56 protein-coding genes (2 of these 56 running past the window's edge) are annotated in these 56,295 nt (G+C 72.7%); 21 read left to right on the forward strand and 35 right to left on the reverse strand.

Annotated features, from left to right (window positions below; translation table 11 throughout):
* Positions 1-298: the end of a GNAT family N-acetyltransferase gene (locus tag OC439_RS17675; protein ID WP_262014381.1), read on the forward strand. 302 nt of this gene lie to the left of the window's left edge; the window shows 298 of its 600 coding nt (coding positions 303-600); the start codon falls outside the window, past its left edge; its stop codon occupies positions 296-298.
* 39 nt (positions 299-337) lie between these two features.
* Here the strand turns inward: OC439_RS17675 and OC439_RS17680 are convergent, their stop codons facing one another.
* Positions 338-991: a GOLPH3/VPS74 family protein gene (locus OC439_RS17680; RefSeq protein WP_128137146.1), complete on the reverse strand. Its 654-nt coding sequence runs from the start codon at positions 989-991 to the stop codon at positions 338-340.
* Positions 992-1,189: 198 nt separating this feature from the next.
* Between OC439_RS17680 and OC439_RS17685 the strand changes: the two genes are divergently transcribed.
* A complete protein-coding gene (locus OC439_RS17685; RefSeq protein ID WP_262014382.1) occupies positions 1,190-2,701 on the forward strand; it encodes an APC family permease in 1,512 nt (503 codons plus the stop codon).
* Between the two features lie 51 nt (positions 2,702-2,752).
* Here OC439_RS17685 and OC439_RS17690 read toward each other — a convergent pair whose 3' ends face one another.
* Together OC439_RS17690 and OC439_RS17695 are read right to left on the reverse strand one after the other, a co-directional pair.
* Positions 2,753-3,142, reverse strand: coding sequence for a hypothetical protein (locus OC439_RS17690; RefSeq protein WP_030274248.1), 390 nt, complete (start codon positions 3,140-3,142; stop codon positions 2,753-2,755).
* A 41-nt stretch (positions 3,143-3,183) separates the two neighbouring features.
* Positions 3,184-3,990, reverse strand: coding sequence for a hypothetical protein (locus OC439_RS17695; RefSeq protein ID WP_262014383.1), 807 nt, complete (start codon positions 3,988-3,990; stop codon positions 3,184-3,186).
* On the opposite strand from OC439_RS17695, the gene OC439_RS17700 reads away from it, so the two are divergent.
* Together OC439_RS17700 and OC439_RS17705 are read left to right on the forward strand one after the other, a co-directional pair.
* Positions 3,989-4,180, forward strand: coding sequence for a hypothetical protein (locus tag OC439_RS17700; RefSeq protein WP_139135452.1), 192 nt, complete (start codon positions 3,989-3,991; stop codon positions 4,178-4,180). The two genes, OC439_RS17695 and OC439_RS17700, sit on opposite strands and share 2 nt — an antisense overlap.
* 41 nt (positions 4,181-4,221) lie before the next feature.
* On the forward strand, positions 4,222-5,043 hold the full coding sequence (locus tag OC439_RS17705) for a hypothetical protein (RefSeq protein WP_262014384.1): 822 nt from the start codon (positions 4,222-4,224) through the stop codon (positions 5,041-5,043).
* A gap of 844 nt (positions 5,044-5,887) precedes the next feature.
* Here OC439_RS17705 and OC439_RS17710 read toward each other — a convergent pair.
* Positions 5,888-6,541 (reverse strand): DedA family protein, encoded by a 654-nt coding sequence (locus tag OC439_RS17710; protein ID WP_262014385.1) that lies wholly within the window; start codon positions 6,539-6,541, stop codon positions 5,888-5,890.
* A 23-nt stretch (positions 6,542-6,564) separates the two neighbouring features.
* Positions 6,565-6,921 (reverse strand): VOC family protein, encoded by a 357-nt coding sequence (locus tag OC439_RS17715; RefSeq protein WP_262014386.1) that lies wholly within the window; start codon positions 6,919-6,921, stop codon positions 6,565-6,567.
* Positions 6,922-7,076: 155 nt separating this feature from the next.
* Between OC439_RS17715 and OC439_RS17720 the strand changes: the two genes are divergently transcribed.
* The 3 genes from OC439_RS17720 to OC439_RS17730 all read left to right on the forward strand — a co-directional run bounded on the left by OC439_RS17720 (position 7,077) and on the right by OC439_RS17730 (position 11,441).
* On the forward strand, positions 7,077-9,932 hold the full coding sequence (locus tag OC439_RS17720) for an aconitate hydratase (protein WP_262014387.1): 2,856 nt from the start codon (positions 7,077-7,079) through the stop codon (positions 9,930-9,932).
* Between the two features lie 262 nt (positions 9,933-10,194).
* Positions 10,195-11,151: a trypsin-like serine peptidase gene (locus tag OC439_RS17725; protein WP_262014388.1), complete on the forward strand. Its 957-nt coding sequence runs from the start codon at positions 10,195-10,197 to the stop codon at positions 11,149-11,151.
* A gap of 83 nt (positions 11,152-11,234) precedes the next feature.
* Positions 11,235-11,441: a hypothetical protein gene (locus OC439_RS17730; RefSeq protein ID WP_262014389.1), complete on the forward strand. Its 207-nt coding sequence runs from the start codon at positions 11,235-11,237 to the stop codon at positions 11,439-11,441.
* 166 nt (positions 11,442-11,607) lie between these two features.
* Here the strand turns inward: OC439_RS17730 and OC439_RS17735 are convergent, their stop codons facing one another.
* Complete coding sequence (locus OC439_RS17735) at positions 11,608-12,012, reverse strand: SRPBCC family protein (RefSeq protein ID WP_262014390.1); 405 nt, start codon at positions 12,010-12,012, stop codon at positions 11,608-11,610.
* An 85-nt stretch (positions 12,013-12,097) separates the two neighbouring features.
* Here OC439_RS17735 and OC439_RS17740 point away from each other — a divergent pair, with 85 nt between their 5' ends.
* Together OC439_RS17740 and OC439_RS17745 are read left to right on the forward strand one after the other, a co-directional pair.
* The gene (locus OC439_RS17740; RefSeq protein ID WP_262014391.1) at positions 12,098-12,568 is read left to right on the forward strand and encodes a YfbM family protein; all 471 of its coding nucleotides are present in this window, start codon (positions 12,098-12,100) and stop codon (positions 12,566-12,568) included.
* Between the two features lie 77 nt (positions 12,569-12,645).
* Positions 12,646-13,425 carry a hypothetical protein gene (locus OC439_RS17745; RefSeq protein WP_262014392.1) on the forward strand — a complete coding sequence of 260 codons (780 nt, stop codon included), beginning with the start codon at positions 12,646-12,648 and terminating at the stop codon, positions 13,423-13,425.
* Positions 13,426-13,662: 237 nt separating this feature from the next.
* Here the strand turns inward: OC439_RS17745 and OC439_RS17750 are convergent, their stop codons facing one another.
* Complete coding sequence (locus tag OC439_RS17750) at positions 13,663-14,394, reverse strand: SDR family oxidoreductase (RefSeq protein WP_262014393.1); 732 nt, start codon at positions 14,392-14,394, stop codon at positions 13,663-13,665.
* 95 nt (positions 14,395-14,489) lie between these two features.
* On the opposite strand from OC439_RS17750, the gene OC439_RS17755 reads away from it, so the two are divergent.
* On the forward strand, positions 14,490-15,338 hold the full coding sequence (locus OC439_RS17755; protein WP_262014394.1) for a LysR family transcriptional regulator: 849 nt from the start codon (positions 14,490-14,492) through the stop codon (positions 15,336-15,338).
* Positions 15,339-15,344: 6 nt separating this feature from the next.
* Here OC439_RS17755 and OC439_RS17760 read toward each other — a convergent pair whose 3' ends face one another.
* The 8 genes from OC439_RS17760 to OC439_RS17795 all read right to left on the reverse strand — a co-directional run bounded on the left by OC439_RS17760 (position 15,345) and on the right by OC439_RS17795 (position 23,640).
* Positions 15,345-15,827 (reverse strand): GNAT family N-acetyltransferase, encoded by a 483-nt coding sequence (locus tag OC439_RS17760; RefSeq protein ID WP_262014395.1) that lies wholly within the window; start codon positions 15,825-15,827, stop codon positions 15,345-15,347.
* 28 nt (positions 15,828-15,855) lie between these two features.
* Positions 15,856-16,464 (reverse strand): GTP-binding protein, encoded by a 609-nt coding sequence (locus tag OC439_RS17765; RefSeq protein ID WP_013287415.1) that lies wholly within the window; start codon positions 16,462-16,464, stop codon positions 15,856-15,858.
* Positions 16,445-16,834: a DUF742 domain-containing protein gene (locus tag OC439_RS17770; RefSeq protein WP_013287416.1), complete on the reverse strand. Its 390-nt coding sequence runs from the start codon at positions 16,832-16,834 to the stop codon at positions 16,445-16,447. Before OC439_RS17770 ends, OC439_RS17765 begins: the two co-directional genes overlap by 20 nt.
* The gene (locus OC439_RS17775) at positions 16,831-17,256 is read right to left on the reverse strand and encodes a roadblock/LC7 domain-containing protein (protein WP_262014396.1); all 426 of its coding nucleotides are present in this window, start codon (positions 17,254-17,256) and stop codon (positions 16,831-16,833) included. Before OC439_RS17775 ends, OC439_RS17770 begins: the two co-directional genes overlap by 4 nt.
* Before the next feature lie 66 nt (positions 17,257-17,322).
* Entirely contained in the window at positions 17,323-19,794 is a 2,472-nt protein-coding gene (locus OC439_RS17780; protein ID WP_262014397.1) for a nitrate- and nitrite sensing domain-containing protein, read from the reverse strand.
* A gap of 80 nt (positions 19,795-19,874) precedes the next feature.
* Positions 19,875-21,434 carry a prenyltransferase/squalene oxidase repeat-containing protein gene (locus OC439_RS17785; protein ID WP_262014398.1) on the reverse strand — a complete coding sequence of 520 codons (1,560 nt, stop codon included), beginning with the start codon at positions 21,432-21,434 and terminating at the stop codon, positions 19,875-19,877.
* Complete coding sequence (locus OC439_RS17790; RefSeq protein WP_262014399.1) at positions 21,431-22,306, reverse strand: terpene synthase family protein; 876 nt, start codon at positions 22,304-22,306, stop codon at positions 21,431-21,433. Before OC439_RS17790 ends, OC439_RS17785 begins: the two co-directional genes overlap by 4 nt.
* Positions 22,303-23,640, reverse strand: coding sequence for a cytochrome P450 (locus tag OC439_RS17795; protein WP_262014431.1), 1,338 nt, complete (start codon positions 23,638-23,640; stop codon positions 22,303-22,305). The genes OC439_RS17790 and OC439_RS17795 overlap by 4 nt, the downstream gene beginning before the upstream one ends.
* Before the next feature lie 311 nt (positions 23,641-23,951).
* Here OC439_RS17795 and OC439_RS17800 point away from each other — a divergent pair, with 311 nt between their 5' ends.
* Positions 23,952-24,200 (forward strand): DUF2630 family protein, encoded by a 249-nt coding sequence (locus tag OC439_RS17800; RefSeq protein ID WP_013287422.1) that lies wholly within the window; start codon positions 23,952-23,954, stop codon positions 24,198-24,200.
* A 46-nt stretch (positions 24,201-24,246) separates the two neighbouring features.
* Here OC439_RS17800 and OC439_RS17805 read toward each other — a convergent pair whose 3' ends face one another.
* The 3 genes from OC439_RS17805 to OC439_RS17815 all read right to left on the reverse strand — a co-directional run bounded on the left by OC439_RS17805 (position 24,247) and on the right by OC439_RS17815 (position 26,965).
* The gene (locus tag OC439_RS17805; protein WP_262014400.1) at positions 24,247-25,176 is read right to left on the reverse strand and encodes a serine protein kinase RIO; all 930 of its coding nucleotides are present in this window, start codon (positions 25,174-25,176) and stop codon (positions 24,247-24,249) included.
* Between the two features lie 239 nt (positions 25,177-25,415).
* Positions 25,416-26,060 carry an HAD family hydrolase gene (locus OC439_RS17810; RefSeq protein ID WP_120568947.1) on the reverse strand — a complete coding sequence of 215 codons (645 nt, stop codon included), beginning with the start codon at positions 26,058-26,060 and terminating at the stop codon, positions 25,416-25,418.
* Positions 26,061-26,119: 59 nt separating this feature from the next.
* Positions 26,120-26,965: a carbon-nitrogen hydrolase family protein gene (locus tag OC439_RS17815; protein WP_262014401.1), complete on the reverse strand. Its 846-nt coding sequence runs from the start codon at positions 26,963-26,965 to the stop codon at positions 26,120-26,122.
* Between the two features lie 104 nt (positions 26,966-27,069).
* Between OC439_RS17815 and OC439_RS17820 the strand changes: the two genes are divergently transcribed.
* The 6 genes from OC439_RS17820 to mug all read left to right on the forward strand — a co-directional run bounded on the left by OC439_RS17820 (position 27,070) and on the right by mug (position 31,445).
* Entirely contained in the window at positions 27,070-27,642 is a 573-nt protein-coding gene (locus OC439_RS17820) for a TetR/AcrR family transcriptional regulator (protein WP_194803152.1), read from the forward strand.
* 104 nt (positions 27,643-27,746) lie between these two features.
* The gene (locus tag OC439_RS17825) at positions 27,747-28,661 is read left to right on the forward strand and encodes a TIGR04222 domain-containing membrane protein (protein ID WP_262014402.1); all 915 of its coding nucleotides are present in this window, start codon (positions 27,747-27,749) and stop codon (positions 28,659-28,661) included.
* The gene (locus OC439_RS17830; RefSeq protein WP_262014403.1) at positions 28,658-29,476 is read left to right on the forward strand and encodes a DUF692 domain-containing protein; all 819 of its coding nucleotides are present in this window, start codon (positions 28,658-28,660) and stop codon (positions 29,474-29,476) included. Before OC439_RS17825 ends, OC439_RS17830 begins: the two co-directional genes overlap by 4 nt.
* Positions 29,473-29,919: a hypothetical protein gene (locus OC439_RS17835; RefSeq protein ID WP_262014404.1), complete on the forward strand. Its 447-nt coding sequence runs from the start codon at positions 29,473-29,475 to the stop codon at positions 29,917-29,919. The genes OC439_RS17830 and OC439_RS17835 overlap by 4 nt, the downstream gene beginning before the upstream one ends.
* A 31-nt stretch (positions 29,920-29,950) precedes the next feature.
* The gene (locus OC439_RS17840; protein WP_262014405.1) at positions 29,951-30,712 is read left to right on the forward strand and encodes an SDR family oxidoreductase; all 762 of its coding nucleotides are present in this window, start codon (positions 29,951-29,953) and stop codon (positions 30,710-30,712) included.
* Positions 30,713-30,824: 112 nt separating this feature from the next.
* A complete protein-coding gene (mug, locus tag OC439_RS17845) occupies positions 30,825-31,445 on the forward strand; it encodes a G/U mismatch-specific DNA glycosylase (protein ID WP_262014406.1) in 621 nt (206 codons plus the stop codon).
* A gap of 101 nt (positions 31,446-31,546) precedes the next feature.
* Here mug and OC439_RS17850 read toward each other — a convergent pair whose 3' ends face one another.
* From OC439_RS17850 to OC439_RS17865, 4 genes are all read right to left on the reverse strand, one after another.
* The gene (locus OC439_RS17850; protein ID WP_262014432.1) at positions 31,547-33,529 is read right to left on the reverse strand and encodes an ABC transporter ATP-binding protein; all 1,983 of its coding nucleotides are present in this window, start codon (positions 33,527-33,529) and stop codon (positions 31,547-31,549) included.
* Positions 33,530-33,661: 132 nt separating this feature from the next.
* Positions 33,662-34,429, reverse strand: a complete 768-nt coding sequence (locus OC439_RS17855) for an enoyl-CoA hydratase/isomerase family protein (protein WP_262014407.1) — start codon at positions 34,427-34,429, stop codon at positions 33,662-33,664.
* A gap of 43 nt (positions 34,430-34,472) precedes the next feature.
* Positions 34,473-34,700, reverse strand: coding sequence for a helix-turn-helix domain-containing protein (locus tag OC439_RS17860; RefSeq protein ID WP_007072022.1), 228 nt, complete (start codon positions 34,698-34,700; stop codon positions 34,473-34,475).
* Between the two features lie 301 nt (positions 34,701-35,001).
* Complete coding sequence (locus tag OC439_RS17865; protein ID WP_043329650.1) at positions 35,002-36,609, reverse strand: ABC-F family ATP-binding cassette domain-containing protein; 1,608 nt, start codon at positions 36,607-36,609, stop codon at positions 35,002-35,004.
* A 246-nt stretch (positions 36,610-36,855) separates the two neighbouring features.
* Between OC439_RS17865 and OC439_RS17870 the strand changes: the two genes are divergently transcribed.
* Entirely contained in the window at positions 36,856-37,770 is a 915-nt protein-coding gene (locus OC439_RS17870; protein WP_262014433.1) for a neutral zinc metallopeptidase, read from the forward strand.
* Positions 37,771-37,842: 72 nt separating this feature from the next.
* Here the strand turns inward: OC439_RS17870 and OC439_RS17875 are convergent, their stop codons facing one another.
* From OC439_RS17875 to OC439_RS17930, 12 genes are all read right to left on the reverse strand, one after another.
* Complete coding sequence (locus OC439_RS17875; protein WP_262014408.1) at positions 37,843-39,054, reverse strand: RCC1 domain-containing protein; 1,212 nt, start codon at positions 39,052-39,054, stop codon at positions 37,843-37,845.
* A gap of 162 nt (positions 39,055-39,216) precedes the next feature.
* A complete protein-coding gene (locus OC439_RS17880) occupies positions 39,217-39,855 on the reverse strand; it encodes an acVLRF1 family peptidyl-tRNA hydrolase (RefSeq protein WP_262014409.1) in 639 nt (212 codons plus the stop codon).
* Positions 39,856-39,939: 84 nt separating this feature from the next.
* Entirely contained in the window at positions 39,940-43,644 is a 3,705-nt protein-coding gene (locus tag OC439_RS17885) for a M12 family metallo-peptidase (RefSeq protein WP_262014410.1), read from the reverse strand.
* Positions 43,645-43,996: 352 nt separating this feature from the next.
* Positions 43,997-44,650: a LysE/ArgO family amino acid transporter gene (locus tag OC439_RS17890; protein ID WP_262014411.1), complete on the reverse strand. Its 654-nt coding sequence runs from the start codon at positions 44,648-44,650 to the stop codon at positions 43,997-43,999.
* Positions 44,651-45,323: 673 nt separating this feature from the next.
* Positions 45,324-45,776, reverse strand: coding sequence for a metal-sulfur cluster assembly factor (locus tag OC439_RS17895; protein WP_410054933.1), 453 nt, complete (start codon positions 45,774-45,776; stop codon positions 45,324-45,326).
* Between the two features lie 76 nt (positions 45,777-45,852).
* Positions 45,853-46,326, reverse strand: a complete 474-nt coding sequence (gene sufU / locus OC439_RS17900) for a Fe-S cluster assembly sulfur transfer protein SufU (protein WP_135241163.1) — start codon at positions 46,324-46,326, stop codon at positions 45,853-45,855.
* The gene (locus tag OC439_RS17905; protein WP_262014412.1) at positions 46,326-47,630 is read right to left on the reverse strand and encodes a cysteine desulfurase; all 1,305 of its coding nucleotides are present in this window, start codon (positions 47,628-47,630) and stop codon (positions 46,326-46,328) included. Before OC439_RS17905 ends, sufU begins: the two co-directional genes overlap by 1 nt.
* 8 nt (positions 47,631-47,638) lie before the next feature.
* A complete protein-coding gene (gene sufC, locus OC439_RS17910; RefSeq protein WP_073831401.1) occupies positions 47,639-48,412 on the reverse strand; it encodes a Fe-S cluster assembly ATPase SufC in 774 nt (257 codons plus the stop codon).
* A complete protein-coding gene (locus tag OC439_RS17915; protein ID WP_013475890.1) occupies positions 48,412-48,756 on the reverse strand; it encodes a non-heme iron oxygenase ferredoxin subunit in 345 nt (114 codons plus the stop codon). The genes sufC and OC439_RS17915 overlap by 1 nt, the downstream gene beginning before the upstream one ends.
* Positions 48,756-49,898 carry a Fe-S cluster assembly protein SufD gene (sufD, locus tag OC439_RS17920; RefSeq protein ID WP_262014413.1) on the reverse strand — a complete coding sequence of 381 codons (1,143 nt, stop codon included), beginning with the start codon at positions 49,896-49,898 and terminating at the stop codon, positions 48,756-48,758. The genes OC439_RS17915 and sufD overlap by 1 nt, the downstream gene beginning before the upstream one ends.
* A gap of 55 nt (positions 49,899-49,953) precedes the next feature.
* On the reverse strand, positions 49,954-51,384 hold the full coding sequence (gene sufB, locus OC439_RS17925; protein ID WP_262014414.1) for a Fe-S cluster assembly protein SufB: 1,431 nt from the start codon (positions 51,382-51,384) through the stop codon (positions 49,954-49,956).
* A complete protein-coding gene (locus tag OC439_RS17930) occupies positions 51,381-52,157 on the reverse strand; it encodes a helix-turn-helix transcriptional regulator (protein WP_262014415.1) in 777 nt (258 codons plus the stop codon). The genes sufB and OC439_RS17930 overlap by 4 nt, the downstream gene beginning before the upstream one ends.
* Before the next feature lie 98 nt (positions 52,158-52,255).
* Between OC439_RS17930 and OC439_RS17935 the strand changes: the two genes are divergently transcribed.
* The gene (locus tag OC439_RS17935) at positions 52,256-53,218 is read left to right on the forward strand and encodes a COX15/CtaA family protein (protein ID WP_262014416.1); all 963 of its coding nucleotides are present in this window, start codon (positions 52,256-52,258) and stop codon (positions 53,216-53,218) included.
* Positions 53,219-53,289: 71 nt separating this feature from the next.
* Positions 53,290-54,957, forward strand: coding sequence for a right-handed parallel beta-helix repeat-containing protein (locus tag OC439_RS17940; RefSeq protein WP_262014417.1), 1,668 nt, complete (start codon positions 53,290-53,292; stop codon positions 54,955-54,957).
* A 24-nt stretch (positions 54,958-54,981) separates the two neighbouring features.
* Here OC439_RS17940 and OC439_RS17945 read toward each other — a convergent pair whose 3' ends face one another.
* A complete protein-coding gene (locus tag OC439_RS17945) occupies positions 54,982-55,698 on the reverse strand; it encodes a CPBP family intramembrane glutamic endopeptidase (RefSeq protein ID WP_262014418.1) in 717 nt (238 codons plus the stop codon).
* Between the two features lie 62 nt (positions 55,699-55,760).
* Here OC439_RS17945 and OC439_RS17950 point away from each other — a divergent pair, with 62 nt between their 5' ends.
* On the forward strand, positions 55,761-56,295 hold the 5' portion of the coding sequence (locus OC439_RS17950) for a TetR/AcrR family transcriptional regulator (protein WP_194803169.1). It continues 59 nt past the right edge of the window; the window shows 535 of its 594 coding nt (coding positions 1-535); the start codon lies at positions 55,761-55,763; the stop codon falls past the right edge of the window.

Below are 56,295 nucleotides of genomic sequence, written 5' to 3' on the forward strand. Positions count from 1 at the left end.
GGCCATGAAGCGGTTCGGCACGCTCGACGAGATGATGAGCGCCCGGCACCCCGCAGAGCCGCACTGGTACCTGCCCTTCATCGGGGTACACCCGGACCATCACGGCAAGGGCGTCGGCTCGGCGCTGCTGCGTCACAGACTGGCCGAGCTGGATCAGGCCGGCACGGCGGCGTACCTGGAAGCCAGTTCGCCGCGCAACGCCGCGCTCTACGAGCGGCTCGGATTCCGGCGCCGTCCGGTCACGCTGGACCTGCCGGAGGGCCCCAGCCTCTACCCGATGTGGCGCGACCCGGCCTGACCGGTACCGTCCCGCCCCGGCTCGACCCGGGGCGGGACGTCATCGCCGTACCGTCGTGGTGGTGACGTCGAGCGCGCCCACGACGGCGGCGAGCAACCCCTCGAGCTGAGCCGGCAGGAACCGGCGGCAGTCGCGCATCCGCGTGGCCACCTGCGGGTCGAAGATGTGCGCGGCCAGACCGACCGCCTCGGCGAGCGTCGCCAGCAGCAACGTGCCCGGGTCCAGCTCGGCCGGGGACGAGTGCATCAGCATCGCGGTCAGCCGCACCCGCGGCGAGGCCGCCTGGTTCGGGTCGATGGCCGGCCAGCGCACCGTCCGGCCGATCAGTTTGCCCTGCTCACGACGGAGCACGCCGGCGGTGACCAGCCGGGTGCCCACCCGCTCGTTGATGTTGAGCTGGGTCCGCAGGTAGCGGATCCACAACCGGGCCGGATGCGCCCCCTCGCGGCGCAGGATCTCGGTGATCAGCAGGTCGGTGAGCGGCTCCTGCCACAGCCGCGGATCGACGGCGGCGATCCCCCCTCCGTCGAGGGCGATCCGGCCCTCGAACATCAGCTCGGCGAGCGCGGCGCCGGCCAGCCCGCACTCCAGCCGGTCGACAGCGACGTGTGGCTTGCCGGTGAACTCGTCGTGTCCGATAAGGAACAGCGCATCCGCAAGCCGGTAAGTGGCCTGTGCCCCGGGGTAGGTCATGGTCCATCCTCGAACGGTGGCCGTGATCGTCGACACGGGACGGTACGGCATGACCACGCACAGCTCAATTCCGGCCGTTCAGGCGCACCCCAATCGATATCGAAGCGGGGTTGTCACGATACGTGATCACCAATACCCTGCTTCAGGTTGTTCCGAAGTAGACACATCAATCCCTTCACCCCCTCCCCTGGAGAAGCCTTGTCCTCCGATCCGTTCTTCTCCGACGGTGGGCTGCGCCGCGGTCGTCTCGGCACCGCTCACCTCGTCTTCTTCACCGTCGCCGCGTCCGCCCCGCTGACCGTTCTCGGCGGCGGTGTCACCACCATGTACGCGGTCAGCGGCAACATCGGCGCCGCGCTCGGATACGTGCTCCTGGCCGCCGTACTGGCCGTCTTCGCCACCGGCTACGCCGCGATGAGCCGGTACGTCGCCAACGCGGGCGCGTTCTACGCGTACATAGCCAACGGCCTCGGCCGGGCCGGCGGGGTGGCCGGCTCGGCGGTCGCACTCGCGGCGTACAACGCGATCCAGATCGGTCTGTACGGCCTGCTCGGCGCGATCCTGGGCGACTTCATGGACGCCAAGACCGGCATCAGCCTCGACTGGTGGGTCTGGGCGCTGCTGGCCTGGGTGTTCATCGGCGCGCTCGGCGTGTTGCGCATCGACCTCAACGCCACGGTCCTCGCCGTGCTGCTCGTCCTCGAGTGCGTGGTCGTGCTGATCTTCGACCTGGTCGCCTTCGCCAACCCGGACGGGGGCACCGTCACCGCCGCCGGCATCAGCCCCGGGCACCTGTTCGGCGCCGGCTTCGGGGCGGTGCTCGCGTTCACCATCGCCTCCTTCACCGGCTTCGAGAGCGGCGCCATCTACAGCGAGGAGGTCAAGGACCCGCGTCGCACGGTGGCCCGGGCCACCTACATCGCGGTGGCGTTCACCGGCCTGTTCTACGCCTTCTCGGCCTGGGCGCTCACCGTGCTCACCGGCCCGGAGAACGCTCCGGCGGCGAGTGCCGAGGCGGGGCCGGGCATCATCTTCGGCGCGCTCGAGCAGTACACCGGTGTCGTCGTCGCCGACATCGCCAACGTCCTGTTCATCACCAGCGTCCTGGCCGCCCTGCTGTCGTTCCACAACGGCGTGGCGCGTTACCTGTTCGCGCTGGGCCGGGAGCGGGTCCTGCCGGGCTTCCTCGGCGTCACCTCCAGCCGCAGCGGCGCGCCGGTCGCGGGCTCGCTGGTGCAGAGCGTCCTCGCCGTGGTGGTGTTCCTGGCGTTCGCGATGACCGGCCGTGACCCGGTCATCGACCTGTTCACCTGGCTGTCCGGCGCCGCCGCTGTCGGCGTCGTGCTGCTGATGACGCTCACCTCGGCCTCCGTGGTGGGCTTCTTCCGCGGCCGTCCCGGCCCGGAGAGCGCGTGGCAGCGGGCGATCGCCCCGGCGCTCGGCACGATCCTGCTCACCGCCGTGCTGCTGGTGCTGCTGTTCAACTTCGACGCGCTGCTCGCCCCCGACACGGCGAGCTACCTGAAGTGGCTGCTCCCGGCGATCCCGGTGGCGGCGGGCGTGGTCGGCCTGATCTGGGGCGCGATCCTGCGCACCAGCCGCCCGGAGACGTACCGCCGGATCGGCCAGGTCACCGAGGAGGGCCTGCACGAGCCCGGCCTGCACCCGGCCCCCGAGGCCGACCGCTGGGCCGGCGCCCACCACCGCTGACGTCGGTCGGTGCGGCGGCCGGCCGCGTGGCCGGCCGCCGCACCACCACGATCAGGCGGTACGGATGACGGTGCAGATCACCGGCCCGTCCTCGGTGGTGCGCAGCAGATAGCGGTAGCGCTCGCCGGGGACCGCGCCTCCCTGACTGTCCAGGAACTCCCAGCGCACCGCCACCTCGGTGAGCAGCGCCGAGATCTGCTGCACGTCCTCGATCTGCGCGTTCGCCGCGACGAGTTCCCGCTCCTGGTAGTCAGGCGCGGCGCCGACGAAACTGAGCGCCACGGCCGCCGGCGAGGTGAACGAGAAGCTGTAGGTGTCGGCGACCACCAGCCCGGGCAGGGCGTAGCAGCCGGCGATGGCCGGCACGTCGGCGGTGGTCAGCGCCACGCCGTACCGGTCGAAGAAGTCGGTGAGCGTGTCGAGGTCGGTGGAAGCCGTCACGACGCTCCTCATTACCGGCGCGCCCTCGCGGCAAACCTTCCTCAGCGCGGCGGGATCCGCACCTCGATCTCGGCGCCGAGGTGCGCGCCGCCGCTGAGGGCCAGGTCGTCGCCGCTCCAGAACCGCCCCGGGTCGTACCAGTTGGGCCGCCGCCCGGCGGGCAGCAGACCCATCGCCTCGTAGGTCACCGCGACCACCTCGGCGCAGTACGCCGTCTCCAGCGCCGCCGCGTTCTCCCTGGTGGTGTCGCCGGTCTCGCCCTGGTCACCGGTCTCGCCTCGGCCGCCGGTCTCACCTCGGCCGCCGGTCTCGCCGGCCCTGCCCTGGCTGCCGGTCTCGCCCCGGTCGATGATCCTGCTCAGGATGCCGAGCTGGTTCCGGTCGCCGGCCCCGCCCCGGAGGCCGCCGAGGCTCAGGCGGCGCGGGTGCGGCAGCCGGCCCCGCGCCCACCGCCAGGCGAGCTGCGCGGTGGACGGGAACGGCGTCCCGTCCAGGCGCGCCACGGTACGCAGCACCGCCTCCTCCATCGCGGTGTCCGCCGGCGGTTCGAGCTGGCGCAGCCAACCCCGCTGGCCGTACCGGTTGGCCCAGACGCAGACCGCGTCCCGCAGGTCGTGCAGCTGCACGCCACGCTGATGCGTGCCGGTCCACATGTCCGGCAGCGAACGGCCCAGCTCGGCGTGCCACATCAGCGGCGGCATGTCGTCGAGCACCACCGCCATGCCCACGTGGTTCACCGGGCTGTTCGTGGTGAGCTGGATGGCCCGGTCGGGCACGCTGCGTCCGCGGAACACCCACAGATCGCCGGTACGGGTCAGCTCCACGGCCTCGTCCAGGCTGATGCTCATGGAGGACTACCCTATGCGGATGCGGCAACGGATGCGGTGGTGGAAGGTACTCGGTCTCGCGGGTCTCGCCGGCGTCGCGGCGACCGGCGTGGTGGTGGCGCGGGCCGAACGGCGGCGCCGGGCGTACACCCCGGAGGAGATCCGGGACCGGCTACGCGAACGGCACGCCAAGGCCTCGTCGTCGTCCTGACCGGACAGTCGAGGGCGGCGGATTCTCCTACCATCGCCATGATGGGAACCGTTTTCTGGGAGAGCCCGTTCGTCCTCGATCCCCCACCCGCCGCCGTGGAACGGCACGGTGACGTCGACCTGCACGTACCCGCCGGCGACGGCCGGCATCCCGCGGTCGTCGTCGTGCACGGCGTACCGGGACCGCCCGAGGCCCCCGACGCGCGGGACTGGCCGCTCTACCGGGGCTACGGCGCACTGCTCGCCGAGGCGGGCGTCCTGGCCGCGATCCCCCGGCTCACCGTGGCGAGCCCGGACGACCTGTACACGGTCGCCGCCCGGGTGGCCGCCGCCGCCGAACTGCTCCGCGCCGACCCACGCGTCGACGCCGACCGGCTCGGCCTCTGGTTCTTCTCCGGCGCCGGCCTGCTGATCGGCGACTGGCTCCGCGACCCGCCCGCCTGGCTGCGCGGCGTGGCGGCGACGTATCCGCTGCTGGCGCCGCTGCCCGGATGGCCGCCGGTGGACCCGCGCTTCCGCCCGATCGACGCCCTCGACCTGCCCACAGACCCGGACGCCGCCACTCCGTCCGGCACCGCCTCCCCCGACGCCGCGAGCGTCGACGCCGCGAGCGTCGACGCCGCGCATGCGGAGGGCGCGGCGCGGCCGACGCTCGTACTGACCCGGGCGGGGCGGGAACGGCCCGAGGTCGCCCCCACCATCGAGGCGTTCACTGTGGTCGCGCGGCGGCGTGGCATCCCGCTGTGCGTGGTGGACGTGCCGAACGGGCAGCACGGATTCGACGCGCTGGACCACACCGACGAGTCCCGGGCCGCAGTCCGTACCGCCCGCGACACCTTGATCGCCCTGATCACCGCCCCCTGACGCCGGCGCCGGTCCGCACCAGGATCCAGCACCCCGTCAACACCCGCCCGCCGCCCACTTCCCAGGATCGCCGTCCTACAAGCCGGAACGCACAAAGATCTTGGTAGGAAACGGCCCCCATGAGGGCCGTTTCCTACCAAGATCTCGACCAACCCAAGGGGTGACCGCGAGCAGCGCACCCAGAAGCACCACAGCACCAACCCCACCGCGCCCAGCGCGCCCACCGCGCCCACCGCGCCCACCGCGCCCAGCGCGCCCAGCGCGCCCAGCGAGTCGATCATGAAGTTGGCGGCGACAAATCGGGCATCAACCACCGCCAACTTCATGATCGACGGGGCAGGGTGGGCACGCGGCATCGCGCGCATCCCGTTTCACCCCAGTCACCCGGCCCAGCGGTCCACCGCGCCCTGTCCCTGCCCCGCCGCCGGTCGCCCGCCCGCCGCCGGTCGCGCGCCCACCGCCGGTCGCCCGCCCGCCGCCGGTCGCCCGCCCATCGCTGTCCGACTCGAACTGCCCCGCCCGCCCCGGCCCACTTCGGTCCGCCGCGCCCCGCCGACCGGCCCTCTCCCGTCCGACCCGTCCCACCCCACCCGCCCGCCTCAATCCGCGTCGGCGATCAAGGAGTTTGTGTCACTGCGGGAGCCCTCACAGGACACAAACTCCTTGATCGCCGGACGAGGGCGGGGCGGCGCGAGGGCGGGGCGGGGCGGGGCGGGGCGGGGCGGGGCGGGGCGGGGCGGGGCGGCGCTAGGGAGAGCGCGGTGCGGCGGTGCGGCCCTGTCCGGTGATGTCCTGGAAGCGCTGGACTGGGTCGTCCGCCTCGGGTGAGGTGGGGAGTAAGGGGTCAGCGGTCGGCGGCGGGGACCGGAGTGGGCTGGTCGGAAGGCTCGGGCACGTGCAGGCGCTTGGCGCGGCGGCGCAGCCACGCGGTGCTCACCACGCCGGCCAGCACGGCCAGCACCAGCCCGGCCCAGGAGATGTCCTTGAGCCAGTGCTCCGCGGCCTGCCCCACGTAGAACAACAGGTAGGTGGTGCCGAACGCCCACACCAGCCCGCCCGCGGCGTTCGCGACCAGGAACCGGCGGTACGGCACGCGCAGCGCCCCGGCCAGCGGGCCGGCGAGGATGCGCAGCAGCGCGACGAACCGCCCGAAGAACACCGCCCAGACGCCGTGCCGGGCGAAGCTCAGCTCGGCGCGGGCCAGGTGTGCCGGACCGAGGTGTTTCGGGAAGCGCCGGCCGAGCCGTTCCAGCAGTGGGCGACCTCCGCGCCGGCCCACGGCGTACCCGATGGAGTCGCCGAGGATGGCGCCGGTGGCCGCGGCGGCGGCCACCCATTCGGGCCCGACGGCGCCGGTGGCGGCGAGCAGGGCGGCACTGACCAGCACGATCTCGCCGGGCAACGGGATGCCCATGCTCTCCACGCCGATCACCACGCCCACGAGCAGGCAGATGAGGCCCGGTGGGAGGGCGGCGAGCCAGTGCTGTACGTCGACCACCTGCCGACCCTACCCGTGCCCGGTCACCCCGCGGGGGCCAGGAACTCCAGCCGGTTGCCGTGCGGGTCGTACGTGTGGAACCGCCGCATGCCGGGAATCTCGTCGTCGCCCCAGGTCACGGTGTGTCCGGCGGCGTCCAGGCGGGCGGCCAGCTCGTCGAGGTCGGGGCGCAGCAACGCGGGGTGCGCCTTGCGGGCGGGGCGGAAGTCGTCCTCGACGCCCAGGTGCAGCTCGGTGTCGTACCCGGTGAACCAGCAACCACCGCGGGCGGCGAGGGCCGGGGGTTTGGGCTTCTCGGTGAGGCCGAGCAGGCCGGTGTAGAAGGAGCGGGACGCGTCCTCGGAGCCGCGGGGGCAGGCGAGCAGGACGTGATGGATCATGGGGCACCTCCTCGTCCCGCAGCGTGGCACGAGGTTGCACGAATAGCAAGACGGACGTACGGTTTTGTTGAGACCGACGCAGGTAAGTGTTGCCTAAGCACGGCAGCGCCCCGGTCGGTGCGACAAACTGCTCAGGACTACTCACGGTCGCTGGTGTGAAGGAGTACGACGTGGCGAGCCTCGACACCTTCGGTGCGAAGACCCAGCTACGCGTCGGAGACGCGAGCTACGAGATTTTCAGGATCGACAAGGTGGAGGGCCACGAGCGACTGCCCTACAGCTTGAAGATCCTGCTGGAGAACCTGCTGCGGACCGAGGACGGCGCGAACATCACCGCCGACCACATCCAGCAGCTCGGCGCGTGGGACGCCACCGCCGACCCGAGCGTGGAGATCCAGTTCACCCCGGCCCGGGTGCTGATGCAGGACTTCACCGGCGTGCCCTGCGTGGTCGACCTGGCCACCATGCGCGAGGCGGTCCGAGACCTGGGCGGCGACGCCAGCAAGGTCAACCCGCTGGCCCCGGCCGAGCTGGTCATCGACCACTCGGTCATCGCCGACCTGTTCGGCCGCGCGGACGCCTTCGAGCGCAACGTCGAGCTGGAGTACGAGCGCAACAAGGAGCGCTACCAGTTCCTGCGCTGGGGCCAGACCGCGTTCAACGAGTTCAAGGTCGTCCCGCCGGGCACCGGCATCGTGCACCAGGTCAACATCGAGTACCTGGCCCGCACGATCATGGAGCGCAACGGCCAGGCGTACCCGGACACGGTCGTCGGCACCGACTCGCACACCACCATGGTCAACGGCCTGGGCGTGCTGGGCTGGGGCGTCGGCGGCATCGAGGCCGAGGCCGCGATGCTCGGCCAGCCGGTCAGCATGCTGATCCCCCGCGTGGTCGGCTTCAAGCTCTCCGGTGAGATGCCGGCCGGCACCACCGCCACCGACCTGGTGCTGACCATCACCGAGATGCTGCGCAAGCACGGCGTGGTCGGCAAGTTCGTCGAGTTCTACGGCCCGGGCGTGAGCGCGGTGCCGCTTGCCAACCGCGCCACCATCGGCAACATGTCGCCGGAGTACGGCTCGACCGTGGCGATCTTCCCGATCGACGCCGAGACCGTCCGCTACCTGGAGCTGACCGGCCGCGACGCGGCTCAGGTCGCGCTGGTCGAGGCGTACGCCAAGGAGCAGGGCCTCTGGCACGACCCGGAGCGCGAGCCGGAGTACTCCGAGCGCCTGGAGCTGGACCTCAGCACCATCGAGCCGTCGCTGGCCGGCCCGAAGCGCCCGCAGGACCGGGTGCCGCTCGGTAGCGCCAAGACGCTGTTCCGCGCCGCGCTCAGCGACTACGTGGCCGCCGACGAGACCGGTGGCGACCCGGGCCGCAAGCCGGGCGTGCCGCAGCAGGAGAAGCCGTTCGGCACCGACGGCCCGGCCGACGAGGCGTCGGCCGAGTCGTTCCCGGCCAGCGACTCCCCCGCCAACGGCGTGAACGACCCGGCGGACGCGCCGCGCGACCTGGAGACCGCCGCGGTGGGCGCGGGCGGCCGGGCCAGCAATCCGGTACGCGTGACCGGCGCCGACGGCGTCGAGTACGAACTGGACCACGGCGCCGTGGTGATCGCCGCGATCACCTCCTGCACCAACACCTCGAACCCGCAGGTCATGATCGGTGCCGCGCTGCTGGCCCGCAACGCGGTGGACAAGGGCCTGGCCCGCAAGCCGTGGGTGAAGACCACCCTGGCGCCGGGCTCGAAGGTCGTCATGGACTACTACGACCGCGCCGGCCTCACCCCGTACCTGGAGAAGCTCGGCTTCAACCTGGTCGGCTACGGCTGCACCACCTGCATCGGCAACTCCGGCCCGCTGCCGGAGGAGGTCTCCGCCGCCGTCAACGAGGGTGACCTCGCAGTCGTGTCGGTGCTGTCCGGCAACCGCAACTTCGAGGGCCGGATCAACCCGGACGTCAAGATGAACTACCTGGCGTCCCCGCCGCTGGTGGTCGCGTACGCGCTCGCCGGCACTATGGACATCGACCTGGCGAACGAGCCGATCGGTGAGGACGCCCAGGGCAACCCGGTGTTCCTGCGGGAGATCTGGCCGAACAGCGCCGAGATCCAGGACGTCATCGCCTCCGCGATCGGCGCGACCGGCTTCAGCGCCGCGTACGCCGACGTGTTCGCCGGTGACGAGCGCTGGCAGTCGCTGCCGACCCCGACCGGTGACACGTTCTCCTGGGACGGCGAGTCGACCTACGTGCGCAAGCCCCCGTACTTCGAGGGCATGCAGCAGGAGCCGGCCCCGGTGCAGGACATCGCCGACGCGCGGGTGCTGGCCAAGCTGGGCGACTCGGTGACCACCGACCACATCTCCCCGGCCGGTTCGATCAAGGCGGACTCCCCCGCCGGCAAGTACCTGGCCGAGCACGGCGTGGCCCGGCACGAGTTCAACTCGTACGGCTCCCGCCGGGGCAACCACGAGGTGATGATCCGGGGCACGTTCGCCAACATCCGGCTGCGCAACCAGCTCGTCCCGGGTGTCGAGGGCGGCTTCACGGTCAACCACCTGACCGGCGAGCAGACCTCGATCTACGACGCCTCGATGGCGTACCAGGAGGCGGGCGTCCCGCTGGTCATCCTGGCCGGCAAGGAGTACGGCTCCGGCTCGTCGCGTGACTGGGCGGCGAAGGGCACGATGCTGCTGGGCGTGAAGGCGGTCATCGCCGAGTCGTACGAGCGGATCCACCGCTCGAACCTGATCGGCATGGGCGTGCTGCCGCTGCAGTTCCCGGGCGGCGAGACCGCCGAGTCGCTGGGCCTGACCGGCACGGAGACGTTCTCGATCAGCGGCGTCACCGCGCTCAACGACGGCGACACCCCGCGCACGGTGAAGGTCACCACCGACACCGGCGTGGAGTTCGACGCCGTGGTCCGCATCGACACCCCGGGTGAGGCGGACTACTACCGCCACGGCGGCATCCTGCAGTACGTGCTGCGCCGCATGATCGCCAGCTGATCCCGTACGGCTGACACAGGGCCGCTTCCCGCTCCGGCGGGGAGCGGCCCTATTCGTGCACCTCATCCACCCTGCAAATTGCGACTCGATGGAATTCCCGCGGGCCGATCGCACATCCGACACTGCACAGAATCGACGTCCATGATTCGTTGACACGCCCCGAAGCCCGTCGATACGTTTCCGCTATCGCGATGAACCACGGGGGCGCTCCAGTTTTCGATACGGAAATCGAAAGACTGGGAAGGAATTCATGAAAACGTCGATGAGACTTCTGGCGTTGCCGATCCTGATCCTGCCGACGATCCTCGCCGGCGCTCCGGCTCAGGCCGCCACCGGCACCACGTCCGGCACCGCCGCTCCGGCCGCGGTCACCTCGATCGAGCGCAAGGCGGGGTCGTCGGCCGGGCAGGCCCGGGCGTACTGGACGGCCGAGCGCATGGCGGCGGCCACTCCCGCCGACGAGGTGGAGAAGGGCGCGGGCCCGGTCACCCGGAGCCCTGCGGCGGAGCGGGTGCGGCGCTTCGCGGAGGCGGTGGCGCCGAAGGACGGCAGCGGCTTCGGCACCCAGCTCAACGAATCGATCACGGTGGGGAAGATCTTCTACACCAGCTCGACCGACGGCCTGGGCCACTACTGCTCGGCGAGCGTGGTGAACAGCCCGGCGCGCAACATGGTGTTCACCGCCGCGCACTGCGTGCACGACGGGCCGGGCCGGGACTGGCACACCGCGAACTGGATGTTCGTGCCGTCGTACCGCAACGGCGCGCAGCCGTACGGCACCTGGGACTGGTCCACGCTGGCGGTGCCGAGCGGCTGGATCAGCACCCGTGAGCGGCAGTACGACGTGGCGGTCGCGCTCGTCTACGGCAGCCGGTCGATCGTGGACGCGGTCGGGGCCAACGGGCTGCTCACCGGCGGTGGCCGCGAGTACCACTACGACATCTTCGGCTACCCGAGCAACAAGGACAGCGGCGAGATCCAGTGGGTCTGCTCGGGCACGTCGAGGGACGCGGGCAGCAATCGGATCGAGATGAACTGCGGCTTCGGGGGCGGTTCGAGCGGCGGCCCGTGGTACTACAGCTACGACAACACCACCAGACGTGGTGACGTGCACGGGGTGATGAGCTACTCGAGCGGCTCGAACACGAACGGCTCGCCGTACTTCTCCGCCGCGGTGGTGGGGACGCTCTACAACACGTACGCGAACGACACCTGGTGAACGACGGTCCGCCTGGTGTGCCGCCCGGCGCACCAGGCGGACCGGCGCCAGTCAGACCGGCACCCGGCCCCGGAGGAGGCGACATGTCACATCGTGTGCTGCTCGGCGCGGCCGCCGTCGCGGCGCTCGCCGTCACCGCGGCCGTCGTGGTCCTCGCGGCGCGCGACGGCGGCGGGGCGCGACCGGCGCCGCCCGGCCCGGTGGTCGCGACGCACAATCCGAGCCCGGGCGCCACCGACCCGTCCGAATACTGGACGAGGGAACGAATGCGGGACGCGATCGGCGACTGAATCACCGAATTGCGTGCGCCGGATTGCGTGAGCCGGATTGCGCCTGCCGGATTCGAACGCCGGCGCACAGGTGCGCCGAATTCCCTCCCGCTCACGATCTCCGGCCGAGCCCGGCCGCAATTCCCATTTCAGCGAACATGCGCGCCGGAGTGACCACGCGCGCCGGTCAGCCGGCGGCGCTCTCCAGTACGGCCTTGAGCCGGGCCAGGTCCGCCTCCACGAGCGCGGTGTCCCGGTCGAAGTCCGTGTCGCTCATGCCGGGCATCCGCCGCAGGCTGAACACCACCTCGGTGGCGTCGCCGTCGGCGATGGCGCGCAACGGCACGTACACCGTCTCGCCCGACGGCGTCCGCACCTCGTGGTCGAGCACGCCGTACTCGTTGGCCGGTGCGAAGGTCAGCCGCGCCCGCCCTTCGGGTGTGTCCACGAACCAGTGGCCGTCGAGGGACACGACCGAGCCGCCGAGGCCCGGTGCCCAGCGGGTCAGGTTCGCCGGGTCGGCGGCGAAGGCGTAGACATCCGCGACCGTGCGGTCGATGTGGACGCTGAGGTGCCGGGTGTCAGTGGCCATGCGCCGATGGTGCCATGGCTGTCACACGCGCACGCTACGCTGCCGCCGATTCCCACCGGCACCCCCGAGAGGCAACCCCATGGGCATGATCTTCAACGCACGCCGGCTGCCCGCCGAGGAGCTGGCGGCGGTCCTCGCCGACCCGGAGAAGGTCGGCACCGTGTTCCAGGGTGGCCCGGACGAGCTCGACCTCGACAAGGCGTGGCACGGCCTGCACTACCTGCTGAACGGCACCACGTACGAGATCCGGGGCGACGCCGGACCGGCGATCGTCGGCGGCGACCCGATCGGGCCGGATCTCGGCATGGGCCCGGCCCGGCTGCTCATGCCGGACGCCGTGCGCGCCGTGGCCGCCGGGCTCGACGCGGTGGACGACGCGACGCTGCGGGCCCGCTTCGACCCGGAGGCCATGTCGGAGGCCGAGATCTACCCGCACATCTGGGACGACGGCGACGACGAGTTCGACAGCTACCTGCTGCCGAACTTCGCCGCACTGCGCGACTTCTACCGCGACGCGGCGGCGCGCGGAGACGCAGTGCTGCTCGCCGTCACCTGAGCCGCAGATCAGCGCGCGCCACCTGAGCGGCCGGAAACCGGCACGCGGCGCCGGGCGGGCGCCGGTAGCGTGCCGGCGTGGGACTCGACGCGTTCGTGTACTGCCGGTGCTGGCAGGACGGCCTCGCCACGCCGTGCCCGGTCGGGCCGGTCGGCTACGACGAGGACGGCTGGCTCGCGCTGGTGCAGGCCGGCGGGTACGACGGGGCCGCCGACAACGCCTTCTACGCGTGGATGACCGGAGACGCCTGCCCGCACCGGCACATGGAGATGGTCAGCGAGTGCGTGTCCAACTGGACCGGCGTACGCCTGTTCCAGCAGGCGTTGCGCGCGGCCGGCGAGCACCGTTTCCCGACGCTCGCCGCCGCGTTGCCGGACCTCAACGGCGGCTCGCTGCCCGCCGACCGGGCAGCGGTCGCGCTCGCCGAACTGGACGCGTTCGCACGCGCCGACCGGGTCACCGACGAGGTGGAGCTGATCGACGAGGCGACCGGCGCGGTCGTGATGCAGTACGTCGAGGCCTACCGCGGGTTGTTCATGTTCGGCCCGGCCTTTCAGGCGGGCGTCGATCCGGACGGTTTCTTCGTCCTCGACCGCGCCGACCCGCCGGTGACGCTGTTCCGGGCCGTGCGGTTCGGCCAGCGGCCGCTGCCCGGCGACCGGGTGGAGTTGACCGCCGGCGGGACGCGGACGGTGGTGGCGATGCGGCCGGTGGGCGAGCACGGCGAGCCGCCGCCCGAACGGCTCGCGGTACGGACCCGGAGCCGGTCGGGCGGCGACTTCGCCTACATCGTGGAGCCGCTGCGCCGGCTGTGCGCGGCGTCGGTGGCGACCGGCAATCCGGTCATGTGGTGCTGACGGGCCACCCTCGCCAGCCGGCCCGCGCGAGTCCGCACCGCGCTCTGACGGACCACCGCATGTCCGGGCGTGTCGTCCGGGGAAGTGACGTCACCTGAGACGGTATACCTCAGAGTCATAGTTATGACTCTGAGGTATACCGCTCGACAGCAATATGTCCCGCCGTGAGCGTCACGCTCAGTCACGTCTAGAAGAGCACAGGTCCGGCCGAGCGCCGTCGCCGCTCACTGACCGGAGTCACCACGGGATCACGCCCGCGTCCTCGAAGTAGCCGCCGGTCGGCCCGTCGTCCGGCAGCGTCGCCAGCCGGATTCCGATCGCCGCGCCCTGTTGCGGAGTCCGCACGCCCCGGAAGCCGTTGAGGTCGGTCGCGGTGAAACCCGGGCAGGCGGCGTTGATCAGAATGCCCGTGCCGGCGAGCGCCCGCGCGTACTGGATCGTCACCGCGTTGAGCATGCTCTTCGACGGCGAGTACGCCACCGACAGCGGCCCGGTCTGATGTTCGCCCTCCGAGGCGCTCTGCCGAGTCAGCGAGCCGACGCCACTGGACATGTTGACGATCCGGGGCGAGGCCGAGCGGCGCAGCAACGGCAGCATCGCCTCGGTCACCCGGACCACGCCGATCACGTTCACCTCGACCGCGGTCCGGATGGTCGCGAGGTCCACGTCCCCCGGGTGCTGGGGCACGCCGCCTGTCACGCCCGCGTTGTTGACGAGCACGTCCAGCCCGCCGGCCTCCGTCTCCAGCAGCCGGGCGGCGGCGGTCACGCTCGCGTCGTCGGTGACGTCCAGCGGTACGCCGAACGCGTCCACGCCGCCCGCCCGCAGCTTCGCCACCGCCTCGGCGAGCCGCTGCTCGTCCCGGGCGCCGACGCCCACCCGCCAGCCCAGCGCGCCCAGGCCGGCCGCGATCTCGTACCCGATTCCCTTGTTCGCGCCGGTCACCAGCGCGGTCGTCCGTTCGCTCATGGTCTCGATCCTGTCCGCGCGGCGTTCGGGCCTCCAACACCACCTCGGTAGCGAGCGATACCCGACGGGTATCGATCCGGCGGTACGGTGGCGGGATGGAGACGCGGGAGCTTCGCTACTTCGTCGCGGTCGCCGAGGAACTGCACTTCGGCCGCGCCGCGCGCCGCCTCGGCATCGCGCAGCCGCCGCTGTCGCGGGCGATCCGCCAGCTCGAACGGCGCCTCGGCGTGACGCTGCTGGAACGGGACAGCCGCCGCGTCGCGCTCACCGCCGCAGGTGCGGTGCTGCTACGGGAGGGCCGGGCCGCCCTGGACGCCGTGGACGCCGCCGGCCGCCGTACCCGCCGCGCCGGTGAGGCCGCGAACGGCGGCCCCGGGCTGGTGCTGGCGACGAAGGCGGGTGCATCGAGCGAGCTGCTGCCGAAACTGCTCGACGCGTACGCGGCCGAGCCGGACGCGGTCCCCGTCGAGGTGCTGCTGTGCGGCATCGGCGAGCAGGAACGGCTGCTGCGCGACGGGCGGGCCGACGTGGCGCTGCTGCACCTGCCGTTCGACTCGACCACGGGGCTGGACACCGAGGAACTGGTCACCGAGCAGCAGGTGGCGGTCCTGCCGGCCGGACATCCGCTGGCTCGGCGGCCGCACCTGCTGATGGCCGAGGTGGAGACGCTGCCCGGCCTGCCGATGCCGCGCTGGCCCCGGGCCGACGGGTCGTACCCGGACGGTCCGGGCCCCGAGGTCCGGGACCACGCCCAGTTGTTCCAGCTCATCGCGCTCGGCCGCACCGCGGTGGTGCTGCCGGAGTCGGTCCGGTCGCTGCTGCTCGCCGACCTGGCCGCCGTGCCGGTGCCGGACGCCCCGGCGGTGACCACTGTGATCGCGTGGCCGCCGCACAGCCGGTCCCGGCCACTCGCCGCCCTGATCCGGACCGCCACCCGCCTCTGACCGCTCCTAGGCGGGCAGATCCTTGCGCATCTGCTGGGTGACGACCCGGTAGCCGGACCTCTCGTACAGCTTGCGTGCCGTCTCGTTGGCGCCGAAGACGTTCAGCTCCAGCGCCCGGGCGCCGTGCTCCCGGGCCGCCCGCTCCCCGGCCGCGAGCAGCGCCCGCCCGAGGCCCCGGCCCCGGTGCCCGGCGGCCACCTCGATGTCGTAGAGGAATGCGCAGTCGGCGAGACCGCGCGGGTGGCTCAGGCCGATCCACAGCCAGCCGACCGGTGAGCCGTCGGCCAGTTCGCCGACCAGGAACAGCATGCCGGGCGTGGCCATGCCCTGCGGCAGGAAGCCGGCGGTGGCCTCCCGGGCCCGGTCGAGCGCCTCCTCGGGCGTCCAGTTGCCGGCCGTGACGTGCTCCCGCGCGTACCCGGCGGCCAGCTCGTCCTGCCATCTGTCGAACTCGTCCGGGTTCATCGCCCGGACCGTCACCTCGGTCATCGCCACTCCCCCGTCGATGTGTGACAGTTCAGTCCTCGGCGGCGCGGCGGCGCGCCTCCCGCAGCTTCATGGCGTGCTCCAGCAGCGTGATCAGCACCTCCTTGGCCGACTCCCGCTTGCGTGCGTCGCACAGCACCACCGGTACGCCCGGGTCCAGGTCGAGCGCGGCCTGCACCTCGTCGAGACGGAACGTCTTGGCGCCCTCGAAGCAGTTCACCGCCACCACGAAGGGCGTACCGCGCCCCTCGAAGTAGTCGATCGACGGGAAGCAGTCGGCCAGCCGGCGGGTGTCGGCGAGCACCACCGCACCGAGCGCGCCGAGCGCCAGCTCGTCCCAGACGAACCAGAACCGGTCCTGCCCGGGCGTGCCGAACAGGTAGAGCACCAGGTCGTCGCTGATGGTGATGCGGCCGAAGTCCATCGCCACCGTGGTGGTCGACTTCTCCTCGATGCCGGACAGGTCGTCGATGCCGATCCCGGTCTCGGTCAGCACCTCCTCGGTGCGCAGCGGCCGGGTCTCGCTGACCGCGCCGACCATTGTGGTCTTGCCGACGCCGAACCCGCCCGCGATCAGGATCTTGATCGCGGTGGGCAGCGGCGCGGCGCCCGCCGGCCGCTCAGAGCGCCCGTAGTCCATTGATTACCGCCTCGAAAACGTGCTCGTCGGGAAGGCCGGCGGTGGTCGCGCGCGGCTCGCGTACCTGTACCAGGCTGCGGGCGGCCAGGTCTCCGAGGAGGACCCGGACCGTGCCCACCGGCAGGTCGAGATGGGCGGCGATCTCGGCCACGGAGAGGATCCGCTGGCAGAGGCCGACGATCGCCACGTGCTCCGGGCCCAGCCCGGACTCCGACCCGACATCGGTGCGGGTCGAGGTGACCAGCGAGATCAGGTCGAACGTGCCGGTGACCGGGCGGGCCCGGCCTCCGGTCACCGCGTACGGGCGCACCACCGGGCCGGCGTGGTCGTCCACCCACTCCTGCTCCGCGGAGTCCCCCCGGCCGGTCATAGTGCCGCGTTCTCGCCGAGGGGCTGTTCCCGGGTCGGTGACGCGACGAACCGGCCGACCCGGGTGACGAGCATGGCCATCTCGTACGCGATCAGGCCGACGTCCGCGTCCTCCGAGGCCAGCACCGCCAGGCAGGCGTTGCGCCCGGCCGCGGTGACGAACAGGAAGGAGGACTGCATCTCGATGATGGTCTGCTGTACCTGTCCGCCACCGAATCGCTTGCCCGCGCCGCGTGCCAGGCTCTGGATGCCCGCCGCCATGGCCGCCAGGTGCTCGCCGTCGTCCCGGCTCAATCCGCGAGACGAGGCCATCAACAGTCCGTCGGTGGAGAGCGCCACGGCGTGCTCCGCCTGCTTGACCCGGCCGACCAGGTCATCCAGCAGCCACGTCAGATCCGCGCTCGAAGCCGTCTTCTGCGCCACTCGTCGTCCTCATCTTCCCGGCTGGTGTGCCGTCAGCTTCCGGTTTCCGTCGCGTCGACGTCCCGGTCAGGTAACCTGCTCGTCCGCGTCGGCCGGCCCACCGCCGGCCCCCTGCGCTCCGCCGAGCAGGCGCGCGGCATCGGTACGGCCGCGGCGGGTGCCGCTCTGGTAGGAGCTCATCATCCGGCGCACCTGCTCCGGTGCACGCGCCGTGTCGTCGTCGGCGGCGTCGTCGTCCGCCGCGTTCTGGTCGTGCCGCAGCTCCGGCACGAGGCTGGCCTGGCGTACCCGGACCGGCAGTCCCGCGTCGGTGACCGGCGCCGTCTCCGCCTCGGTCTCCGGCTCCGTCGCCGGCGACGCCTCTGCCGCGTCCGTCGTGGCGGCCGGCCGCCGCTCCACCACTGCCAGCTCCGTGGTGGGCCCCGCCACCGCGGGCTGCCGCTTGCGGGTGCGCGCGGGCAGCCCGGACGGGGTCAGCCGGGGCGCCCGCGTCACCGGCTCCGGCACCTGCGGGGCGGGCTCGGCCGGCTGGTCCGGTTCGGCGGCGCCGTCCGGGCCGGACGGGGTCGCCGGTCCGTCGCCGGCCGGCGTGCTCCGCACCGGGTCCGGCGCGGGTGCCGCGGGCAGGGCCGTCCCGGGTGCGGGAAGGGCGTCGGCCCCGTCGGCGGTGATCAGTTCACGCGGGATGAGCACCACCGCCGTGGTCCCGCCGTACGCGGACTCCTTGAGCTGCACCTTGACGCCGTGCCGCTCGGTGAGCCGGCTGACCACGAACAGGCCGAGCCGGGCGGCATCGGCGAGGTTCAGCTCGGACCGGTCCACGATGCGCGCGTTGGCGGCGGCCAGCTCGTCGGCGCTCATGCCGAGACCGCGGTCCTCGATCTCGATGGCGAAGCCGTTCGCCACCAGCTGACCGCGTACCTCCACTGTGGTCTGCGGCGGGGAGAACGAGAGTCCGTTCTCGATCAGCTCGGCCAGCAGGTGGATCACGTCACCGACGGCACGGCCGGTGAGCGACACCTCGCCGAGCGGACGCACGGTGACCCGGGTGTAGTCCTCGACCTCGGCGACCGCGCCGCGCACCACGTCGACCATGGGGACGTTACGCCGCCAGGCCCGGCCCGGCGTCGAGCCGGAGAGCACGATCAGGTTCTCCGCGTTACGCCGCATCCGGGTGGCCAGGTGGTCGACCCGGAACAGGTCCTCCAGCTCCTCGGCGTCGTGCTCGCGCCGTTCCATCGCGTCCAGCAGCGTCAGCTGCCGGTGCACGAGCGCCTGGGTGCGCCGGGCCAGGCTCAGGAACACGTCGCGGACGCTGCGGCGCAGCTCGGCCTGCTCGACGGCGGTGCGGACGGCGGTCTCCTGCACGACGTTGAACGCCTTGCCCACCTGGCCGATCTCGTCGTCGCCGAACTGCAGGGGTGGCGCCTCGCGGGCGACGTCCACCTCCTCGCCGCGGCCCAGCCGGTCCACCACGCTCGGCAGGCGTTCGTGGGCCAGCTTGAAGGCGGCCTCGCGGAGCCGTTCGAGCTGGCGGACGAGCGCCCGGGCCGTGGTGATCGAGACGACCACGGAGGCGATGACGGCGATCAGGCCGAGGCCGGCGGCGAGCACCAGCCGTACGATGACGCCGATCGCGACCGGCATCGCCCGGGACACGATGTCCTCACCGCCGGCGAGGATCACCTCGCGCAGGTCGGCCATCGCCTTCTCGGCGGCGGCCTGCCACGCCGCGGCGGTCACCGGCGGGCGCACCTCGGCGCCCTTGGCCGCGAGCACCTGGTCCTGGAGCGTGCGGAGCTGCTGGAACGCCTCGCCCTCGACCATCCGCTCGAAGCGGGCACGGTCGCCGGGGGCGAGTTCGCGGGCGGTGCGGTCGGCGAGGAACCACTGCGCGCCGACCAGGCGGGCGAACGCGGTCTGCTCGCCGACGGTGATCCGGTTGGCCGCGATCGCGCCGGTGAGCAGCGCGTCCTGTTGGGACAGCAGTTCCCGGGACCGGTTGAGGTCGATCAGCGCGGCGGTGTCCTTGGCGATCTCGTCGTCGTCGAGGCCGCCGAGGGCGTCGAAGACCGCGAAGATCCCGTCGACCGCCTCGTCGTACGCGATGAGCGTGGTGGTCCGGTCGATGGTCTTGCGGCTGACGTCGGCGCGGATCTGGCCGAGCTGGTCCAGTTCGGTCTTCAGCTCGTCGAGCCGCTGCATCAGCTCCTCGCTGGCCGGGATCTCGGTGCGCCAGTCCCGCACCGAGCGCCACAGCGCGCCGGCGGTCTCGTCGGTACGCGCGCGCTGGGCCTCCAGCTCCTGCAGCCGGCTCGGGTCGGACTCACCGAGGTAGCGCAGCGACAGCCGGCGTTCGGCCTGCAACTCCTGCAGCAGCGGGTCGCTCGGCTCGAAGACGCGCGCGTTGAGCGTCTGCACGCCGAGCAGGTTGAATCCGTCCCGTACGGTCACCCACGCGGCGAACGCCCAGAGCGCGGTCAGCGACGCCAGCAGCGCGATGATCTTCGTACGGAGATTCGTACTGCGGGAACCCATCACACCGTCCTGGCCCGGTCTTCGGTCGGTCCGAAATCCGATCGACTCCGGCGCACGCTAGCAGCCGTCGTGAACCTCATTCAAGCGATCCTGATCATGGTAGGTGCGGCCCCGGTCCGGGTCGCCCCGGCACGGCCGGAGGCCGCCAGCACCGCGGCGCGCACGATCCGCGTCGGGCGGTAGAGGTCCTTGTCGTGCCATAGTGCCGGTTCACCGTCGCATCCGTCCAGCTCGGACAGTCGACGACGCCCCCGCGCCAGCGCCGACGTGATCCGGGGGTCACCGGGCCGGCCCGCGTCGGCCAGGGCGAGCACCCCGTACGCGGTCTCCTCGGCGGTGCCGTCCCACCGTCCCCAGGAGCCGTCCGGGCGCTGCGTGTCCAGCAGCCAGGCCACCCCGCGCTCGACGGCGGTACGCGCCGCGCCGTCCGGCGCGTGGTCGGCCAGCGCCAGCAGCACCGCGTACGTGGCGTAGTACGGCGAGGCGTGCCAGCGGTCCTCCCACCGCCCGTCCGGCTCCTGCCGTTCCAGCAGCCACTCGGTGACCCGGCGCCGGGCTCCGGTGACGCCGGGTGCGCTCGGATGCTCGCCGAGCGCGTCGAGCACGTGCGCGTTGGTGGTCAGGGACGCACCGTCCTCCCCCGGCCAGGTGCAGAAGTGCGCTCCGGTGTCGAACCCGTCCAGCGCCGCGACGCCGGGTGCGCGGCCGAGCCGGGCCAGCGCGTAGAGCGTGACCGCCGTGGTGTCGGCGTCGGCGGGCAGGCCGGGCGCGGTGGCCGCGCCGGACGCTCCGACCGCGGCGCGCAGCTCGGTCAGCACCGGCTCGGGCGTGCCGACCGGCACGCCGGCGCGGACCAGGATGCCGAGCACCCAGGCTCGCTCGAACACGGTGATCGGGCTCGCGCAGGGCACCGGGCCGGGCCGGGACACAGCGTTCAGGTAGTCCAGCGCGGGGCCGGGTTCCGGGCCGCCCAGCCAGGCGGCGGTGGCGGCCGGTGAGGCGCCGACCGCGCCGCTGGCCGAGGGGCGCACGCCGGGCGCCCGGTACGCCAGCTCGCCCGCCACCTCCAGCGCGTGCGCCAGCTTCTCCGGCACCGGCCGTCCGGTGGCGAGCAGTCCGCGTACCCGGGTCAGGCGGGCCGGGTCGAGACCGGCCGGCAGCGGCAGGCGGGGCCGGCCGGCCCACTCGGCCAGCCCGGGTGGCGGCCCGGCCGGGCCGTCGAGGTGCCGGTCCACGGCGGTGAGCAGCGCCGGCACGATCAGGTCGGTGGCCGGCAGGTCCGGCGGGGTGCCGTCGCGCAGCGCGCCGGTCAGGTACGTCAGTCCCCGGCGCGCGGCGTCGGCGGGCGCGGCGGACGGCCCGTCGCGGTGCAGCACTGCGAGCAGGGCCTCGACCGCGCTGAGCGTCGGCACCAGCGCGTACCCGCCGGGGCCGCCCCAGCCGCCGTCCGGGCGCTGCCGGTCCAGCAGCCAGGCCACGCGCCGGTCGTGGCCGTCGAGCCAGGGCGCGAGCGCGACCAGCCGTCCGGTCTCGTAGACCGACGGTGACGTCTGCCCCTCCGGTTCACCGCCGAGCGCGGTGATCAGGTCGTGCGTGGTCCCGGACCGGGTGGCGGGCACCGGCCCGGCGGTGAGCGTCACCGCACGCCCCAGAAGTCGGTGTTCCGGTAGAAGCCGGTGGTGAAGCCGAGCTGCCGGGACAGGAAGCCGGCCTCCCGCGGCACCTCGCCGGCCAGCTTCGCCAGCAGGACGCGGCAGTGGTCGACCTGCTCGGCGAAGAGCCGCTCGACCTCGGCCGGATCGTCCACGAGCAGCAGCGCGTTGAGGTCGCCGGACTCGGCGTCGCGGCGGTGGGTGCCGAGGTCGTTGACCAGGCGCAGGGCCCGCTGGACCTCGTCGCCGACCTCGATCAGCCGGGCCAGCGTGGCGGCGTCGGACACCGATCCGGTGTGGATCCAGTGCGCCACGTTCACCACGGTGGCGGCGAGGTTGTCGGCGTTGGCGAGGTATTCGGCGAGCGTGGGACGGCCGGTGTGCCGCCAGTCCCACTCGCGGGCCATCGCGTCGAGCGTGCGGGCCATCGTGTCGCGCCAGAGGCCGCGCAGCGCCGGATAGGCGGGTGCGGCGGCGACGTCGTCGCGCAGCTCGGCAAGGAACCGGCCCAGCGGGTCGGCGGACTCGCCGCCGTCGAGCACGTCCAGGCAGACGGTGGTGATCCGGTCGACCTCGGCCCGGCTGGTGGCCTGGTGGTCGACCAGCCAGTCGACGGCGAAGCCCCACAGCACCGCGCGGTTGGTCACCGCGAGTTCGGCGGCGGTGTGCCAGGGGGCGCTGAACGCCATCGCCTGCGCGATGCTGCTGAACAGTGTCGCGTCGAACGGGTCGCCGGGGAACAGCTCGGGGTGCGCGGCGGCGGCCCTGCGCAGGCCGCGCTGGCCCTGCGCGGCGAGCGCGCAGACCCGGCCCTGCTCGGCGGCGACCGCCAGCGGATCGGGTGTCGGCCCGTCGGTCATGCCGGCTCCGTCCGCCCGGCGGCGACGAGCGTCAGCTCGACGCGTTCGCGTGGCCGCAGCGCCGCGGCCAGCCGCAGTCCGGGTACGCCGGGGCGGTGCAGCCGGAAGCGGTAGCGGCTGAGCATGGTGGCGAGGATGAGCTGGGCCTCCAGGTAGAACAGGTACATCCCGAGGCACTGGTGCGGCCCGCCGCCGAACGGGAAGTGGGCGTACCGGTGGCGGGCGCGGACGCGCTCGGGGCGGAACCGTTCCGGGTCGAACTCGTCCGGGCGGTCCCAGAACTGCCGCATCCGCTGGGTGATCAGCGGGCTGACCGCCATCGTGGCGCCGGGCTCGATCGGCACGCCGTCGATGACGTCCCCGGCGACCGCGCGGCGCGGGATGATCCACCCGATCGGATAGAGCCGCAGCAGCTCGTCCAGCACCATCCGGGTGTACGTGAGCCGGCTCAGGTGCTCGCGGCGTACCGGCTCGCCGCCGACCACCTCGTCGATCTCGGCGTAGAGCCGCTCGGCCACCTCGGGGTGCTGGTCCAGGTGCGGCCAGGCCCAGGTCAGCACGTTGATGGTGGTCTCCGTGGTGGCGGCGAACATCGCCACTGTGTCGTTGCGGACCTGCCGCTCGTCGAGCTGCCGCCCGTCGTCGGTGCGGGCCTGCCAGAGCGTCGAGATGACGTCGTCGCCCTGGTCGGCGGACTCCCGCGTCTCGCGGACGATCGGCACCAGCACGTCGTCGACGATGCGGACGGCACGGGCGAACGTGCGGTCGCCGGGCATCGGCAGGGACAGCGGCGCGAACGGCACGATGATCCGGGGGATGACGGCGGTGGCGATCCGGTCCTGCGCCTCGATCACGCGCATCGCGTCCGGCACCGAGATCCGGTCGGCGAACAGCACCTTCATGATCGCCCGGCTGACGATGCGCGCCTGCTCCACGCCGATGTCGACCGGCTGCCCGGCGCGGGCCGGCTCGTCCAGCTCGTCGACCGCGTCGCGGATGGCGTCGGCCATCCCGTCGACCAGCGCCTCGACCCGCTTGGCGGTGAACATCGGCTGGAGCATCCGGCGGCTGGCCGACCAGATCTGCCCCTCGCCGAGGATCCCCTCGCCGAACAGGCGCTTGACCGGGCGCCAGAACAGCCCGTCACCGGCCCGTTCGTAGTTGTCCGCCCGGTCACGCAGGACGTGCTGCACGTGCTTGGGGTGGGTGACCAGGTAGGGGCGGAACGAGCCGAGGTTGAGCCGGACCAGTTCACCTTCGGTACGGTTGCCGATGTCGATGAGTGCCCGGGCGGGGTCGCGGAGCACCGCCGGCAGGATCTGCCGCAGCGGCACGGTTCGGGGTCGGCCGGTGGGCCTCGGTGTGTCCGTCGGTTCGGGCACCTGAACGCTCCCTCGGTTGACTCAGGGTCGCGACTCCGTATCGACCCGTGACGTTGCTCGCGAGCATGCCATCCTGAGCCGCAGATCAAAAGGCAGGTCGGAGGATATTTCACGTAACAACAATCTCTTTGTCGAGAATGGAGCCCGTGGGATATGCGTCACTCGCGTACACAGTGGTCGTTGCGGAGAGCGAGCAACGCTCACCTCTGACGGACGGCGGCAGAACGCGGGCGCGGGCCCGTCCGCTGTGCCAAGCTTCGGGCATGGACGACAAGACCATCCTGAGCCGGATCTCGGAACTCGTCGACGAGGAGCACCGGCTGCGTGCCGACGCGCAGCAGCACGAGGCCGGCACCGACGACGAGGCGCGGGAGCGGCTGCGCGCGCTGGAGGAGTCCCTGGACCAGTGCTGGGACCTGCTGCGCCGTCGCCGGGCCGCCCGCCAGGCACACGGCGACCCGGACGCCCAGGGCGAACGCCCGGTGCCGGAGGTCGAGCGCTACCTCCAGTGACCCGGACCGGCGTCCCGGGCGGTCTCCCGCCCGGGACGCCGGCCGGTCAGCGGACGCCCGCCTCCCGCAGCAGCGCCTCGGTCAGCGCCGCCGGGTCGGTCACCGTCGCGGGCATCCCGCGGGCGGTGAACCAGGCGGCCACCACCCGCACGTCGCGGGCCAGGAAGTCGGCCCCCTGCGGGTTCGCCACCACGTCGACCACCTGGGGCAGGTCGATCATCACCAGCCGGCCCGCGTGCACCAGCAGGTTGTACGGGGACAGGTCGCCGTGTGCGTACCCGGCCCGGGCGAGCACCGTCAGCGCCTCCACGAGCTGGTCCCACAGGTCGCGCAGCTCGTCGTCGTCGGGCCGGACCTGGGCCAGCCGCGGCGCGGCCTCCCCCGCCTCGGCGTCGCCGACGAACTCCAGCATCAGCTCGGTGCCGAGCAGCTGCACCGGGTAGGGCACGGCGATCCGCCCGGAGGCGGCCCCGATCTCCCAGAGCTGGGACAACGCGGCGAACTCGGCCGCCGCCCACTGGCCGGCGATCATCTGCCGGCCGAACGCGGTACGGCCGGTCATCGCCCGCATCTCACGGGACCGGCGTACCCGGCGGCCCTCCAGGTAACCGGCGTCGCGGTGGAACAGCCGGTGCTGGGCGTCGCGGTAGCGCTTGACCGCGAGCAGGCAGGCGCGGTCGGTACCCGGCACGGCACGGCGGACCAGGTGGACGTCCGCCTCCTTGCCGGTCTTGAGCACCCCGAGCTCGGTGTCCCGGGCGGCCAGTTCGGTGACCAGCCACTCCGGATGCGGCTCGGGGCCGTGGACGGCCTGGTCCCAGGAGGACCAGGCGTCCTCCGCCTCGGGCTCGGCGTCCGGGTCGGTGAGGGCCGGCGGGGTACGCCGCCCCCGCTTCAGGAAGTCGGGTTCGTCGTCGTCGAAGCGGCTCTTGCCGCGGCCACGGCGCTGCGGCGCCGGGATGTCGTGATCGCGCACGGGTGGATCTGTCCTTCGATCGAGGCTGGTGGAGGCAGGTGGTACGACCCTGCGAAAACGGCCATGACCGACCCCCTCTCCTCGACCGGGCACACCCGGCTGCGCACTCGCGCGGCACCATGCTCGTGTCCCGCCCGCGGCGGGTCAACGGATTTTCCGCGCGGTGCGCCACCGTGCCGCCGCGGCCGCCGGCCGGCCCGCGCCGCTGTGCCGCCGCCGGCCCGCGCCGCCGAGCGCCGTCAGCCGGCCAGGACGGCCGCGACGGCCGCGATCAGACCGTCCTCGATCCGGGTGGGCGCGAACCTCGGATCGGACCAGCGGCGTCCCCGGTGCAGCCAGACGCTGGGCAGGCCCACAGCCGTCGCGCCGCCGATGTCCGCCTCCGGGCTGTCGCCCACCACCCACGCGCCGCGCAGCGGCATCCGGGCCCGCTGGGCGGCGAGCGCGAAGATCCTCGGGTTCGGTTTGCTGACGCCCGCCTCCTCGGAGATCACCCAGTCGGCGACGTACCGGTCCAGGCCGGTCTTGCGGATCTTGGCGTCCTGTTGACGAGACGCGCCGTTGGTGACCACCACCGGCACCCAGCCCGCGTCGGCGGCGATCCGCAGCGCGCAGGCCACCAGCGGGTCCAGCCGCATGTGGGCCACCACGCCGTCGTGCAGCTCGTCGACCAGGTCGATCGAGGGGATGCGCAGCGCGTACCGGTCGCGGATCGCATCCGCCACGTCCCACCTGTTGGTCAGCCCGTCCGCGTCCACGGACACCAACCAGTCGAGGTCGGCCGGCGGCGCGCCGATGCCGTCCAGGAAGCGTTCTCCCCAGGCGCGGAACGGCCCGTCGCGGTCCAGCAGGGTGTTGTCCAGATCGAGCAGGAGCAACGGCACCTGGGCACCCTACGGGACGGGCCGGAGCACCGACAGGGCCGAGGGCCCCGCCACGGCGATCAGACCACGAGGACGGCGCGAGCCGCCCCGGCGTCGAGCGGGCGGTCCAGCAGCATCGTGTGCGCCGCGCGGGTGGCGGCCAGCGCGTCCGGGTCCAGCGTGGCCACCAGCACGTCCTCGCCGGTGTCGGCACCCCGGGCCAGCGGCCGGCCCTCCGGGTCGTACACCGCCGCGCCGCCGTTGAAGCGCCACGGATCGGCGCCGCCGACCGCGTTGGCGAACACCACGTACATGGTGTTGTCCAGCGCGCGGGCCGCGTAGTAGAGGTCGCGGCGGTGTGCCGAGCCGGCCAGGTAGCCGCTCGGGCAGAGGTAGCCGTGCGCGCCGTCGCGGGCGGCGGCCCGCGCGTGCTCCGGGAAGCAGCCGTCGTAGCAGACGCCCAGTCCCAGCCGCCACGTGTCGACCTCGAGCGTCGCGCCCCGGCGGCCGGCGTCGAACAGCTCCCGCTCGCCGCTCCAGAGCTGTTGCTTGTCGTACGCGGCGGTGACCGTGCCGGCCGGGTCCACGACGAGCGAGGAGATGGTGCGCCGCCGGTCGGGGTGGCGGACGGCGGCGCCGATCACCACTGCGGCGCCCGCGTCGGCGGCGGCGGAGCGCAGCGGGTCCAGCCGGACGTCGCTCACCCGGCCGTCGGCGTCGGCTGCCACGTCCGTGCCCTCCGGGTCGGCGCCGAGCGTCGGCGGGTGGTACGCCGGCAGGAACAGCTCGGGCAGCACCACGACGCGGGCGCCCTCGGCCCGGCCGACGAGGCGGGCGGCGGTGCGGGCGTTGCCGGGGACGTCGCCGGGGACGGGCTGGGCCTGGACGGCGGCGACGGTGAGCGGGCGCGCGGGAAGGGCGGTCACCCGCCGATCGTAACCATCGGGCGGTGCCAGATGATCAAGTGTCGGCGCTTCTCAAGCCGTACGTACGGTTTGCATCGGCCGGTTCCACCTGCGACGATCCGTTCGTGCCCAGAGTAAGTCAGGACCAGCTCGACGCGCGCCGACAGGAGATCCTCGCGGCGGCGCGGGCGTGTTTCGCCCGGCACGGCTACGAGGGCGCCACCGTACGGCGACTGGAGGAGGCCACCGGCCTGTCCCGGGGCGCGATCTTCCACCACTTCCGGGACAAGGACTCCCTCTTCCTCGCCGTGGCCGAGGACGACGCCGCCGCGATGGTGGAGACGGTGGCCCGCAACGGCCTCGTGCAGGTCATGCGCGACCTGCTGGCCCGGGCCGTCTCGCCGGACACCACCGGCTGGCTCGGCAGCCAGCTGGAGGTCTCCCGCCGGCTGCGCACCGACCCCGCATTCGCCAAGCGCTGGGCGGAACGGTCCGAGGCCATCGCCGCGGCCACCCGGGAGCGCCTGCTGCGCCAGCGCGAAGCCGGCGTCCTCCGCGACGACGTGCCGATCGACGTGCTCGCCCAGTTCCTGGAGCTGGCCTACGACGGGCTGGTGCTGCACCTGGCGATGGGCCGTCCGGCCGGCGACCTGGCCCGGGTGCTCGACCTGGTCGAGGAGGCCGTCCGCCGGCACTGAACCGGCGCCGGTCTCGGTCCGGTAACTACGCCCCTCCAGGAGATCGACTCTGGCGCGCCTGCTCCACAATGAGCCGCGACCCCTCCTCGCGACAGGAGCAGACGATGACCCCCTCCGACACCTGGGGCATCCCCGGCCCCGTATTCCTGCGCTGGTACCTCCTGCTCGCCGTCGTCCTGGTCATCGGTGCGATCGTGTACCGGCGGCGCATGCTGGCGGGCACGCCGGTGACCGCGTACGGGGACCTGGGTCCGCAGCAGGTCGCCTACCTCAACGGTGGTGACCAGCTCGCCGTCTGGGCCGCGCTCGGCGGGCTGCGCCACGCCGGCGCGGTCGGCGTCCGGCCGGACCGGCGGCTCACCACCGGCGGTCCGCTGCCGGCCGGTGCCACTCCGCTGGACCAGGCGGTCCACCACGCGGCGAGCCGCGGCCTGCGGACCCGGGACCTGGCCGCCGACGAGTGGGTGCGGCGTGCGCTCGACGAGCTGCGCGACGGCCTGGTACGCCGAGGTCTCGCCCTGGACCAGGAGCGGCGCCGGACGCTGCGGCGCGGCGCCCTGCTGGTCGGAGCCCTGCTGGTCATCGGCATCGTGCGCGTGGTCTCCGGGCTGCTGAACGACCGGCCCACCGGCTGGCTGCTGCTCAGCCTGTTCCCGCTCGGCCTCGCGTTCGTGCTGCTCAACCGCGTGCCCTGGCGCACCCGGGCGGCCACCGCCGCGCTGAACGACATGCGCCGCCGGCACGCCTGGCTGCGACCGGCCGCCGGGCCGGCGTACTCCACGTACGGTGCGACGGACGTGGCGCTGGGCGTGGCGCTGTTCGGCACCGCCACGCTCTGGACCATGGATCCGGGCTTCGCGGAGCAGGCCGAGATCCAGCGGCAGGCCATGGGCAACGCGGGCGGCGCCAGCTCCGGCACCTCGTGCGGCGGCGGGGCGACCGCCGGCGGCAGCTCCTGCGGGGGCGGCAGCTCGTGCGGCGGGGGCGGTGGCTGCGGCGGAGGCGGGTGCGGCGGATGAGCGGCCCGTCCGGCGTCGGCATCGGCTGGCGCCCCGAGATCGCCGGTTTCGTCGCCGGGCTGCCGGGGCTGCGCTTCGTCGAGGTGGTCGCGGAGGCGGTCGCCCCGGCCGGGCCGCTCCCGGACGGGCTCGCCGAGCTGCGCGGACGCGGCGTCGACGTCGTACCCCACGGGGTGCGGCTGTCCCTCGGCGGCGCGGAGCCTGTCGACCGGGCCCGGGTGGCGCACCTGGCCGGGGTGGCCACGGCCCTGGACGCGCCGCTGGTGAGCGAGCACATCGCGTTCGTGCGGGCCGGCGGCCTGGAGGCCGGTCACCTGCTGCCGCTGCCGCGCAGCCGCGAGGCGGTCGCCGCGGTGGTGGCGAACGTGCGGCGGACGCAGGCGGAGCTGCCGGTGCCGCTGGCCCTGGAACCGATCGCGGCGCTGTTCGACTGGCCGGACGACGAGCTGGACGAGGCGGACTTCCTCACCGAGATCCTCGACGCCACCGACGCGCTGCTGCTGCTCGACGTGGCGAACGTGCACGCCAACGCCCGCAACCGGGGCGGCGACCCGGCCGCGCTGCTGGACCGGCTGCCGTTGGAACGCATCGCCTACGTGCACGTCGCGGGCGGCGCCGAGCACGGCGGCTTCTACCACGACACGCACACCGATCCGGTGCCCGAGGCCGTGCTGGACCTGGTCCGCGAGCTGTGCACCAGGCGCCCGCCGCCCGCGCTGCTGCTGGAACGCGACGGGCACTACCCGCCCGCCGCCGAGCTGCGCGGCGAGCTGGACGCGCTGGCCGCCGCGTCCGGCCACCCGGTGGTCACGTGAGCGGCGACCTGGCCGCCCGGCAGGCCGAACTGGTCGCCGCGCTCGTCGCCGGTGGACCGCTGCCGCGCGGCTTCGCCCCGGCCCCGGTCGAGGCGGCCCGCCGGGCGCTGCTGCGCAAGCGGGCCGGGGACGTGGCCCGGCACTGGCCGCTGCTCGCCGCCGGCCTCGGGCCGGACTGGCCGGCCGCGTTCACCACGTGGGCCGACGGCCGCCCCACGAACGGGTCGCTGCGCGACGGCTGGGACCTCGCCCGCGACCTGCGCGGCCGGAACGCGCTGCCGCCGCTGGGCGCGGAGGAGCTGGCCGCGCGCGAGGCCGCGAGCCGCTACGACGGCCGCCGCCCGCCCCGGCCACGCCGGCTGCCGGCCCTCGCCCGGGCCGGCGGCGCCGTCGCGGTTCAGGTCGCCGGCCGGGTACGCCTGGTGCGGCCCGCCCCGCGCTGACAGGCACCCGCCGGTACGGCAGGATCGGTGCATGGATCTCGGACTCGCCGACCGGGTGTACGTGCTCACCGGCGCCTCCGGCGGCCTCGGCTTCGCCACCGCCGAACAACTCGTCGCCGACGGCGCCCGGGTGGTCATCTCCGCGCGTACCCCGGACCGGGTGGCCGCCGCGATCGAGGCGCTCGGTGACCCGCAGCGGGCGATCGGGCTGACCGCCGACCTCGCCGACCCCGCCACCCCGGAGCGGCTCGTCGCCGCCGCCCGCGAACACTTCGGCCGCCTCGACGGCGCGCTGATCTCGGTCGGTGGCCCACCGCCCGGCACCGCCGCCACCGTCACCGACGAGCAGTGGCGGGAGTCGTTCGAGACGGTCTTCCTGGGCAGCGTCCGGCTCGCCCGCACGGTTGCCGGGGCGCTCACCGACGGCGGCGCGATCGGGCTGGTGCTGTCCACCTCGGTACGCGGACCGCTGCCCGGCCTCGGCATCTCCAACGGGCTGCGGCCGGGGCTGGCCGGCGTCGCGAAGGACATGGCGGACGAGTTCGGCCCGCGCGGCGTACGCGTGGTCAGCCTGTTGCCTGGACGGATCATGACCGACCGCAACCGGGAGCTGCTTGCCGGTTCCGGCGACCCCGAGCGGGCCCGCGCGCAGGCCGAGGCGGCGATCCCGCTCGGACGCATCGGCGACCCGGCGGAGTTCGGCAGGGTGGCCGCGTTCCTGCTCTCCCCCGCCGCCGGGTACGTCACCGGGATCACCGTTCCGGTCGACGGCGGCGCGCTGCGCGGGCTGTGACGGTGGCCGGGCTTCCCGCGCCGGCACCGGTGCTTCCCGCGGCGGCGGCTCCGCTGAGCCGGGTGCGGGTTGCCGCGCCCGCGGCGGGCCGGTCACTCGGGACGGTGGGCCGGTGAGCGATCGACGGCGGCCGGGCGGTGGGCGGCCCGAGGCCGCGCCAGGACCGGGCACGCCCGCCCGCCGCCATCCCCGGCCCAGCCGCGAGCAGCTCGCCGCGGCGGCCGACCGGCTGCTGCCCGACGTGATCGCGCCCGGCCTGGACGTGCTGTTCGTCGGCATCAACCCGGGCCTGTGGTCGGCGGCCACCGGCTGGCACTTCGCCCGGCCGGGCAACCGGTTCTGGCCCGCCCTGCACCGGGGCGGCTTCACGCCGCGTTTGCTGCACCCCAGCGAACAGGACACGCTTCCGGCGCTGGGCCTCGGCATCACAAACATGGTGGCCCGGGCCAGCGCCCGTGCCGACGAGCTGACCGCCGGCGAACTGGTCGACGGCGCGGCCACGCTCACCGCGAAGGTCGAGCACTACCGGCCGCGCTGGGTGGCGGTGGTCGGAGTGACCGCGTACCGGATCGGGTTCGCCCGGCCGAAGGCCGGTTTCGGGCCGCAGCCGGAGCCGCTCGCGGCGGCCCGGCTCTGGGTGCTGCCCAACCCGAGCGGCCTGAACGCCCACTTCACGCCGGAGACGCTCGGTGCCGCGTTCGCCGAGCTGCGCGCCGCGGTCGCCGCAGGTTAGGCCTCGGTCGTCCGGTGCCGGCGGGCCGTCGGTGGCCCGGCCGGTCAGTCGGCCCGTCGGTCAGTCGGCTGGCCGGTCGGTCGTGTGGCCTCGTCGGGTCGCTAGTTGGCGGCGGCCGGGGGCATGGCCTCGTGGGCGACGTAGGTGCCCATCGGCACCGTGGTCACCACCGGCTCGGGCTGCTCGGCCTCGGCGTGGGGCGCGGGCGAGTCGGTGACCGCGAACTGGGTGCGGTACAGCTCGGCGTACAGGCCACCGACCGCCACCAGCTCGTCGTGCCGGCCGCGCTCCACGATCCGGCCCTCGTCGAGCACCAGGATCTGGTCGGCGTCGCGCACCGTGGAGAGCCGGTGCGCGATGACCAGCGCGGTACGCCCGGTCAGCGCCACCGACAGCGCCCGCTGCACCGCCGCCTCGCTCTCCGAGTCCAGGTGGGCGGTGGCCTCGTCGAGGATCACGATCGACGGGGCCTTGAGCAGGAGCCGGGCGATGGCGATGCGCTGCTTCTCGCCGCCGGAGAAGCGGTAGCCCCGCTCGCCGACAGTCGTGTCGAGCCCGTCCGGGAGCGCCCGGACCAGGTCGGCGACCTGCGCGCCGGCCAGCGCCGCCCAGATCTCGTCGTCGGTGGCGTCCGGCTTGGCGTAGCGCAGGTTCTCCCGGATCGTCTCGTGGAACAGGTGCGAGTCCTGGGTGACCACGCCGATCTCGTCGCGCAGGGAGGCGAGCGTCGCGTCCCGTACGTCGACGCCACCGACCAGCACCTGGCCGTCGCTGACGTCGTAGATCCGGGAGATCAGCATGGACAGCGTCGACTTGCCGGCGCCGGACGGACCGACCAGGGCCACCATCTGACCCGGCTCGACGGCGAACGAGACGCCCCTGAGCACCGGCTCGTTCACCGTCCGGTCGAGGGTCGAGACCTCCTCCAGGGAGGCGAGGGACACCTCGGCGGCGCTCGGGTAGCGGAAGCGCACGTCGCGGAACTCGACCCGGCCGTTGCCGCGCGGCACCGCCACCGCGTCGGGCTTCTCGGCGATGGTCGGGCGCAGGTCGAGCACCTCGAAGACCCGGTCGAAGGAGACGAGCGCGCTCATCACGTCGACCCGCACGTTGGACAGCGCGGTCAGCGGACCGTAGAGACGGGTCAGCAGCAGCGCCAGCTTGACCACGGTGCCGGCGCTGACCGCACCGGTGACCGCCAGCCAGCCACCGACGCCGTACGTCAGCGCCTGGGCCAGCGACGCGACGAGCAGCATCGCCACGAAGAACGTCCGCGAGTACATGGCGGACTGGATGCCGATGTCACGCACCCGCTCGGCCCGGCGGGCGAACCGGTCGGCCTCCACCTCCGGCGCGCCGAACAGCTTGACCAGCAGCGCGCCGGCGACGCCGAACCGCTCGGTCATCGTCGCGTTCATCTTGGCGTCGAGGTTGTACGACTCGCGGGTGATCTCGGCCAGGCGCCGGCCCACCCGGCGGGCCGGGATGATGAAGATCGGCAGCAGCACCAGCGCCAGCACGGTGATCTGCCAGGACAGCACAAGCATCGCAGCCGCGGTGAGCACGAGCTGGATGACGTTGCTGACCACCCCGGACAGCGTCGAGGTGAACGCCCGCTGGGCGCCGAGCACGTCGTTGTTGAGCCGGCTGACCAGGGCGCCGGTCTGGGTGCGGGTGAAGAACTGCAGCGGCATCCGCTGGACGTGGTCGTAGACCCGGGTGCGCAGGTCGAGGATGATGCCCTCGCCGATGCGGGCCGAATACCAGCGCTGGATCAGGGAGAAGACCGCGTCGGCCACGGCGAGCGCGGCGATGATCAGGGCGAGCCGGACGACAGTCGAGCGGGCGTCCGCTCCGCCGCCGGCGATCGCGTCGATGACGTCGCCGGCGAGCAGCGGCGTGGCCACGCCGATCACCGCGGCGACGATCACGGTGATCAGGAAGACGACGATGTCGCGCCGGTAGGGCCGGGCGAACGCGACGATCCGCCGGGCGGTGCCGCGCTTGAGCTCGTGGGCGGAGACCTCGTCGCGGTTACGCAGCGACCGGAGCATGCTCCAGCCGCCCATGCCGCCGCCGGCCATCGGGTGGGACACTCGTCACCTCCGGGTCGTCGGGGCAGCATGAACCGTCGGAGTCCATTCTCCCGACGCCTGTGACAACCTCGCGAGTAACCCAGATCTTCCCGAACGGTCCTTACGAAATCGCCGTACCGGCTATTCGCCCCGCCCGGCCAGGTCCCGGATCCGCCGGGTCTGCGCCTCCCGCTCGGCGCGCTGCTGCTCGGCGTGCGAACGGTCGACCGCGCCCGCGAGCAGCGCCTTGATCTCGATGATCGCGTCCCGGTTGTTGGCGAGCAGCCCGGCGGAGAGATCACGCACGGCGCCGTCCAGCTCGTCGTTCGGCACCACGAGCGTGGCCAGGCCGATCCGGTCCGCCTCGGCGGCGTCCATCCGCCGGCCGGTGGCGCAGATCTCCAGCGCCCGGGAGTAGCCGACCAGCTCGACGAGGCGGCGCGTGCCGGCCAGGTCGGGAACCAGGCCGAGGGTCACCTCGGCCATCGAGAGCTTCGCGTCGGCGGCGAGCACCCGCATGTCACAGGCCAGCGCGAGCTGGAAGCCGGCGCCGATGGCGTGGCCCTGCACCGCGGCGATGGACACCACGTCCGGCCGGTGCAGCCAGGTGAAGCCGCCCTGGTACTCGGCGATCCGGTCGGCGCACTCCGCCTCCGGCATCGCGGCCAGCTCGGCGAAGGAGCCCGGCCCGGTCGCACCGGCGACCGCCAGGTCCAGGCCCGCGGAGAAGGCGCGCCCCTCCCCGCGTACGACGACGACGCGCACGTCGCCGGGCAGGTCCCGGGAGAAGTCGCTCATGGCGCGCCACATCGCCGGGGTCTGGGCGTTGAGTACGTCGGGCCGGCACAACGTCACCGTCGCGACCGGCCCGTCGCAGTCGAAGCGCACTCCGGTCGTCTCGGCGGTCACCGGACGCCCCGGAACGCGCTGATGGACGACGCTGGGGGGCGGGTCACGCCTTCTTCCGGCGCCGGGCGCCGCCGCGCTGCCGCAGCTGCACCCCGGACTCGGTGAGCACCCGGTGGATGAACCCGTAGGAACGGCCGGTCGAGGCCGCCAGAGCACGGATGCTCTCTCCGCCGGTGTACCGCTTTACCAGGTCTTTGGCGAGCGTCTGACGCTCGGCCCCGACGATCCGGCGACCCTTCTCAGTGCTGGTGGCTGTGCCGGTGGCTGCCATGCTGATTCCTCACGTCCCAGACTGTGCGGTTCGGATACGGTCCCACCTATTAGACCGCCTCGGACGATCATGCGCCAGATATCAACTATTCGCCAACCGACACGCTACGCAATGTCAGCTTCCCGATAGAGTGATCCTTCCGGCCGGCTGATCCGTACCGCCCCGCCGGACGAGCCCGTCGACCCCACAGACCCCACAGACCCCACCCCGTCGATCATGAAGTTGACGGCGATGTGGATCTCCAAAAGTGCCGCCAACTTCATGATCGACCAGCAGAGTGCCCTGGGGGAGGAGAGCGGGGTCAGGCGAGTTCTACCAGCTCCAGGAGGTCGTCGGACCAGGCGTCCTCGTCGCCGTCGGGCAGCAGGATGGCGCGGTCCGGCTTGAGCGCGGTGACCGCGCCCGGGTCGTGCGTCACCAGCACGATCGCGCCCGGGTAGCGGGCGATCGCGTCGAGCACCTGCTCGCGGCTGACCGGGTCGAGGTTGTTCGTCGGCTCGTCCAGCAGCAGCACGTTGGCGCCGGAGCAGACCAGCGTGGCCAGCGCCAGCCGGGTCTTCTCGCCGCCGGAGAGCACCCCGGCCGGCTTGTCCACGTCCTCGCCGGAGAACAGGAACGCGCCGAGGATCTTGCGCAGGTCGGTGTCGGTCTGGTCGGACGCGGCGCTGCGCATGTGCTCCAGGATCGTCCGGTCCACGTCGAGCGTCTCGTGCTCCTGGGCGTAGTAGCCGAGCCGCAGCCCGTGCCCGGGGCGTACCTCGCCGGTGTCCGGCTCCAGCAGCCCGCCGAGCATCCGCAGCAGCGTGGTCTTGCCGGCGCCGTTGAGACCGAGGATGGCCACCCGGGAACCCCGGTCCACCGCGACGTTCACGTCGGTGAAGATCTCCAGCGACCCGTACGACTTGGACAGGCCGGTCGCGGTCAGCGGCGTCTTGCCGCACGGCGCGGGGCTCGGGAAGCGCACCTTCGCGACCTTGTCCGCGACGCGGACCTCGTCCAGGCCGGAGAGCAGGCGCTCGGCGCGCCGGGCCATGTTCTGCGCGGCGACGGTCTTGGTGGCCTTGGCCCGCATCTTGTCCGCCTGCGCCATCAGGGCGCCGGCCTTCTTCTCGGCGTTTGCGCGCTCCCGGCGGCGGCGCCGCTCGTCGGTCTCGCGCGCCTCCAGGTACGCCTTCCAGCCCAGGTTGTACGTGTCGACCACGGACCGGGTGGCGTCCAGGAACCAGACCTTGTTGACGACGGCCTCCAGCAGCGAGGCGTCGTGGGAGATCACGATCAGGCCGCCCTTGTGGTTGGCGAGGAAGCCGCGCAGCCAGGTGATCGAATCGGCGTCGAGGTGGTTCGTGGGCTCGTCGAGCAGCAGGATGCCGCCGCCGTTCTCGCCCGCGTCGCGGAACAGGATCCGGGCCAGCTCGATGCGGCGGCGCTGACCGCCGGACAGCGTGCCGATGGTCTGCGCCAGGGCCCGGTCGGGCAGGCCGAGATTGGCGCAGATGCGGGCCGCCTCGGCCTCGGCCGCGTAGCCGCCGAGCGAGGCGAACTGGTCCTCCAGCGCGCCGTAGCGGCGGACCAGCCGCTCGTCGTCGGCGCCCTCGGCGAGCTTGTTCTCCAGCTCCTTCATCTGCGCCATGAGCACGTCCAGGCCGCGGGCGGAGAGCACCCGGTCCCGGCCCGTGACGTCCAGGTCACCGGTACGCGGATCCTGCGGCAGATAGCCGATGGCGCTGCGCCGATCGATCTGCCCGCCGTACGGCTGCCCCTCCCCGGCGAGCACCTTGAGCGTGGTGGTCTTGCCGGCGCCGTTACGGCCGACCAGGCCGATCCGGTCGCCCGGCTGCACCCGCAGGGTGGTGTCGGACAGCAGGATCCGGGAACCGGCACGCAGTTCCAGGCCGGTGGCAGTGATCATCTCGGAGTACTCGCTCTCGGGTCCGGAAGGGCTGATTCAGGGCACGCGAAAGCGCCGGCGGGTGGTATTTCCCGTCGGCGCGGGGCGGTTCAGCCTTCGCAGCGCAGCACGGGGCCAAGTGTACCGGTCCCCGCGGGCCCTCTCCCCCGGATTACCGTGCAAGATCATCGGGTACGGAGACCGCCGTCCGGACCCGGTCCGGTACCGCAACCATCACATACGGACACATCGGTGATCGGGGTCAACATGGAGCTGAACGAGAACGCGCGGGTCGACACCAGCCAGGTGGACGACCGGCGAGGGTCCGGCGGAGGCGGCGGGATGGGCATTCCGATCCCGATCGGCGGCGGCCGGGGCGGGATCGTGGGCATCATCATCGCCGTACTGGTCGCCCTGGTGGGCGGCGGCTTCGGCCTCAACGCCGCCACCAACGGCGGCGGTGACGAGCAGGGCGACAACACCTCGCTGGAGCAGAAGTGCTCGGCGCAGGACGCGCTGAAGCAGCTCGACTGCCGCAACGCGCTCTACGTCAACTCGATCCAGGCGTACTGGCGTACCGCGATGCCGGAGGCGTTCGGCGAGCAGTACCGGCCGTCGAAGACGGTGTTCTTCAGCCAGAACGTGAGCACCGCCTGCGGCGCTGCCGACTCGGGCGTGGGCCCGTTCTACTGCCCGGCCGACGACCTGGTCTACATCGACCTCACCTTCTACAAGCTGCTCGCCGACCAGCTCGGCGCCGAGGGCGAGTTCGCCCAGCCGTACGTGCTGGCCCACGAGTACGGCCACCACGTGCAGGACCTGCTCGGCACCGAGGCGCAGATGCGCCGCCAGCAGCAGCGCGACCCGCAGAGCGCGAACGCGCTCTCGGTGAAGCTGGAGCTGCAGGCCGACTGCTACGCCGGGGCGTGGGCGAAGAACGCCACCGGCACGGCCGACGACAAGGGCCAGAAGATCTTCACCAGCATCACCGAGCAGGACATCTCGCAGGCCATCGACACCGCCGAGAAGATCGGCGACGACGCGATCCAGCAGCGGTCCGGCCGGCCGGTGAACCCGGACGAGTTCACCCACGGCAGCTCGGAGCAGCGCAAGCAGTGGTTCACCAAGGGCTTCACCACCGGTGACCCGAAGTCCTGCGACACCTTCGGTTCGGGCCAGTAGCAGCCCGGCGTATCGGCCCCGCACCGCCGCCAGACCGACGGTGCGGGGCCGATGTCGTGTCCGGGGGGCCGGTCAGGCCGGCAGGGTCACCTGACCCGCCGTGGACCGGTTGACTGTGGTGCCGTCGCCCAGCTGACCACCGCTGTTGTCACCCCAGCACCACAGACCGCCGTCGGTACGGATGCCGCAGCCGTGGTCGGTGACCGCGAGGCCGCCGGTCCAGGTGGTGGCCGTACCGGCCTGGACGGGCGCGGACCGGTGGGTGGTGCTGCCGTCGCCCACCTGCCCGGCCGAGTTCTTGCCCCAGCACCACAGGCTGCCGTCGGTACGCGACGCGCAGGACGTGTCGCTGCTGGCGGCGATCCGGTTCCACGTGGTGGCCGTGCCGATCTGCACCGGCGCGGTCCGGTACGTGCCGCTCACGCCGAGCTGCCCGTACCCGTTCTCACCCCAGCACCACAGCGCGCCGGAGCGGACCCCACAGGTGTGCGCGTACCCGGCCGCGACGCCGGTCCACCCGGTCGCGGTGCCGACCTGCGCGGGCGCGGTCTGGGGCGCCAGGTTGCCGAGCCCGAGCTGGCCGTCCGAGCTGGACCCCCAGCACCAGAGCGTGCCGCCGGTCCGGATCCCGCAGGTGTGCCCGTAGCCGGTCGAGACGCTCACCCAGTCGGTGGCCGTGCCGACCTGCAGCGGGGCGTTCGCGACGTACGGCGAGGCGCCGACGCCGAGCTGCGTGGTCCGGTTGAAGCCCCAGCACCAGAGCGTGCCGTCGGTGCGGATCGCGCAGGTGTGCTGGGGGCCGGCGTCGACCCGGGCCCAGGTGGTCGCGGTGCCGACCTGCACCGGGGTGCTGCGGCTGGTGGTGCTCCCGTCGCCGAGTTGACCCCGGAAGTTCGAGCCCCAGCACCACAGCGTCCCGTCGGTGCGGACCGCGCAGGTGTGCCCGGAGCCGGCGTCGACGTTCGTCCAGGTGGCGGTGCCGACCCGCGTCGGGGCGCTGCGGTTCGTGGTGGTCCCGTCGCCGAGCTGGCCGCCGTAGTTCGAGCCCCAGCACCACAGTCCCCCGTCGGTGCTGATCGCGCATGTGTGCGCGCCGCCCGCGGTGACGCTGCTGACGGTGGGCGCGGCGAGCGCGGCGCGCTGCACCGGGCCCGCGTTCGCCGTACCGGCCGTGAGCGCGGCGGTGAGCACGAGGCTTCCGGCGCTCATCGCCGCCGCCGCGACGAGGAGCCTCGTCGCACGGCGCCACCGGGCCCGCAGCCGGCCGTCCTGATATCCGCTCATGAAGTTGTTCTCTCCCAACGATGTCGGCGCGTGATGGCGGAGGCGAAGCTGCCCTGCGGGTCGCCCGGAGACCCGGCTTCGTGACACCGACGATAGGCATCGAGTCGATTCGATGCACCATGGAGGAGCGGGATTGCGACGTCTTGAGGTGATCTTTCCTGTTCAGCGGACCAGGATGTGGACCGCCCGGGCGGCGGCGACTGCGGCCACCAGCACCGCGTGCCGGGGTTCCGGCACGTCGAGCAGGCGCGGCGCGCGCAGCGCCGCGAGCGGGGCCAGCCGGCGGTCGGCCAGCACGGTGTCCACCGCGCGCCGGTCGCCGCCGCACACCAGCGCCGCCAGCGTGCCCGCCTCCGGCAACAGCAGGCGTACGGCCAGCTCGGCCGCGTCGCCCAGGGCGGCCTTCGCCTGGTTGTCGCGCCGCCTGGCGAACCGCTGCTGGGACCAGCCGCCCGCCGCGGTACGCCCCTGCACGTACCGGGTGTCCACCTTGGAGACCACCAGGTCGGTGCCGTCGGCGATACCGACCGCCACGGCGCCCTTGCGGGCCAGCAGCAGACCGAGCCGTCGGGCCGCCGCGGCGGAGGCGACGAATCCGGGTACGTCCGCCGACGCGCTCGCGCCGGGCGGAGTGTGCAACTCGGCGGTGGCGCCGTCCGGGGCGGCGAGCAGCAGCCCGTACTCCTGGACGGTCGTCGCCGGCGGGCCGTGCCGGTCGGTGAAACCCTCGACCCAGCGGGCGACGCGGCCGGGATCGACCTCGACCCACCGGCCGCCCCCGGCGGCGGGTCGGCTGCTCATGGCCCGACGGTACGCCATCGACGGGCCGGGGAACGCAACGCGGGAGGACACCGTGACCGGTGCCCTCCCGCGCCTATCCGTGGATCAGTGGACGGTGAGGTTGCCGCCCTTCAGCTTGACCTCGGCGGTCGCGCCGCCCGTCCAGTCGGACGAGAACAGCAGGGCGCCGCCCTTCCACAGCGTGACCCCGACGGTGTCGTTCCTTCCGGGGGCGCCCCGGTCGGTCACCGTCACGGCCAGGGTCAGGCCGGAGGCCACCAGCTTGCCCTTGTTGTCGTACAGGGCGGCCTGGTAGCGCACCAGGGCGGCCTTGCCCGCCGAGGTGACGCCGAGCGCGTCGACGGTGTCGGCCCTGATCGTGTACGACTTCCCGCCGGAGCGGAACTCGACCTCGGCCTTACCCGTGGCGGGCTTGTTCGCCTTGCCCGGCTTCGCGTTCAGCTCCACCTCGACCGTGGAGTTCACGTCGGCCGGGTAGGTCCCCGCCGAGAGGGTGGCGGTGAACTCGCCGCCGCCGGTGAGGAACCCGCCGTCGGAGACGGCGACAGTCACCTGGGCGGTGGTGCTGCCCGTGTAGTTGCCGCCGACGGTCGCGGTGACGGTGTGCGTGCCCTTCGGCAGGGTGGCCGTGCACGCCGCGGACGCGGTGGTGGTGGCCGTGCCGAGCAGGCCGAGCACACCGGTGCACAGCGTCACGCCGTCCTTGGTGAAGGTGACGGTGGCGGTACGGATGTCACCGGCTGTGGTGTCCGTGGCGCCGGGCAGCACCGAGCCGTCCCGGACCACGGCCCGCAGCAGGGCCTGGCCGGACGCGCCGCCTGTCGCGGTGTTGACGAGCGTGTCACCGGCCCAGCTGACCGCCGCGTCCTCGGCGGCGACGGTGACGGTGAACGAGGTGCTGCCGGTCAGCCCGGAGCCGTCGGACACGGTCACGGTGACCGGGTACTCACCCGGGGCCGCCGTGGTGGTGCCGGCGACCGTCCAGGTACGCGTACCCGGGCGGGCGTCCGTCGCCGAGGTGCTCGTGACGGCCAGGGACAGGCCGGCGGGCAGCCCGGTGGCGGCAGCGGTCAGGTCCGCGCCCGCGGTGTCGCCGTCGGTGGCGGTCACCGTGACAGCGGGCGAGAGCGCGTCGCTGTACTGGACGCGCACGCCGCCGTCCGGGGCGGTGCTGGTGACGACCGGGGCGGAGCGGATGGTGAAGTCGGCGTCGTTGACGTCGAAGAAGACGTTACCGAGCGCCTCGATCTTGATCCGGGCCTTCCCGGTCGCCACGTTCGGCAGCGTCACCGTCGCGGTGCCGATGTTCGCGGTCTGCTCGGCCAGCACGTACGGGAAGGTCAGCCCGCCGTCGGCGGACAGCGAGATCTTCACCTGGGCGGCGTTCACCGGCGCCACGTCGGTGCCCGCGACGTCCCACGTCACGGTCTGGGTCGAGCCGCCGTCCAGAACCGCGGCGGTGTCCTGCGAGGTCACCAGGAACGGACCCGCGTCCGGCGCGAGCACCACGGCGACGTCGGCGCTGCCGATGCCGCCGCCACCCAGCCGCCCGTCCCGGGCGGTGAGCTTGAAGTGCAGGGTCCGGTCACCCGCGATGCCGACCCAGTCGCGGGTGGGCAGGAACTCGGAGTAGCAGTCGACCAGCTCGGCCGGCACGTTCGAGGCGCCACCGGTGGCCGGTGGCGCCGGGGGCGCCGGGCAGGTGCCGGTGGCGGCGTTGGTGTTGCCGGCCAGGATCTGCCGCAGGTCCGGGAACACCCGGGTCGAGTCGGTGGTGACCGCGTTCAGACCCGGCGAGTAGTACTTCAGCGTGTCGGTCGGCGACACGATCGCCGCCTCGCCGAACACCCGGAACAGCGGGCCGTTGACCTTCGTGTTGTTCGTCAGCGCGGTGCCGGTCGTGGCACCCCTGTCGTTCTGCTCCCACAGGTACGTGACCGTGTCGCCGTCGGCGTCGGTGGCGTTGCCGGTCAGCGCGAACGGCGTACGCACCGGGATGGTGACGGTGTCCGGCACGGTGACCACCGGGGCGTGGTTGGTGGTCTCCTCGACCAGCCAGCCGCCGTTGTCGATGGCGCCGCCCTTCGCCGTCTCACCGACGAACCCGGAGGCACCGGCGGCGTTCGTCAGCTCCAGCGACGCCACGTTCGTGGTCGCCAGCGTGCCACCGAAGGTCACCTGGAAGCCGTTGTCGTTGAGCGTGCCGCTGCCACCGAACGCGGCCACGGTGACGGTCGCGCCGGCCGGCCAGCCGGCGATGCCCTCGATCGCGGCCTTGATGCCGGCGGTGGTGTAGTTGACGCCTCGCACGATCGGCGCCGAGTCGGCGCCCGCGTAGCTGACGGTGAACGAGTCACCGTCGGCGTCGAACCCGTACAGCGAGACGTTCTGCACCTCGTTGATCGCCGGGCGGTTCGAGGTGACGTAGTTGGTGATCTCGGTGTAGCTGCGGTGCGACCAGTACGGGTCGCTGTGCGGCTGGAGGTTGTCCTGCTGGCAGATGCCCGCGTACGCCATGATCGACGAACCGCTGCCCGGCTCGTACGAGTTGGCCGCGCTGCGGTTGCCGCCCGAGCAGTTGTACTGCGTGCCGTTGAAGGTGTGGTTGCCGGCGAACTGGTGACCCATCTCGTGCGAGACGTAGTCGACCGCGTAGAAGTCGCCGACCGGCGTCGGCAGGCCGGTGCAGCCCTGCGCCTTGCCGTTGCCGCCGATCACACCGAGGCTGGCCACGCCGCCGCCGTTGACGCCCAGGCCGATGTGGCCCACGTCGTAGTTGCTCGCGCCGACCAGCTGGCCGAGCACGATCCGGTTCCGGCTGAGCGTGCCGCCGCCGCAGGAGGTGAGCTGAGCCGGCGTGAAGCAGGCCGCCGCGCCGCACGGGCCGTTCGGCTCGGCGGCCAGGGCCGGCGTGTTCAGGTTGGTCTTGTCGGTGTCGTCGATCAGGACGAGCCGGATCGCGGTCTCGTCCTCGTAGATCTGGGTGACCCGGTTCATCAGCGTCACCTTCGCGGCGGTGACGTTCTCCGCGCCGAAGTAGGTGGCGTACGACGGGTCGGTCACCAGCGCCACCCGGTAGGTGCGCAGCTTCACCAGCGGCCCGGCCGGGACGTCTGCCTCGGCGATCTCCTCGGCCAGCGCGTGCGCCTCCTGCGTGACGTCCGCACGCTCGACGAACTCGCCCTCCGGGTGCTCCAGGTCGCGGGCGAAGTAGCTCGCGTACAGGCTCTGGTCGCGCTGGTAGTACGGGTCGATGTACCAGTTGCCCTTGGCCGACCGGACCGAGGCGTGGAACCCGAGCGGGGTGAGGTCCGCGCGGATGGTCGCCGCCGGGTCGTCAAGGCCCTTGCCGGCGTACGTGGTGATCTCCGGGTGCTTCGCGGCCAGGCCGGCCTCCATGACCGGCGAGTCGACCAGTTCGAAGCGCTGGAACGTGCCGTCCGGAGCGGGCAGCGACACCACCTGCTTCGCCACCCGGGCCACCGCCACGCGCTTCTCGGCCGGCGCCTTGTCCAGCAGGCCCTGCATGGTGCCGCGGTCCAGCTTGTACGCGGCCAGCCGCTTGGCCTTGATCGCGGCCTTGCGGCCCGCCTTCGTAGCGGCCGGCGTGCCGTCCACCTTCTGCCACGGTCCGTGGACGCCGGGAGCGGCGGAGGCGGGCGCGGGCGCCGCGAGAACGGGAAGCGTCGCCGCGGCCAGCGCGGCGACGAGGAGGGCAGCGGTCCGTCCACGCCGAGGCGGTCCGGCGGGTTGCCGGTCGCGCGGCAGGCGCCCGAGGGTGATCCTCAAGTCTTCTCCCTGGTCGGTCGGGTGTGGACTGGCGCACGACCGGCGGGGATGACCGGACGTACGTGAACGGTCCACGGATTGTTCCGTGACCCTAGGACCACTCGCGAGCTCGAACATCACCCGCAAAGACGATGTGGTTCTACCTGGACGGTGATCCGGGTCGTCCCGGCCTACGGGATCCGCGCTTCGCACAGCGGAGACGGCCGACCTGACGGCCGAGCACACCTGTGGTCGGACACCGGACCGGGATTGGATCTTTCCGCCGCCCCGGGCTGCCGGTTCGGCCGATCCCCCGGTAACGGATCATGAACGGCCCGACAAACGGCCCGACATGCCGGGCCGTCCCCTTCGGTCAGACGCCGAACAGAGTAGCGACCGCGAGGGCCGCGATGATGACGCTGGACAGCAGCGCGGTGACCCGCCGCCCCCGAGGGCCGGTGAGGGCCCGGCCGATCAGCGAGCCGCCCCCGGCGATCAGCACCTGCCAGCTCGCCGAGGCGAGGAACACCCCGAGGGTGAAGGCGGCAGCGGCCGGCGGGCCGGAGCCGAGCACGTCGCCACGGCCGAGGACGAGCGCCACGAAGTAGACCACAGTGGCCGGGTTGAGCAGGGTCAGCGCGAGAACCGCGGCGAACGCCCGAACCGGCGTGTCCATGCCTCCCCGCGCACTCGGCTCCTGCGTCGTGCCCGACGGGCTCGGCGGGTGCGTTGTGGCCGGTGGGCGCAGCGCGCGTCGGGCGGTGAGGCAGGCGAGAGCCAGCAGCACCCCCGCGGCGACCAGCCGCAACGGACCCGCGACCGGCGCGAGCCGGCTCGCCACCGCGGCCCCGCCGAGCGCCGCCACGGCAGCGTAGAGCCCGTCGGCGGTGGCCACGCCGAGCGCCGCAGCCGCACCGACCCGGAACGAGGTACGTGCGCTGAGTCCGAGAATGAGGATCGCGATCGCGCCGACCGGAATGGCGACGCCGTAGCCGGCGACCAGGCCGGCCAGGAACGCCCCGGTCACGACGACGGGTGATGGGTCGAGGCGGCCGAGGGCAGGGTGCGCTGTCGACGCGCGGCAGTGGCCGCACGGACAGATACCTGCTTCGGGTACGCCTCGATCACCCGCTCATCCTGCGCCCCACTCCCCCACCCCGCGACCGCTTTTCCCGCGCGCCCGCACGCGCACCCCGCGGCTGGGCTGGGCTGGGCTGGAGATCTTGGTACGAATCTGCCTCCTCGGGGGCGATCTCGTACCAAGATCTCGCCGTTCCCGGCCCCGCCGCCGATGGCAGTGCCGACAGCCCACCTTGATCGGCACCACTACGCCGATGTAGCGGCATCAAAGCGACTCCGACCACACCACTTCGGCGAAGTGGTGTCGATCAAGCCGAACAGGCGGACAGTTTCCCACAACGAGGGAGCCGGCTCCCGGCATGAGGGAAGCGAGGAGGTCACGGAAGGAAACGGCCGCCCAAGGGGCGATCTCGTACCAAGATCTCGCCGGTCCCGATCCCGCCGCCGATGGCAGTGCCGACAGCCCACCTTGATCGACACCACTACGCCGATGTAGCGGCATCAAAGCGACTCCGACCCCACCACTTCGGCGTAACGGTGTCGATCAAGCCCGCAGACACGACGGGCGCGGCATCCCCTTGGCAGGGGTGCCGCGCCCGTGGCGGTGACCGGGAGAACGGTCAGACGTTGAAGCCGAGCGAGCGGAGCTGGTCGCGCCCCTCGTCGGTGATCTTGTCGGGGCCCCACGGCGGCAGCCACACCCAGTTGATCCGGATGTCGTTCACCAGGCCGCCGCCGGGCCCGGTGGTCAGCGCCTGCCGCGCCTGGTCCTCGATCACGTCGGTCAGCGGGCAGGCCGCCGAGGTCAGCGTCATGTCCAGGGTGGCGACGTTCTCGTCGTCGACGTGGACGCCGTACACCAGGCCGAGGTCGACCACGTTGATGCCCAGCTCGGGGTCGACGACGTCCTTCATCGCCTCCTCGATGTCACCGATCGCGGCCTTGCCGCCGGCCGGCGCCGCCGCACCCGCGGCAGTGCCGCCGGCGACAGCCCCATTGACGGCCGCGCCACCGGCGACGGTGCCGTCGGTCGCCACCGCGCCGGTCTCCGAGGTCATGTTCTCGTCGCTCATGCCGCCCCCTCGCTTCGCTCGGCGCCGGCATGAGACACCTTCGCGCTGCTTCGATGATTCGCTCGCTGCCGCTCGCTCATGCCTTCACCTCCGGGCTCACGCCCACCCCGGCGCGTGCCGCGGCGTCCTTGAACGCCATCCACGACAACAGCGCGCACTTCACCCGGGCCGGGTAGCGCGCGACACCCGCGAACGCCACCCCGTCTCCGAGCACGTCCTCGTCCGGCGTGACCTGGCCCCGCCCGGACATCAACTCCACGAACGCCTCGTGCACCACAGCGGCGTCGCTCGCGGCCTTGCCGCGCAGCAGCTCGTGCAGGATGCTCGCCGACGCCTGGCTGATCGAGCAGCCCATCCCGTCGTACGAGATGTCGGTGAACACGCTGCCGTCGGTCGCCACCCGCACGGTGATCTCGTCGCCGCAGGTCGGGTTGACGTGGTGCGCCTCGCCGACCCGGACAGCCGGGTCCGTCGCGTCCCGCAGGCCACGGCCGTGCGGGTGCTTGTAGTGGTCCAAAATGATCTCTTGGTAGAGAGATTCAAGTTGCATCAGTCGAACACCTTCCGCACCCGCTCCAGACCCGCCACCAGGGCGTCGATCTCCGCAGTGGTGGTGTAGAGGTAGAACGACGCCCGCGTCATGGCCGGCACCCCGAAGCGGGTGCACACCGGCTTGGCGCAGTGGTGGCCCACCCGCACCTGCACGCCGAGCGAGTCGAGCACCTGCCCGACGTCGTGCGGGTGCACGTCACCGAGCGCGAACGAGATCGTCCCGCCCCGGCCCACCGGCACGGTCGGCCCGAAGATCCGCAGGCCGGGCACGGTGGCGAGGGCGTCGAGCGCGTACGCCGTCAGCTCCTTCTCGTGCCACTGGACGGCCGGCATGCCGATCGCGGTGAGGTAGTCCACCGCCGCGCCGAGCGCCACCGCCTCGGCGATCGGCGGGGTGCCCGCCTCGAACCGGGCCGGCGGCGCGGCGAACGTCGAGCCCGCCATCGTCACCGTCTCGATCATCGAGCCGCCACCCATCACCGGGGGCATCGCGGCGAGCAGCTCGCCCCGGCCCCAGAGCACGCCGATGCCGGTCGGACCGCACATCTTGTGCCCGGTGAAGACGATGAAGTCGGCGTCGTAGTCGACCACGTCCATCGGCAGGTGCGGCACCGACTGCGAGCAGTCGAGCAGCAGCAGCGCGCCGACCTCGCGGACCCGCGCGGTGATCCGCGCGGTGGCGTTGACGGTGCCGAGGATGTTCGACATGTGCACCAGCGAGACGATCTTCGTCCGCTCGGTGACCAGGTCGTCCAGGCCGGACTCGTCGAGCCGGCCCTGGTCGGTGACCGGGAACCAGCGCAGCGTCGCGCCGGTGCGCTCCGCCAGCAGCTGCCACGGGACGATGTTCGAGTGGTGCTCCATCTCGGAGATCACGATCTCGTCGCCGGGGCCCAACCGGAACCGCGGGTCGCCGTCCGCGCGCAGCGACGCGTTGGAGAACGCGTACGCCACGAGGTTGATCGCCTCGGTGGAGTTCTTGGTGAACACCACCTCGTCCACGCTCGGCGCGTTGATGAACGCGGCGATCTTCGCCCGCGCGCCCTCGTACGCCTCGGTCGCCTCGGTTCCCAGCGTGTGCACCGAGCGCGACACGTTGGCGTTGTGCAGCGCATAGTGCTCGGCGAGCACGTCGAGCACCTGCCGCGGCTTGTGGGAGGTGTTAGCGCTGTCCAGGTAGACGAGCGGGTGACCGTTGACCTCCCGGTCGAGGATCGGGAAGTCGGCCCGCACCTTCGCCACGTCGAAGCGGGGCACGTCGTCGTACTGCGGCATGCCCGCCGGGATGGCCATCGAGGTCATGTCGAGTCTCAGGCCCGCGCCGCGCCGGCCCCGGCGACGTACCGCTCGTAGCCCTCTTCCTCGAGCTTGTCGGCCAGCTCCCGGCCGCCCTGCTCGACGATCCGTCCGGCCACGAAGACGTGCACGAAGTCGGGCTTGATGTAGCGCAGGATGCGGGTGTAGTGGGTGATCAGCAGCAGACCGGTGTCACCGGTGTCGCGCACCCGGTTCACGCCCTCGCTGACCACGCGCAGCGCGTCCACGTCCAGGCCGGAGTCGGTCTCGTCGAGGATCGCGATCTTCGGCTTGATCAGCTCCAGCTGCACGATCTCGTGCCGCTTCTTCTCGCCGCCGGAGAAGCCCTCGTTGACGTTGCGCTGGGCGAACGCCGGGTCCATCTGGAGCTTCTCCATGGCGCCGCGCAGCTCGCCGGCCCAGGTGCGCAGCTTCGGCGCCTCGCCGTCGATGGCGGTCTTGGCGGTACGCAGGAAGTTGGCCACGGACACGCCGGGGACCTCGACCGGGTACTGCATGGCCAGGAAGAGACCGGCGCGGGCCCGCTCGTCGACGGACATGGACAGCACGTCCTCGCCGTCGAGGGTCACCTCGCCGCCGGTGATCTCGTACTTCGGGTGACCGGCGATCGAGTACGCCAGCGTGGACTTGCCGGAGCCGTTCGGGCCCATGATGGCGTGCGTCTCGCCGGAGCGCACGGTCAGGTCGACACCGTGCAGGATCGGCTTGAGCTCACCCTCGGGCAGCTTGACCGACACCTTCAGGTCGCGGATCTCCAGGGTGCTCATCAGCGGGTCACTCCATTGCTCGGCAGCGGACGGCCGTCGCCGTCCACGGAAAGGTAGATGTCGCCGTCGCGGACTTCGACGGGATAGACGGGTACGGGTTCGGTCGCGGGCAGCCCGGTGGGCTCACCGGTACGCAGGTCGAAACGGGATCCGTGCAGCCAGCATTCCAGCGTGCAACCCTCGACCTCGCCCTCGGACAGCGCCACGGCGGCGTGTGAGCACTCGTCGTGCACCGCGTAGAACACGTCGTCCTCGCCGTGCACGATCGCGACCTGCACGCCGTCCACGTCGGCGCTGATCGCGGTGCCCTTCGGCACGTCCTCGGTGGAGCAGATCTTGAGCATCAGGCGCCGGCCTTCGCCAGCCGGGCCTCGATGGCGTCGCCCAGGCGCTCGCGCAGGTCCTCGACCGGGATCTTGTTGATCAGCTCGGCGAAGAAGCCGCGCACCACCAGGCGCCGCGCCTCGGCCTCCGGGATGCCCCGGGCCATCAGGTAGAACAGCTGCTCGTCGTCGAACCGGCCGGTCGCGCTGGCGTGCCCGGCGCCGGCGATCTCGCCGGTCTCGATCTCCAGGTTGGGTACGGAGTCGGCCCGCGCGCCGTCGGTGAGCAGCAGGTTCCGGTTGATCTCGTACGTGTCGGTACCGGTCGCCTCGGCGCGGATCAGCACGTCGCCGACCCAGACCGTGTGCGCGTCGTCGCCCTGCAGCGCGCCCCGGTAGCCGACGTTGCTGCGGCAGTCCGGCACGGTGTGGTCGACCAGCTGCCGGTGCTCCAGATGCTGGCCGGAGTCGGCGAAGTAGACGCCGTACAGCTCGGCCTCGCCGCCGCGCTGGGCGTACTCCACCGACGTGTACTGCCGGACCAGGTCGCCGCCGAGGCTGACCTGCACGTGCACGATCCGGGCGTCGCGGCCCAGCCGCACCTTGAGGTGCTGCGCCTGCACCGCGTCGTCGGCCCAGTCGGCGACGGTGACCAGGGTCAGCTTCGCCCCGTCGCCCACAGTCACCTCGACGTTGTCGGCAAGCGTGGCCGAGCCGACGTGCTCGATCACCACTGTCGCCTCGGCGAACCGGTCCACCTCGACGAACGTGTGACCGAAGGCGAGCGCCTCGGCGTTCTCGCCGACCACCCGCAGGCGCACCGGCCGCTCCACCACCGCGTCGCGGTCGACGCGCACTAGCAGCGCGCCGTCGGCCCCGCCGTACGCGAGCGCGCTGACCCGGTCGAACGGGGTGAGCACGCTGCCCACCCGCGGGTCGTCCCGGCCGATCCGGTCGACGGTGACGCCCGCGGGCAGGTCACCGTACTCGTGCCGGACCGTGCCGGTCGCACCCTGCGCCGACCCGGTCAGGCCGCGCAGGCGCTTGAGCGGGGTGAAGCGCCACTCCTCCTCCAGGCCGGTCAGGGCCGGGAAGTCGGCGACGTCGTACGAGCGGAGCGCCTGCGACTTGGTCGTGGGCGGCGCGGAAGCCTGGGTAGTCATCTCTTCCTTGGTCTGTTCAGCGACGACGGTGTCAGTGAGGCGAGGGTGGCCGGCGTCAGCCGACCGCGCCCTCCATCTGGAGTTCGATCAGGCGGTTGAGCTCCAGCGCGTACTCCATCGGGAGCTCCTTGGCGATCGGCTCGATGAAGCCGCGCACGATCATCGCCATCGCCTCGTCCTCGCTCAGGCCCCGGCTCATCAGGTAGAAGAGCTGGTCCTCGCTGACCTTGGAGACGGTCGCCTCGTGCCCCATCGACACGTCGTCCTCGCGGATGTCGACGTACGGGTAGGTGTCGGAGCGGGAGATCGTGTCGACCAGGAGCGCGTCGCACTTGACCGTGCTCCTGCTGCTGGTCGAGCCCTCCAGCACCTGCACCAGACCGCGGTACGAGGTGCGGCCGCCGCCCCGGGCGATCGACTTCGACACGATGGTCGAGGAGGTGTGCGGCGCGGCGTGCACCATCTTGGCGCCGGCGTCCTGGTGCTGGCCCTCGCCGGCCATGGCCACCGAGAGCACCTCGCCCTTGGCGTGCTCGCCGGTCATGTAGACCGCCGGGTACTTCATGGTGACCTTGGAGCCGATGTTGCCGTCGACCCACTCCATGGTCGCGCCCTCGTGGCACACGGCGCGCTTGGTGACCAGGTTGTAGACGTTGTTCGACCAGTTCTGGATGGTCGTGTACCGGCACCGGGCGTTCTTCTTGACGATGATCTCCACGACGGCGCTGTGCAGCGAGTCGGAGGAGTAGATGGGCGCGGTGCAACCCTCGACGTAGTGCACGTACGCGCCCTCGTCGACGATGATCAGCGTCCGCTCGAACTGGCCCATGTTCTCCGTGTTGATCCGGAAGTAGGCCTGCAGCGGGATGTCCACGTGCACGCCCTTCGGCACGTAGATGAACGAGCCACCGGACCAGACGGAGGTGTTCAGCGCGGCGAACTTGTTGTCGCCGACCGGGATGACCGTGCCGAAGTACTCCTTGAACAGGTCCTCGTGCTCCTTGAGCGCGGTGTCCGTGTCCAGGAAGACGACACCCTGCTCCTCCAGGTCCTCACGGATCTGGTGGTAGACCACCTCGGACTCGTACTGCGCCGCGACACCGGCGACCAGGCGCTGCTTCTCCGCCTCCGGGATGCCGAGCTTGTCGTAGGTGTTCTTGATGTCCTCGGGCAGGTCCTCCCAGGAGGTGGCCTGCTTCTCGGTGGACCGCACGAAGTACTTGATGTTGTCGAAGTCGATCCCGGTGAGGTCGGCGCCCCAGTTCGGCATCGGCTTGCGGCCGAACAGCCGCAGGCCCTTGAGCCGCAGGTCGAGCATCCAGGCCGGCTCGTTCTTCTTGGCCGAGATGTCCCGCCCCACCGCCTCGCTGAGGCCGCGCTGGGCGGACGCCCCGGCGACGTCGGGGTCGGCCCAGCCGTACTCGTACCGGCCGAGGGCCGCGAGCTGCTCCTCCTGGGTCAGGGGCTGGACGATCTGCTCGGTCATCTATCTGTCCTCACAGTGGTGACGGTGGAACCGGACTGGGCGGGAATGTGCGTGGTGCACACGCCGTCGCCGTGCGCGATGGTGGCCAGGCGCTGTACGTGAGTGCCGACCAGACGGGAGATCACTTCGGTCTCGGCCTCGCACAGCTGAGGGAACTCGGCGGCCACGTGCGCCACCGGGCAGTGGTGCTGGCAGAGCTGGCCGCCGGAGGCGATCGTGGACGCGTTGGCAGCGTAACCCTCGGCGGTCAGCGCGCCGGCGAGCGCCTCCGCCCGCGCGAGCGGGGCGTCTCCGGCGTCCTCCATGGCCGACCGGCAGCGGGCCTCGAGCGCGGAGACCTGCTCGGCCGCGAACGCCGCGACCGCCTCGGTGCCGCCGGTGCGGGCGATCCACCGCAGCGCGGCGGTGGCCATGTTGTCGTAGTGGTGGGTGCCGCAGCGGCCGCGGCCCGCCTCGGTGAGCGCGAAGACCTTGGCCGGTCGCCCGCGCCCGCGGCTGCCGTGGACGGTCTGTTCGCGGGCGATCACGTCACCGTCGGCGAGCATCGCGTCGAGGTGCCGGCGGATCGCGGCCGGGCTCAGGCCGAGCGCCGAGCCGAGCTGCGCGGCGGTGGTCGGACCGCGCTCCAGCAGCAGCTGGGTGACCCGGTCGCGGGTCGACAGGTCGGCCGGTGCGGCCTCCCGCTCGCCGGGCGGTACGCCGCGACGTGCGCGCGAACCACCGGCGACCGGACCGGTCACCGGCGTTCGGGAGAGCGCCGCCGCGTTTTTCACAACGCCAACGTTACGTAATTCGCTGGGGGCCCGCAAACCCGGGGTCCGGTGATTCCGACCACCGGGGTGCCGGAGTCACCCGATCGGGATCAACTACGGTGCGTAGGATTCGCTTCGTGAAGCGATCCGTCCGGTTTCCGGTCTCCGCCACGCTGCTGCGCCGCCTCGCGCTCGCCTCGATCATCGCGAACGTCGCGATCGTGGTCACCGGCGGGGCCGTCCGGCTCACCGCCTCCGGCCTCGGCTGCCCCACCTGGCCCAGGTGCACCGACGACTCCTACACCACCACCGCCGAGATGGGCGTGCACGGGGTGATCGAGTTCGGCAACCGGCTGCTCACCTTCGCGGTCGGGATCATCGGGCTCGCCGTGGTGCTGGCCGTGCTGGCGCATCGTCCGCGCCGCCGCGGGACACTGCCGCTGGCCGTGGGCGTGCTGTTCGGCATCCCCGCCCAGGCGGTCCTCGGTGGCATCACGGTGCTCACCGACCTCAACCCGTGGGTGGTCGGGCTGCACTTCCTCGCCTCGATGGTGGTGATCGCGGCCGCGTACGCGCTCTGGCGGCGCATCAAGGACCCGGACGGGCCGGTGTCCCCGACCGTGCCGGCGCCGCTGCGTACCCTCGCCTGGATCACCACGGCGGTGAGCGCGTCGGTGCTGGTGGTCGGCACCTGGGTGACAGGCAGCGGACCGCACGCCGGCGACCACGGCGCGGCCCGCAACGGCCTGGACCCGGCGGCGATCTCCCAGGTGCACGCCGACGGCGTCTTCCTGCTGATCGGCCTGTCGGTGGCGCTGTACTTCGCGTTCCGGGCGGTCGGCGCGGCGCGGGCGGCCCGGGCCGCCGCGGTACTGATCGCGGTCGAGCTGGGCCAGGGCGTGATCGGCTTCGTCCAGTACTTCACCCACCTGCCCGCCGTGCTGGTCGGCGCACACATGCTCGGCTCCTGCCTGGTGCTGCTGGCCACGCTGGGCGTGCTCTTCGCGACCCGGGAACGGCTCCCGGCCACCCCGGAGGCCCCGGCCGCGCCCGCCGCGCAACGGGTGGGCGCCGCCGCCTGAGCGCGCGTTACCGCGCGGCGGGAGCGGGAAAGCGGCACGGGCCACCGCCCGTCCGCCCGAGGGGAGCTCCCGTGTCGCGCAAGAGCCTCGCCACCACCACCCCGCAACGGCTGACCCCGGTCGCCGGCGCGCCGCTGTGGTGCGACGCCCGCGAGTACGGCCTCACCGGCGACGGGGTCACCAACGACCAGCCCGCCCTGGCGGCGCTGGTGGACCGCCTCGGCGCCGGGTACGACGCCGACGGCCGGGCCCGGGTGATCTACTGCCCGCCCGGCCTCTACTCGATCCGCGACGCCGGCACCGTCTGGCGCAGCGGCGTCTCGCTGATCGGCGCCGGACCGGCGGCGACCCGCTTCCTGCTCAGCAACGAGGGCAACCGCAGCGAACCGGTCCCGCTCGCCTTCTGGACCACCGTGCAGCACGGCGCGGACCGGGACCGGCACATCGCCGACTGCTCGTTCGCCGACTTCGAGATCGACGGCTCCGGCGTGGCCCAGACGTCCTACGACTACCTGGCCAAGGGGCTGGGCCTGCAGTACGTGGTGCGCGGCGTGTTCCGCAACCTCTACATCCACCACACCGGGGCGACCGGTCTGGGCTGTGACTTCCTCCAGGACAGCCTGATCGACGGCGTGGTCGTGGTGGGATGCGGCCGGCTGGACAACGGCGACCAGATGGGCGGCGCGGGGATCGGCGTCGGCATCGGCGGCTGGGGCGACGTGGAGCGCCTCACCATCGCCAACTGCACCACCGTCGGCAACGGCACCAACGGCATCTTCCTGGAGTTGCAGAAGGACTACTGGACCCCGCCGCGCGGCATCCGGATCGTCAGCTGCCACAGCCAGGCCAACCGGTTCGGCATCTCCGACTGGGGCGCGGACGGGCTGATCGTCTCCGCCTGCACCATGACCAACAACCTGGAGGCCGGCTTCGACGTGTCGGGCAACGGCACCGCCGGCGTGGCCGGGCGCGGCGGCCTGGTCACCGGCTGCGTGATCGACTACAACGTCGGCGACGGCATCAGCATGGGCAACACCCCTGGCCCGTACGCGGTCCAGGCCAACCGGATCAGCCGCAACGGCGGTTTCGGCTACCACGAGCACGACCTGGGCCACGGCTACCGGGGCGCGGCGGCCGACGTGGTGATCCAGGACAACGACATCCGGGAGAACGCGCTGGACGGCATCCGGATCGACCGGCCGATGCTGGACACGTCGATCGTCGGGAACCGGATCCGGGACAACGGCCGCCGCTCCGCCCCGGCCTGCTCCGGCTCCGGCGAGGCGGTGCGGTACGGCCCGCGCGAGGTCACCGACGGCAACGCCGGCTGGCCGGCCGGCGGACACCGGGGCAAGGTGGTGCGGGTCGGCTCCCGCGACGCGGTGGTGTCCGACAACAGCGCCGACCGGCTCTCCCTGGCCGAGGTGCGCCCGGACGGCTCCACCGGCTGGAGCGCCGCCACGCCGGGGCCCGGCACGGCGTACGAGCTGCCGGACTCGCCACCGGCGTGCGGCGGCATCACGATCGCCGCGCCGTTCGACTCGGCCACCGTGCGCGGCAACCGGATCTGGCACCGGGACGCCGACACCCAGGCGTACGGCATCTGGGTCACCGAGGCGGGCAGCTGTGTCTCGTGCGCGTTCGAGGACAACGACCTGGCCGGCACCGAGGCCGCGCTGCGGCTGGACACGCCGCCGATCGGCGGCCGCTGGGCACGTAACCACAGCGACCGCGACTGAGCGCCCTGTCGCCGTCTCCGGCGGTCAGGCGGACGCCTCGGCGGCGAACGCCAGCGCGACGAGCGTCCCGTTGCTGACGGCGTGGGCGAGGATCGGCACCCAGAGGTTGCGGTGCCGGTGCAGCAGCCAGGCGAACAGCAGCCCGGCGAAGAGCGCGCTGACGGTGTTGAACACCCGGGGCAGGTGCACGACGGCGAAGAAGGCCGCCGACAGCACCACGGCGGCCACCGCGGGCAGCCGCGCGGCCAGCCCCTGGTAGAAGACACCCCGGTAGAGGATCTCCTCGTAGAGCGGGGAGACGACGGCGCCGAAGGCGAACGCGAAGGCGAACTGCGCGAGCAGGCTTCCGGCGGGGTAGCCGCCCTCACCGCCGCCACCCTCGACGAGCGCCGCGGGCAGCGCCACCACGAGCGCGAGGGTGAGTGCGGCCTTGGCCAGGCCCCAGCCGACCGCGGCACCCACCTGGCGGCGCGCGGGACGGACGAGTCGCAGCGGCCTGGCGATCTCGCCGAAGCGGTGGCGCACCACCGCGAGGCCGACGGCGAGCTGGGTGCCGTTGATCAGGGCCCAGGCGATGGTGGACGCCGCCGTCTCCGGCATGCCCAGCCGCTCCGGTCCCCGGGCCAGCAGGTCCGCGACCGCCGAGTTGGCCAGGCCGACACCGACGGCGAGCACGAGCGCCATGTCGAGGTAGCTGAACCGGCGGGTGTCGCGTGCGGGGTCGGTGAGGGGTGCGGTCATGCCGGGCAACGTTAGGCGGCCGACCTATATCGGTCAAATGACCGACCATCTATGATCACCTCGTGCCCAAGGTTGTGGACCACGAGGAGCGGCGGCGTCATCTCGGCGCGGCGGCGTGCGTCGTACTGGCGCGCGCGGGGTCGGCCGGGATGACGGTGCGCGCCGTCGCCGCCGAGGCCGGCATGCCGCTGGCGACCGCGCAGCACTACCTGCCGACCCGGGAACTGATGGTCCGGGCGGCCATGGACCACCTGGCCGGGCGCGTGGTGGCGCGGGCCCGGACGATCCCTGCCGACCCGGTCACTCCGGAGGTGATCCGGCAGGCGGTACGGCAACTCGTCCCGCTGGACGCCGAACGCGCCTTCGAGGCCCGCGTCTGGCTGGTCCTCACCGCCGAGGCGCTCGTCGACGAGCAGGTCGCGGCGATCCTGGCGGAGAGCGAGGCGCAGATGCGGGCCAACGTCGAGCGGCTGCTCACGCTCGGCCGGGCCACCGGCGGCATCGCCGGGCACGTGGACGCGCGGGCCGAGGCCGCCGCGCTGGCGACGCTGCTGGACGGCGTCACAGTACGGATCCTGACCACCGGACTGGACCCGG

The organism is Micromonospora sp. Mcm103, from assembly GCF_024519755.1.
GTDB lineage: Bacteria > Actinomycetota > Actinomycetes > Mycobacteriales > Micromonosporaceae > Micromonospora > Micromonospora aurantiaca.

Coding starts and splice junctions, on each gene's coding strand:
- OC439_RS17765 (WP_013287415.1), bottom strand. CDS start 16,464: ATGGACTACGGGCGCTCTGAGCGGCCGGCGGGCGCCGCGCCGCTGCCC.
- OC439_RS17760 (WP_262014395.1), bottom strand. CDS start 15,827: ATGACCGAGGTGACGGTCCGGGCGATGAACCCGGACGAGTTCGACAGA.
- OC439_RS17715 (WP_262014386.1), bottom strand. CDS start 6,921: ATGATCCATCACGTCCTGCTCGCCTGCCCCCGCGGCTCCGAGGACGCG.
- sufC (WP_073831401.1), bottom strand. CDS start 48,412: ATGAGCACCCTGGAGATCCGCGACCTGAAGGTGTCGGTCAAGCTGCCC.
- OC439_RS17825 (WP_262014402.1), top strand. CDS start 27,747: ATGACCCCCTCCGACACCTGGGGCATCCCCGGCCCCGTATTCCTGCGC.
- sufU (WP_135241163.1), bottom strand. CDS start 46,326: ATGCAACTTGAATCTCTCTACCAAGAGATCATTTTGGACCACTACAAG.
- sufD (WP_262014413.1), bottom strand. CDS start 49,898: ATGACTACCCAGGCTTCCGCGCCGCCCACGACCAAGTCGCAGGCGCTC.
- OC439_RS17750 (WP_262014393.1), bottom strand. CDS start 14,394: ATGAGCGAACGGACGACCGCGCTGGTGACCGGCGCGAACAAGGGAATC.
- OC439_RS17860 (WP_007072022.1), bottom strand. CDS start 34,700: ATGGCAGCCACCGGCACAGCCACCAGCACTGAGAAGGGTCGCCGGATC.
- OC439_RS17790 (WP_262014399.1), bottom strand. CDS start 22,306: ATGACCGACGGGCCGACACCCGATCCGCTGGCGGTCGCCGCCGAGCAG.
- OC439_RS17905 (WP_262014412.1), bottom strand. CDS start 47,630: ATGACCTCGATGGCCATCCCGGCGGGCATGCCGCAGTACGACGACGTG.
- OC439_RS17700 (WP_139135452.1), top strand. CDS start 3,989: ATGGAGGACTACCCTATGCGGATGCGGCAACGGATGCGGTGGTGGAAG.
- OC439_RS17895 (WP_410054933.1), bottom strand. CDS start 45,776: ATGAGCGACGAGAACATGACCTCGGAGACCGGCGCGGTGGCGACCGAC.
- OC439_RS17870 (WP_262014433.1), top strand. CDS start 36,856: ATGGAGCTGAACGAGAACGCGCGGGTCGACACCAGCCAGGTGGACGAC.
- OC439_RS17755 (WP_262014394.1), top strand. CDS start 14,490: ATGGAGACGCGGGAGCTTCGCTACTTCGTCGCGGTCGCCGAGGAACTG.
- OC439_RS17740 (WP_262014391.1), top strand. CDS start 12,098: ATGATCTTCAACGCACGCCGGCTGCCCGCCGAGGAGCTGGCGGCGGTC.
- OC439_RS17875 (WP_262014408.1), bottom strand. CDS start 39,054: ATGAGCGGATATCAGGACGGCCGGCTGCGGGCCCGGTGGCGCCGTGCG.
- OC439_RS17850 (WP_262014432.1), bottom strand. CDS start 33,529: ATGGCCGGCGGCGGCATGGGCGGCTGGAGCATGCTCCGGTCGCTGCGT.
- OC439_RS17730 (WP_262014389.1), top strand. CDS start 11,235: ATGTCACATCGTGTGCTGCTCGGCGCGGCCGCCGTCGCGGCGCTCGCC.
- OC439_RS17830 (WP_262014403.1), top strand. CDS start 28,658: ATGAGCGGCCCGTCCGGCGTCGGCATCGGCTGGCGCCCCGAGATCGCC.
- OC439_RS17865 (WP_043329650.1), bottom strand. CDS start 36,609: ATGATCACTGCCACCGGCCTGGAACTGCGTGCCGGTTCCCGGATCCTG.
- OC439_RS17945 (WP_262014418.1), bottom strand. CDS start 55,698: ATGACCGCACCCCTCACCGACCCCGCACGCGACACCCGCCGGTTCAGC.
- sufB (WP_262014414.1), bottom strand. CDS start 51,384: ATGACCGAGCAGATCGTCCAGCCCCTGACCCAGGAGGAGCAGCTCGCG.
- OC439_RS17705 (WP_262014384.1), top strand. CDS start 4,222: ATGGGAACCGTTTTCTGGGAGAGCCCGTTCGTCCTCGATCCCCCACCC.
- OC439_RS17880 (WP_262014409.1), bottom strand. CDS start 39,855: ATGAGCAGCCGACCCGCCGCCGGGGGCGGCCGGTGGGTCGAGGTCGAT.
- OC439_RS17840 (WP_262014405.1), top strand. CDS start 29,951: ATGGATCTCGGACTCGCCGACCGGGTGTACGTGCTCACCGGCGCCTCC.
- OC439_RS17695 (WP_262014383.1), bottom strand. CDS start 3,990: ATGAGCATCAGCCTGGACGAGGCCGTGGAGCTGACCCGTACCGGCGAT.
- OC439_RS17680 (WP_128137146.1), bottom strand. CDS start 991: ATGACCTACCCCGGGGCACAGGCCACTTACCGGCTTGCGGATGCGCTG.
- OC439_RS17780 (WP_262014397.1), bottom strand. CDS start 19,794: ATGGGTTCCCGCAGTACGAATCTCCGTACGAAGATCATCGCGCTGCTG.
- OC439_RS17915 (WP_013475890.1), bottom strand. CDS start 48,756: ATGCTCAAGATCTGCTCCACCGAGGACGTGCCGAAGGGCACCGCGATC.
- OC439_RS17770 (WP_013287416.1), bottom strand. CDS start 16,834: ATGACCGGCCGGGGGGACTCCGCGGAGCAGGAGTGGGTGGACGACCAC.
- OC439_RS17735 (WP_262014390.1), bottom strand. CDS start 12,012: ATGGCCACTGACACCCGGCACCTCAGCGTCCACATCGACCGCACGGTC.
- OC439_RS17800 (WP_013287422.1), top strand. CDS start 23,952: ATGGACGACAAGACCATCCTGAGCCGGATCTCGGAACTCGTCGACGAG.
- OC439_RS17725 (WP_262014388.1), top strand. CDS start 10,195: ATGAGACTTCTGGCGTTGCCGATCCTGATCCTGCCGACGATCCTCGCC.